The sequence below is a fragment of the Streptomyces sp. NPDC090994 genome, from assembly GCF_044768905.1.
GTDB lineage: Bacteria > Actinomycetota > Actinomycetes > Streptomycetales > Streptomycetaceae > Streptomyces.
On record NZ_JBIVWS010000007.1, the window covers coordinates 1 to 55,976 of the forward strand.

Sequence of the window (55,976 nt, forward strand, 5' to 3'; positions counted from 1 at the left end):
CGGATTGAAATACTGATCCGTGTGCAGATGCCCCCCACCCGGCTCCGACAACGCCTGATGGAACCGGGTCAGCGGATCGTCCGTGTCCGTCGGATCCAGACACTCGCTCTGCCCCGGCAACTCCTCGATCTCCGCCCCCAGCAGCAGCAACAACTCCTTGATCTCCGGCACCCGCATCCGGTTCGTCACACTCTTGAACCGCAACCCGTACAACCCCGCCAGCAACGCCAGCGCCTTCGCCGTATTACCACTCGACAGCTCCACCACCGTCCCACCGCCCCCACCGGCCACCGCCGCCTCCAGATGCGGACGCGCCATGTGCCACGCCGGACGGTCCTTCACCGACCCGAACGGATTCAGCATCTCCAGCTTCGCGAACAAGTCGATGTGACGCAGCCCGTGCACAGCCGGATCGATCCGCACCAACGGCGTGTTCCCGATGGCGTCCGTGATGCTGTCGTACCTCATGACGGCACTCCCCCCTGCGACGGCTGTTCGGGAGTAGTCGTTTCCACGTACACCTGACGCTAAGCCTCATCCCGGTCCGGGCACCGGCCGCTCTGCCATGCTGGAGGCGTGCACGAGCCCGCCGCCATCACTCCCGACGCCCCCGTCACCGTCCCCCTCCCGCTGCTCACCCAGCAGTGGCGCGACCTCTGTTTTCTGCACTGGGCCGTCGAGCCTGATCTGGTGGCGCCGCTGCTGCCGCACGGGACGGTGCCCGACACCCACGACGGGGTGACCTACGCCGGTCTCGTCGCCTTCCGCATGCACCGGGTCGGCTGGCTCGGGCTGCCCGGCGTACCGTACCTGGGGTCGTTCCCGGAGACGAACGTACGGCTGTACTCGGTCGACGCCCACGGCCGGCGCGGGGTCGTCTTCCGGTCGATGGACGCCGCGCGGCTGCTGCCCGTGGTGATGGGCCGGGCCGGCTTCCGGCTGCCGTACCTGTGGTCCCGGATGCGGGTCCGCACCGCCGGCGACGTCGTCACGTACACCAGCGCGCGCCGCTGGCCGGGGCCGCGCGGCGCGTTCAGCCGTATCGCCGTACGGAAGGGCGAACGCGTCCAGGAGCCCACGGAGTTGGAGCACTTTCTCACCGCCCGCTGGGGCATGCACAACGCGTTCTTCCGCGGGGCGGCGTATCTGCCCAGCGTTCACCCCCGCTGGCCCCTGTACCGGGCCGAGTTGCTCAGGTGCGAGGAGAACCTGCTGACCGCGGGCGGCCTGCCGGCGCCCCAGGGGCCGCCGGTGAGTGTGCTGTACTCCCCCGGCGTACCGGTCCGCTTCGGCCGGCCGGCGCGGCCGGCGGGCATTCCCACGCCCTGAAGGGCGTCCGAGGTGTCCCGGGGCCGCCCGGCCGGCTCCAGGAACGCCGGTTCTCCCCGGCCGGCCCGCCGGTCACCACCCACCGCTCACCGCTCACCGCCCCCGTCGCCCTCGGCGCGCGGCATCCGCCCTACGCTGCCGCGCGGTTCGTCGGTGAGCCGCACCGTGGCCGTCGTCCTCTTGCCCACCGGTTCCCGGTACACCTCGAAGTCCTGCGAGACGGCCATCACGATCTCCAGTCCGTGCTGGCCGACCCGGCTCGGGTCGGCGGCCCGGGCCACCGGCAGGCCCGGGTCGCTGTCGCGGACCGTGATCTCCACCAGGCCGCCGATCAGTTCGAGGCCGACCACGGCCGGACCGGACGTGTGCTTGCAGGCGTTCGTCAGCAGTTCGCTGACCACCAGCTGCACCGCTTGCGCGGCACGGTCGGGCACCCGGTGCCCGTGGTCCTCCTCCAGCCGGGCCAGGAAGGCACGTGCCATCTCCCGCGCCCGCGCGATGTCGCCCGGCACACCCTCGTACGCCGCCGACATCCAGACCAGCCCGTCCTGGAATCGGTCGTCATTCTGGGCAGCCTCGTCCTGGAATCGGTCGTCATTCTGGGCAGCCTCGTCCTGGGCAGCTTTGTTCATCCGATCCGCCCGCTTCCTGAGCTCTGACCGCTACGGCAGCCGTCTACCCAGAAAAGTCCGGAACCATCAGCCCCAGGCCACCCCCGGTCATCCCCGTACGGAGCCGGAACCCCTCACTCGCCGGTCAGGAGGCCGCGCGTCCGGTCGGGCGTCCGGTCGGGCGGGGGCGTGCCGCCCGGGCGAGGTTGTTGTAGACGCGTCTGAGATGTTTGGCCGCGGGACAGGGCGCCGCGTCCACGCGGCACTGGCGGCAGGTGCGCTGATGGGTCTCGTACTCCTCGCGCGCCTGCTCGATCGGCTGGTTCAAGGACTGCATGCGGGACTCCTGGGGGAAAGGGAGACACCGCGGACCACACGCGACGGGACCTCGGGGGCCGCGGCAAGGGGGTGACGGCCTCGGAAGTTGCCTGAGGCTCTCACCTCGAATGATGATCTTGTTACTGCTGGTACGGCAAGGCACGGCCGGTCACATGGCGGTCACGACGCCGCAGCGGCACCGCCCGCCCCTCGACACCGGCTCGTTTCCCCTGGTCCGGCGCGGGAACCCGGGCCCCTCCACGAGGAAGGAGCCGTACCGTGAACCAGCCGCAGCACCCCACCCACCGGCATCCGCAGCCGGATTTCCCGGCCCAGGACCAGCCCCACCCCGGCTGGACGGGGCCCATGGACCCGCCGCCGGACCACGGTGAGGAGTCCTACCGGGGCAGCGGGCGGCTCGACGGCCGCAAGGCCGTGATCACCGGAGGGGACTCCGGGATCGGCCGGGCGGTGGCGCTGGCCTTCGCCCGCGAGGGGGCCGACGTGCTCTTCACCCACCTGGACGAGGAGAAGGACGACGCCGCGGAGACCGCCCGGTGGGTCGAGGACGCCGGGCGCCGCGCCGTCCCCGTCTCCTGCGACATCCGCGAGGAGGCCGAGTGCCGGTCCGTCGTGGACCGTGCCGTCGACGCGTTCGGCCGCATCGACATCCTGGTGAACAACGCGGCGTACCAGATGGCGCGGCCCGAGGGCATCGAGACGATCCCGACCGAGCAGTTCGACCGGGTGATGCGCACCAATCTCTACGGCATGTTCTGGCTGTCGAAGTTCGCGCTGCCGCACATCCCCGAGGGCGGCAGCATCATCAACTCCGCGTCGGTGCAGGCGTACAAGCCCAGTCCTCAGCTGCTCGACTACGCGATGACGAAGGGGGCCATCGTCACCTTCACCCAGGGGCTGGCCCAGATGGTGATCGACCGGGGTGTGCGGGTCAACGCCGTCGCCCCGGGACCGGTATGGACGCCGCTGATCCCCGCGACGCTGCCGGACACCGCCGAGTTCGGCAAGCAGGCCCCCATCGGCAGGCCGGCCCAGCCGGCCGAGATGGCGCCCGCCTACGTCTTCCTGGCCTCGCCGGAAGCGTCGTACATCACCGCCGAGATCGTGAACGCGACGGGCGGCACGCCGCTGCCGTGACCCGTCCGCGCGCGTCCGTCAGGCGGGCGCCTGCCCCTGGTCACCAGGGCGCCCGTTCCCCGGTGCCCCCGCGCCTGGCAGGATGGCGGTGATCACAGCGAGGCAAGGGGGGACGGCCGTGGCCGTACTGGTTCTGTCGGGAATACTCGCGCTCGTCGTCGCGGGCTGCGTCTGTGTCGTGTGGGCCGCGCGGGGCGGTCCGCGGTGGGCACGCGCGGTCGCCTCGGTGACCCTGGCGGCGGGTGAGCTGGTGCGGCACTCGGGCGGGACGAAGTCGGGCACGCAAGGCGACTCGGACGACTGACGGCTGACGGCTGACGGCTGACGGCCGGCCGCCCCCGTGCCGCTCCGGGCACGCCTCCGCTGGTGGTTCGCACGCGGCCGGGCCCGTCCGTGGCGGAGCGGTGCGGCGCGCCTGCCGCCGAGGACACCGGTCGGTCCGCAGCTCATCACTGCCGCACGCCGGTCCTGGTCCCCTCCTCCCCCCGCCGCGGTCCCGCCTCGGTGACGAGGTGGTCCGGTACGGCTTCGGGGTCGATCAGCCGGTTGAGCCGGCCGGGGACGTCGAAGCCGATCAGCAGGATCACCACCAGGGTCAGTCCGAAGGTGAGCACCGCGAGCGCCTGGCCCAGGGGCATCCCGGAGGCCAGCCGCGCGCCCAGCACCGGGGCCACCGCCCCGCCCAGCGCGCCCACGTTGTAGGTGAACCCCAGGGACGCGGCGCGCGTCTCGGTCGGGAAATGCCCGGCGATGTACTTGGGCAGCAGCCCGGAGATGCCCTGCATGCAGGCGAGCATCAGGAAGAGCAGCAGGCCCAGGACGAATGGGCTGTCCCGGACCGCGAAGACGGGGAACACGAACGCCGTCCCGGCCAGCAGCGTCCAGCCGTACGTCCTGCGGGTGCCGAACCGGTCGCCGAGGAAGCCGGCGGCGATGCAGCCGACCATGGTGCCGAACCCGGCGAAGTAGAGCGCGTCGCTGACCTGTTGCGGGGTGAAGCCGAGTTCGGTCTTGAGGTAGGTGGGCAGCAGGGCCTGCACCGGCCAGCTGTAGAGGAACGCGCAGAACACGGTGGCGCACAGCGCGACGAACAGCAGCCACCGCTTCCGTCCGCCCAGTTGCACGGCGAACGCGGTCAGACAGCCCGCGGCGACGACCGACAGCACGGGCACCAGGCCCGCCCCGACCGGGGTGAACACCGCGAAGAGCGACCCCGTGGCGACGGCCACCAGGACCGTGTTGACCGCGGCCCGGAGCCGCCCGGCGAACAGCGGCCGGAAGGGGTTCGGCCGCTCGGCGGCGGCCCCCACCCGCTCCTCCCAGTCGTCGGCCTCGGGCAGGGCCCGGCGCACCCACAGGGCGACGGCCACGGGCAGCAGGCCGATGTAGAACAGCCAGCGCCAGCCGTGGGCGGGCACCACGTGCTCGTATACCTCGGCGGCCAGGACCCCGCCCAGCGAGAAACCGGAGATCAGGAAGCCCGAGGCCCGGTTGCGCAGCCGGGCCGGCCAGCTCTCCAGGACGTAGGTGGCGCTGGCGCTGTACTCCCCCGCCATGCCCATGCCGATCAGCAGCCGGGCGGTGAACAGGCTGGTGTAGTCCCAGGCGAAGCCGCACGCGAAGGTGCCGACGGAGTACAGCAGGATGCTGGCCACCATGGCGCTCTTGCGGCCGAACCGGTCACCGAGGGCGCCGAGCAGCGCGCCGCCGAGCCAGCGGGTGATGAAGGCTCCGGAGACCAGACTCGCGGACTCCACGGCGCTCAGGCCGAAGTCGTCGGCGATCTCGGTCAGGACCAGGGTGATCAGGATGAAGTCGAAGCCGTCCAGGAGGTATCCGATCCAGGCGGCGAAGAAGGACTTCCACTTCTGCCGGGTGATCTCCCGGTACCAGGGAGCGGAAGCGGCGGGGGTACGCGCGGACTTCATGGCGGCTCCGATGCGGGGTCGGCGTCACAGGAGACCGGCGGCGACGAGGCAGGCGCGGACGCGGTCCACGGCCGGCTCGTCGAGCGGGACCTGCGGCGCGGCGGTGGCGGGGCAGTCGATGAGGCCGAGCAGGTGCGCCGCGGCCTTGAAGCCGCCGAGCGCGGAGGAACCGGCGCCCATCCGGGCCGGGTCGCCCGCCTCGGTGAGCGCGAACAGGGCGGCCAGCCGGTCCTGTTCGGCCCTGGCGCGGTCCCAGTCCCCGGCGGTGGCCGCCTCGTGGAGGCGTACGAAGCCGTGGGCGTCCACGTTGCCGAGGCCCGGCACCACACCGTCCGCGCCCGCCAGCAGGGCGCCGTCCGCGGTGAGTTCCGAGCCGGTGAGCACGGAGAAGCCGGGCGTGCGGCGGCGCGGGTCGAGCAGCAGCCGGCGCAGGGAGCCCTCGTCGCCGCTGGAGTCCTTGAGCCCGGCGAGGGTGCCGTCGGCGGCGAGGCCGAGCAGCACCTCGCGGGGCAGCTTGGTGTGGACGGCGACCGGGATGTCGTAGGCGAACAGCGGCCGGCCGGCGGCGGCGCGGACGCGCCGGAAGTGGCCGGCGATCTCGGCGGGGTGGGTGCGGGCGTAGAAGGGGGCCGTGGCGACCAGCGCGTCGGCGCCCGCCCGGACGGCGTCGGCGGCCCGGTCCAGCACCCGGGGGGTGGTCGTCTCGATGACCCCGGCGAGCACGGGGACACGTCCCGCCACGGCGTCCACGCCCGTCTCCAGGACGGTACGCCGCTGGGCGTCCGTGAGGTAGGCGGCCTCACCGCTGGAACCGAGCAGGAACACGCCGTGCACCCCGGCCCCGATCAGGTGACCGACGAGCCGGCGCAGCGAGGCGGTGTCCACCTCTCCCGTCGGGGTCAGCGGGGTGAGGACCGGGGGGATGACGCCTCGCAGGGGCGCGGGAAGAGGCATGGGTGCTCCAGGTCGCACATATCCCCACGAAGGGGACGTAGGACGTCCTACGTCCTGTAGAGTCAGACACGGCCCAGCAGCGATGTCAAGCGTGGAGAGGGGGCGGCGGATGCCGTCGGTCGCCGCCAGCGCCGAGGAGAAGATCAAGGAGCTGATCGTGGAGCGGGGCCTCGGCCCGGGCGATCCGCTGCCCACCGAGCCCGAGCTGATGGAACGGTTCCGGATCAGCCGCAACTCCCTGCGCGAGGCGCTGAAGTCCCTCCAGGCGATGCACATCGTCGAGATCCGGCGCGGCTTCGGCACCTACGTCGGGCCCATGTCACTGGACCCGCTGATCGAGGCGCTGGCGTTCCGCACGGTGGTGGGGCACCGGCGCGGCCGGGGCAGCCTCCTCGAACTGCTGCAGCTGCGCGAGGCCCTGGAGGCCGGGCTCATGTACCGGCTGGCGGGCCGGGTGCCCGAGGCGGATCTCGCCGAGCTGGACGCGCTGGTGGCGACGATGCACACGGAGGTGCGCGACGCCGGGGAGATCGCGGCCCGCACCGACCGCGCCTTCCACCGCGTACTGCACCGCTGCCTCGGCAACGAGCTGCTCAGCGAGCTGCTCGACGCGTTCTGGAGCGCGTTCCACCAGGTGCGCGCCCAGGGCCTGGGCACGGCCGCCGACGGCGCCGAGCTGGCCCGGATGCACGCCCGGATCGTGGACGCCGTCCGGGCGGGCGACGCGGAGGCCGCGGAGCGGGCCGTGCACCGCCATTTCGACGACATCCGCCGCCGCCTGTCGCCCCACTGAGCGGCCCCCCGCCGCGCACCGCTGTGCGTCACCCCCCGCGCACGCGCCCTCGCGCGTCACCCCGCCGCCAGGGCCAGCTCCCGTTCCACGACCGTCCGCAGGTCGCGCGGAGGCCGCCCGGTGACCCGGCGGACGGTGTCCGTGACGCGGTCCTCGGCGCCCTCGGCGATCGCCCGGTCCATACCGGCCAGCAGTGCGGCGAACCCCGGCGTGGTGAGCGGCGCGAGGCGGTCCCGCTGCTCCTCGTAGGTCAGCCGACGGTGGGTCACGGGGCGCCCGGTGACCTCGGTGAGGACGGCGGCGACCTCGTCGTGGCTGAGCGCCCGCGGGCCGGTGAGCACCAGGTCGGTGCCGGGGACGCGCTCGTCGGTCAGGGCGTGGACGGCCACGGCGGCGATGTCGTCGGCGTCGACGAAACCGACCCGGCCCGATCCGGCGGCGGTCAGGATGGTGCCGTCGGCCCGGATACTGGCGGCATGGGCGTGGTCCCCGGTGAAGTTCTGCATGAACCAGGAGGGCCGCAGCACCGCCCACTGTTCGATCAGCCCGGGCAGCGCCCGGTGCACCTCCCCCACCGTAGGGCCGCCCGCCTCGACGGCCGAGGAACTGAGCAGCACCGCGCGGCGCACACCGGCGGCGCGGGCCCGTTCCAGGAACGGCAGCATGACCGCGGCCGGGTCCGGGTCGCCCACGGGCGGCACGAGGTAGACCCGGTCGGTGCCCGTGACCGCCGCGTCGTGGGTGGCGGCGTCGTACCAGTCGAAGCGGACCGGGTCCGCGCCCGGCACCCGGGCGGCGCGGCGGCCGGCGGCTCGCACCCGGTGCCCGGCGGCGACGAGCCGTGCGGCGACGCGGCTTCCGGTGGTGCCGGTGGCGCCGATGACGAGCGTGGTTCCGGTGGCGTTCATCGGGCGGCCCCGGCGAAGTCCATGCCCGGCTGCTGGACGGCGAGCGGGTTCCAGTAGTCGCGGTACATGACGAACCGCCCGTCGCGGACCGTCACGACGGCGACGTACGTCATCTCGAACGGGGCACCGGTCCGCACCAGGCGGCCCACCCCGCGCATCTCGACCACGATCGTGTCGGGTTCGGCGGTCCGGTGGACGCGCACGTCGGGGAAGTCGCGCAGGTCGATGTGGTCGGGGTAGTGGCGCATGTACGCGGCGACGGCCTCCTTGCCCTCCAGTCGGCGGGGCCGGCCCTCGGGCGCGAACGGGAACTCCAGGACGCCGTCCTCGGCCCACAGGCCGGTCCAGCCGGCGATGTCCTTGTCCAGCAGCAGCCGCAGGCTGTGCCGGTAGAGGTCGGCGGGTGACATGGGTGCTGACGTGGATGCCGACATGGGTGTGCTCTGCTCCGTCCCCTAGGATAAGAATGCGGACCCGAGGTCCGCTTTGAATATACGGACCGTCGGTCCGCTTTTCAAGGGAGGAGCCGCGTGGCAGAGCGCAAACCCCGCAAGGACGCCGAACGCAACCGTGCCGCCGTCCTGGCCGCCGCCGACGAGCTGTTCGCCCGCTGCGCCCGCCCGGAGGACGTCACCATGGCCGACGTCGCGGCGGCGGCCGGGGTCGGCAAGGGCACTCTCTTCCGCGCCTACGGCGACCGGACGGGACTGATCCGCGCCCTGTACGCGGCGCGACTCGAACCCGTCGCGCGGGCCGTCGAGGAGGGCCCGCCGCCGCTGGGCCCCGCCACCGACCCGCGGCTGCGCGTCCCCGCCCTGCTGGACGCGCTGCTGTGCTTCAAGCTCGACCACCGCCATCTCGCCCTGGCCTTGGAGGGCGACAGCGGTGACAGCCCCTACCGGGCGGAGCACTACGGGTACTGGCACAGCCTGCTGAAGACCGTGCTGGACCGGGTGCCCGGCTTCGACGACGACGGTTTCGCCGCCCACGCGCTGCTCGCCGCCGTCCGCGCGGACCTCGTGGAACACCTGGCGGACGGGGGAATTCCCCGCGAGGAGCTGCGCGCGCGGCTGGCGCGGTACGTCGCACGCGTCCTCGGCTCCTCCGCCCCGACGGGGGCGGAGGACGGGGCGGCGCGGTGAACCGACAGGCCCGTCCGGCCCGCCGGACGGCGGGGCGGACGGGCCTGTCGGACCGGCGGGCCGGTGTTCAGTCGCGGTCGACGTGCTCGCGCAGGATCTCTCCGTTGCCCGCGTCGACCTCGTAGGTCGTCTTGTTCCAGTTGTCGGTGGTGACGACGTCGACGGACCAGATCAGCTTCTGGTCGTCGTTCTCGTCGAGCTTGACGGCGGTGACGGTGCCGTCGGTCTTGTCGGTGGCCGCCTTCGCGGCCTGCTCCGCGGTCTGGTCGGCCTGGCTCAGCCGGTCGGCGATCTCGCTCTTGTCGTCCGCGCTCTGGTCGGTGTCGGCCTCGGAGCGGAACACCTTGCCGGTGACGGCGTCGATGCCGACCTCGCGGACGGTGCCGTCGGACGCGGCCACCTTGGCGACCCAGACCGGGGCACCCTTCGACGGGGCGGGGGCCGGGCTGGCCGTCGCACCGGGCGAGGCGGAAGTGGCCGTCGCACCGGGCGAGGCGGAAGTGGCCGACGGACTCTCGCCCGAGGCGCTGTCCAGTTCGATCTCGGTGAGCTTGCCGCCGGAGACCTCCTTGACGGCGGTGTCGGCCGCCTGGTCCCAGGCCACCTCGACCTGAGGCACCAGCGCCTTGCGTTCGGCCTGGTCCTCGGTGAGGGACGAGGTGGCGGTGCCGGTCGGGGAACCCGACGGCGAGGTCGTGACACCGGGGCTGCCGGTGCCGGCGGACGGGCTGGTCGGGGCCGCGGCGGCCACGTCGGCACGCGTCGTTTCCGCGCCGGCGCAGGCGGTCAGCAACAGGGCGGACGTTCCCAGGGCACAGAACGCGGCCGCCGTACGGGGGGAGAGAAGACGTCGCACAGAACTCATGTGATTTTCGGTATCACCAGCGGCGTCCCGTCACGCCGAAGGACACCGGAAACCACCTCAATGGCGGACGACACACCCTCCCGGGACGTCTATCCGGCCCAGGAGCAGGCCCAGGCGGACTTCCCCTGGATGTCGGCCAGCCGCTCGGCCACGGCGATCTGCTCGGACCGGCTGGCGAGATCGGCGCGCGGCGCGTACTTGAGCCCGCCGGCCGCCGCCCAGCTGGACTGCTTGAACTGGAGCCCGCCGTAGTGGCCGTTGCCGGTGTTGGCCTTCCAGTCGCCGCTGGACTCGCACGCGGCGATGGCGTCCCAGTCGGTGCCGCGCGAGCCGAGGGTGCCGGTCACGGCCGTCGCGGCGGCCGTCGGGGCGGCCAGCGCGGCGGCCGTCGTCAGCGTGACCAGGACGCACCGGGCACCGCGCAGGACGACGGGACCGTGTGTCATCTCATCGTTTCGTGACAACATCATGCACGGACTGTTACACGACGCGACCGCCGAGTGCGGGACGACGCTCTGTGACCGTACGCCGGCCGGGTCGCTGGAACGCCGACTCGGGGGAACCCTGATGCGCATGAGCAAGACAGCGCTGGTCGTCATCGACATGATCAACACCTACGACCACAAGGACGCCGATCAGCTGATCCCCTCGGCCGCGTCCGTGGTGCCCGTCGTGACCGGTCTGCTCCGGCGGGCCCGGGCCGCGGAAGCACCCGTGATCTACGTCAACGACAACTTCGGCGAGTGGCGGTCGCACCACGGCGAACTCCTCGACAAGGCCCTCGCCGGACCCCACGCCGACCTCGTGGAACCGCTGCGCCCCGACGACGCGTCCCTCTTCGTGGTCAAGGCCCGGCACTCGATCTTCTTCGAGACCCCGCTCACCTACCTGGTGCAGCAACTGGGCATCGGAGAGCTGGTCCTGTGCGGCCAGGTCACCGAGCAGTGCGTCCTCTACTCCGCCCTCGACGCGCACATCCGCCACCTGGACGTCGTCGTCCCCCGCGACGCCGTCGCCCACATCCACCAGGACCTCGCGGACGCCGCCCTGCGCATGATGGAGCGCAACATGGGGGCACGGGTGTGCGACAGCCGGGAGCTGTGGGCGTAGCGGCTGCCGCTTCCTGGACAGTTCGGCCGGCGCCGAAACGCCGGCCGGTTAGTGTACCCGCCATGTACATGGTTCCGGACGACACCGCAGCCGCCGTATGACGCCCCTGGAGATGGCCGGCGTACTGGCCTCCGGGGTGCTGGCGGGCGCCCTGAACGCCGTCGTCGGCTCCGGCACGCTCGTCACCTTCCCCGCCCTGCTCGCCGTCGGCCTGCCGCCGGTCACCGCCACCGTCTCCAACGCGCTGGGGCTGGTCCCCGGTTCGGTCGGCGCCTGCGTCGGCTACCGCCGCGAGCTGACCGGGCAGCGCGGACGCGTCGTACGGCTGCTGGCCGCCGCCCTGCCGGGCGGTCTGGTCGGCGCCACGCTGCTGCTGGCCCTGCCGTCGTCGGCGTTCGACGCGATCGTGCCGGTCCTGGTGGGGCTGGCGCTGCTGCTGGTCGCGTTGCAGCCGCTGACCGGGAAGTGGGTGCGGGGGCGCGCCCGGGACGGTGGTGCCGCACACCGCGACGGCGGGCCAGCGCTGTACGGCGGTCTGGCGCTGACCAGCGTCTACGGCGGCTACTTCTCCGCCGCGCAGGGCACCCTCTACCTGTCGCTGATGGGCCTGTGCCTCGATGAGCGGCTCCAGCGCCTCAACGCCTTCAAGAACGTGCTGGTGGCCGGCGTCAACACGGTCGCCGCGCTGTTCTTCCTCTTCGCCGCGGAGTTCGACTGGACGGCGGTCGGGCTGGTCGCGCTGGGCTCGGCGTTCGGCGGGCGGTTCGGCGCGGGGGTGGGGCACCGGCTGCGTCCCGGCGTCCTGCGCGCCGTGATCCTGATCTGGGGCGCCGTCGCCCTGGCCCATCTGCTGCTGCGCTGACCCGCCGGACCGGGCGCGGTCACGGGGTCACGATCGCGAACCGCGGATCGGGCCGCTCCAGGAGCCCGCCGAACGTGACCAGCGCGCCCACGTCGCCCGTCACGGCGATCCGCCCGGCCCCGATCGCGTCGGCGAAGGTGGTCCGGCGGCCGACCACCTCGTCCAGTACGGGACGCTCCAGGCGCAGGGTGACGTCCGGGGCCTCGCCGCGGGGCGCGTCGCCCGGCACGGGAGTGAGCGCGCCGTTGGACAGCAGCAGTGTCCAGATCTCCGGCCGCTCCTCCCCCTGCCGGGTGATCTCCCAGCGCAGCAGCAGCCGGCCGGCCTCGGCGGCGCGGGGGCCGTGCAGCCGTACGGCCATCGACCGGAAGATCTGCTCGGCGGTCAGCGCGGCGACGAGATCGGGGGCACCCCGGCCGGCCCCGCCCCGGACGCCGTCGCGCAGTTCGGCGGCGCCGGTCAGGTAGAAGTTGCGCCAGGGACCGCACTCGCTGCCGTGACCGAGCCGCTCGAAGGTGTCCGCCTGGAGGGCACGGGCCCCGGCGTGGTCCGGGTCGGCGAACAGGACGTGGTTCAGCACCTCCGCGGCCCAGCGCAGGTCGCCCTCCTCGTACGACGTCCGCGCCTTGGCGACCACGGCGTCCGCGCCGCCCATGAACGCGACGTAGCGCAGGGCCGCTTCGCGCGGCGGGTGCTGCCACAGGTGGGCCGGGTTGCCGTCGAACCAGCCCATGTACCGCTGGTAGACGGCCTTGGCGTTGTGGCTGAGGGAGCCGTAGTACCCGCCGATGTGGGCGGCGTTCTCCAGGGCGGGCGGGAAGCGGAGTTCCTCGGCGATCTCGGCGCCGGTGTACCCGGCGTTGATCAGCCGGACGCACTGGTCGTGCAGGTAGGCGTAGGCGTCGCGCTGTTCCTCCAGGAACCGTACGGCGCGGTCCTGGCCCCAGGTGGGCCAGTGGTGGGAGGCGAAGACGGTGTCGGTGTCGTCGGCGAACAGGCGCAGCGTCTCGGTGAGGTAGCGGGCCCAGGCGCTGGGGTCGCGGACCAGGGCGCCGCGCAGGGTGAGCACGTTGTGCAGGGTGTGGCAGGCGTTCTCGGCCACGCAGAGCAGGCGCAGGGCGGGGAAGTGGATGTTCATCTCCGCCGGGGCCTCGGTGCCGGGCGTGAGCTGGAAGACCATGCGGATGCCGTCGACGGTCTCGCGCTGGCCGGTCGAGTGGATGTCGACGGTGGGGGCGATGAGGCCGACGCTGCCCCGGGAGGTGGTCTGGCCGAGGCCGCAGCCGATCTGTCCGGCCGGGCCGGTGGGCAGCGCGGTGCCGTACATGTAGGCGGAGCGACGGGTCATCGCGGGGCCGGTGATGACGTTCTCGCCGGCCGCGTGCTCCAGGAAGCCGGCGGGCGCGAGCACGGGGAGGCGGCCGGCGGCGGCGTCGGCCGGGTCGGCGACGCCGCGGACGCCGCCGAAGTGGTCGACGTGCGAGTGGGTGTAGAGGACGCCGGTGACCGGGCGGTCGCCCCGGTGCTCCCGGTACAGGGCGAGGGCGGCGGCGGCCACCTCGGCGCTGATCAGCGGGTCGATGACGAGAACGCCCCGGTCGCCCTCGACGAAGGTGACGTTGGACAGGTCCAGGCCGCGGACCTGGTACACGCCGGGCACCACCTCGTACAGGCCCTGCCGGGCGGTGAGCCGGCTCTGCCGCCACAGCGCGGGGTGGGCGGTGGGCGGACAGTCGGCGTCCAGGAAGCCATAGGCGTCCGCGTCCCAGACGGTACGGCCGTCCGCGTCGCGTACGACACCGGGGGTCAGGCGGGCGATGAAGCCCCGGTCGGCGTCTTCGGGGAGGTGCATGAGGGGTCCTCAGTGGTGCCGGGGAATGGTCAGGTCAGGGTGGCCAGCCCGCGGGCGATGCCGTTGCGCTGGATCTCGGAGGTGCCGGTCAGGATGCGGAACATGCGCGTCTTGCGGAACAGGTACTCGATCTCGTGGCCCTGGGTCAGCCCCTCCTTGCCGTGGATCTGCACGGCCTGGTCGAGGATGCGGAAGACCGCCTCGGCGACGAACAGCTTGCACAGGAAGGCTTCGGTGCGCACGTCCTCGCCCCGGTCCAGGGCGGCCAGCGCGGCGTAGGTCATGGAGCGGGCGGCGTACAGGTCGGCGGCCATGTCGGCCAGCTTGTGCTGGATGGCCTGGAGCGCCATCAGGGGCTGCCCGCCGACGGTGCGGGTGAGGGCGCGGTCGCGGCTGAGGTGCAGGGCGCGGCGGGCGGCTCCGATGGCGCTCGGGCAGTGCAGGAGGCGGTTGACGGTGACCCGGCCGAGCGCGATGCGCAGGCCCCGGCCCTCCTCGCCGAGCAGGTTGGCGGCCGGGACCCGGCAGTCCTCCAGGACGATGTCGCTCTCGATGTGCTCGCCCGACATGGGCGTGGCGCCGTCGGTGACGCGGCAGCCGGGGCTGTCCAGGTCGACGAAGAAGGCGGAGTAGGTGTCCTCGGTGTCCGCCATCCGGGCGACCACGATGGCGAAGTCCGCGAAGGGACCGGCGGAGCTGAACACCTTGTGCCCGGTGAGCCGGTAGGAGTCGCCGTCCCGCACGGCGGTGGTGCGCATGGCGCGCACGTCGGAGCCCGCGTCGGTCTCGGTGAGGGAGAAGCAGCAGGCGCGTTCGCCGCGGACCAGCGGCAGCAGGTAGGTGTCGCGCTGGTGGCCGGTGGCGTGGCGGAGGATGTCGCCGGCCCGCAGCGGGCCGCCCATGTCGCCGAGGACGCTGTGGCCGAGGACCCGGCCGCTCGCCCCGACCTCTTCCTTCAGCGTGGCGAGCTGGGTGTGGGTCAGGCCCTGGCCGCCGTACTCCTCGGGGAGGTGGATGCCGTAGAAGCCCAGCTCGCGGCTGCGCTTCCAGACCGGTTCCAGGTCGGCGCGGGTGAGGCGGGAGTCGTGGGTGAAGCCGTTGTCCTGTTCGTAGGCGGCGAGTTCGCCGTCCAGGTAGCCGCGGAGGCGCTCGACGAGGGCGGCGAGGTGCGGGTCGTCGGGGACGGGGCGGAAGGAGAAGGTCATGGTGCGGGCTCCGGGTTGCCGAAGGGGTGTCCGAGGAGGTGGCGGAGGAGGTGTCCGGGGGGGTCAGTGCACGCGGCGGTCGGTGTGCGCCCAGTACGGTTCGCGGACCGCCTTGCGGTCGAGCTTGCCGTTGCGGTTGTGGGGCAGTTCGGGGACGAAGTCGACCGAGCGGGGCTTCTTGAAGCGGTCCAGGCGCGCGGCGCAGAAGTCGGTGATCTCCTCGGCGGTGACGGCGGTGTCCGGGCGGGTCACCACCACGGCCTTGACCGCCTCGCCCCACTTCTCGTCCGGTACGCCGACGACGCACACCTCCCGCACGGCGGGGTGCTCGTACAGGACGGTCTCCACCTCGGTGCTGTAGATGTTGAAACCACCCGAGATGATCATGTCCTTCTTGCGGTCGACGAGGAACAAGTAGCCGTCCTCGCGCATCCAGGCCAGGTCGCCGGTGTGCACCCAGCCGTCGCGGAAGGTCTGCGCGGACAGCTCGGGGGCCTTCCAGTAGCGGCTGACGCAGTCCGGGCCGCGCACGATGATCTCGCCGACCTCGCGGGGCGGGAGGGTGCGGCTCTGCTCGTCCACGACCCGGACCTCGGTGTCGTAGGCGGCCCGGCCGCAGGACTGGAGGAGTTCGGGGTCCGCGGCGACGGCGCGGGCGATGTCGGCGCTGGAGAGGCCGGCCACCACGCTGGTCGTCTCGGCGAGTCCGTAGCCCTGGGCGACCACCGGGCCGAAGAGGGCCACGGCGTCGCGCAGCCGCTGCGGGGAGACGGGGGCGCCGCCGATCCGGACGCTGCGCAGGCTGGACAGGTCCCGGTCGGCGGCACCGGGGTGGGCGAGGACGGCGTTGAGCATGGCCGGGACGAGGAAGGTGGCGGTGATCCGCTCGCGCTCCACGGTGTCCAGGAACGCCTCGGCGCTCCAGGCGGGCAGCACATGGGTGGTGGAGCCGCCGAAGACGCCGGCCAGCAGCACCATGCCGGTGGCGTGGGTGATGGGGCCGCAGGCCAGGTAGCGGGTGTCGGGACGGGGGCGGGACTCGTCGTTCATCAGCGTCTTGCGCATGTTGGCGAGCCGGTTGCCGACGGTCTGCACGGCGGCCTTCAGCGAACCGGTCGACCCCGAGGTGAAGTTGAGGACGGCGGGCGCGTCCTCGTGGGTGTCCACGGCGACGGGTGCGGTGTCCCCTTCGGCGAGCAGCTCGTCGTAGGCGAGCGCCTCTTCGGGTACGGCGTCCAGGGCGACCGGCAGGCAGTCGGTGCCGGCCGCCGCGATGGCCGCCAGGGCGTCCGCGCGGTGCGCCTCGTCGAAGATCAGGGCGCGTACGGGAGCGTCGCGCAGGATGTGCTCGATCTCGCCGCGGCCGAGCCGGGCGTTGACCGGGACGCGGACCACGCCGGCCTTGTAGAGGGCGAACTCGGCCTCGACCAGCTCGCCCCGGTTCCAGGCAAGGGAGGCGACGGCGTCCTCGGGGCCGATGCCGCGGCGGACCAGCGCGGAGGCGAGCCGGTTGGCGCGCTCCTCCAGCCGGGCGTAGGTCCAGGTCCGGTCGCCGCAGACCAGGGCGGAGCGGTCCGGCCAGTGGCGGGCGCTGCGCGTGAGGTAGATGCCGAGGTTCACCGAGCACTCCTGAATGACGTGACTGAACGACGCTACTGAATCTGGTGACTGTTTCCAGACAGGCTGTTCGATAACGCATGGACTGTCAAGGCTTCCGTACACTGACCGGATGGCCGAGGACAGACGCATCCGCAAGACTCGTCGGGCACTGCGCGACGCCCTGGTGGAACTGGTACGGGAGCGGGGGTTCACGGCGCTGAGCGTCGAGGACATCACCCAGCGCGCGGACGTGGCGCGCGCGACCTTCTACAGCCACTTCCGCGACAAGGACGAGCTGTTCGCCCGGGTCACCCGCGACCTGCTGGACGAACTCGACGAGCGGCTGCGCCCCGCGGTGGCCAGGAGCGCCGTCGGCTTCACCGGCGAGCCGGTGCTGCGGATGCTGGAGCACGCCCGCGAGGAGCGGGACCTGTACCGGATCGTGCTGCGCGGCGAGGGGGACGGCAAGCCGCTGCGCATGTTCACCGAGGCGTGCGCCCGGGTCGCCGCCGAGGAGTTCCGGGAGCGCTCCGAACGCAACGCGGTCGAGCCGCGGATCGACGCCGGACTGCTGGCCCGGGCCTGGGTCGGCGAGCAGGTGGCGGTGCTCCAGTGGTGGGTCGAGCACGAGGTGGCGCCCATGCCCGCCGAGGAGGTCGTGCGGATGCTGCTCGACCTCGCGCTGCGCGGCCGCTACTGGGCCACCGGCTTCGACCGGCCGGCCTGACGGCGCTTCAGTCCTCTCCGCCCAGCGCCCGTGCGTCCCGCGCGGGCCGGACGGTGACCGCCGCGATCGCGCCGCACACGGCGAGCACCAGCGCGGAGACCCAGAAGGCCGCCGAGTACCCGGCGGCCTCGGTGGCGGCGCCGTCCACCAGCCGTCCGGTGAGGTAGGGCACGAACATGCCCGGCAGGGTGCCGGTCGCCGCGACGACTCCGAAGACGGCCCCGCGCCGGGCGGCGGGGACGACGGCGGCCGTGGTGACGTAGTGCAGCGGCAGGGCGACGGAGTGGCAGGCGAACGCCAGTGCCACCAGTACCAGTTGGAGCGGCCGGGAGGGCGCGAACGGCAGCAGGGCGAGCGCCGCGGCCGACACCAGGACCGCCCCGCCCTGGGCCAGTCCGTCGGCGGCCGGTCCGCAGCGGCCCCGCCGCCCGCGCCGGTCCATCAGTGCGGGAACGGTCAGCAGCAGCACCAGGCTGAGCACGGAGACGGCGCTGACCATGCCGGACGCCCGTTTCGCGGTCATGTCCAGTTCGGTGTGGAGATAGACGGGCAGCCAGGCGCTGGAGAGGGCGAGCGCCCAGTGCGAGCCGAAGGCGCTCAGGACGCCTCCGACGACCGTGCGGCTGCGCAGCAGGCGGGACAGCGACGGCGGCGGCACGGCGGCGCCGGGTTTCCCGGCCGCCACGGGCGCCCGCGCGTCCCGGCCGCCGTAGGGCCCGTCCCGGCCCACCAGGTACCACAGGGCGCACCACGCGGCGCTGGTGACCGTCAGGGCGACGAACGCCGAGCGCCACCCGAAGTCCACGATGAGCCAGGTCAGGATGGGCGCCGAGACGGCCGTGCCGAGGGCCGCGCCGCCGATCTGGAGGGCCGAGGGCATCCCGCGCCGGCCCGGCGGGAACCACGCGTACAGGGCGTGCATCGACATGGAGGCGGCGGGCCCCTCGGCGGCGCCGAGCAGCAGCCGGCCCGCGATCAGGGCCGGTACCGAGGCCAGCAGCGCGGGCAGTTGGGCCACCGCCCACAGGGCCGCCATGACGAGCAGCAGGGTACGCGCCGACCACCTGGCCGACAGCAGTCCGACGACCAGGCCGGTCACGCTGAACAGGACGTAGAACGCGCTGGAGACCAGCCCGTAGGTGCTCTTGCCGATGCCGAGTTCGTCCATGAGCGGCACGGCGGCCAGGCCCAGGACGGACTTGTCGGCGTAGTTGATCATCATGAAGACGACGACCATGCCGAGGACGAGCCAGGAGCGGCGGCGGTCGAAGGGGGGATCGTCCACCGGGCCCGGGCCGGCGGACGTGCGGGAGGGAAGGGGGCGGACGACCACGGCGACTCCACGGCGAGTTTCCGAACTGCTTGTTCAATAACTTGCTACTGGTCCGGCAACGTAGTTCCGGTGGCGGCCGGGGTCAACGGTCCTGACAGGGTCTGGTGGTCCGGCCCGGCCGTGCCGGATGCTGGGGGGCAGGCGACGAGGCACGGGGAGGTGCCGGTGGGCGACGGCGAAGGGACCGCGCAACGGTCCGCGCGGAAGGTCGACCGGGGGCGGGAACGGCCGGGGTGCCCGGTCAGCCGGGCGGCCGACGGCACATGGCAGGTGCACGACTACGAGGTGGCGCGGGCGCTGCTGCGCGGTCCGGGCACCGTGCAGGCCGGCCTCGGCATCGAGACGGTGGAGAAGCTGCCGCCGCGCGTGCGCCGGCCCGTGCTCTACCGGGACGGTCCCGAGCACCGCGAGCACCGCCGGCAGACCGCGCGGTTCTTCACCCCGCGCCGGGTGGACGAGCACTACCGGGACCTGATGGTGCGGATCGCCGAGGAGCAGGTGGGCAAGGTCCGCGCGGCCGGCGAGGCCCCGCTGGGCGACCTCGCGTTCGAGCTGTCCATCGGGGTGGTCGGCGAGGTGATCGGGCTGCGATACGGGCGGCCGGGGATGCGCCGGAGGCTGGAGCGGTTCTTCCCCGCGGAGTTCGGGCAGCCCGGCCTGACCAGCCCGCACGGCCTCTACTGGCTGGTGCGGCAGAACGTCAACTGGCTGCGCGTCCACCTCGCCGACGTCCACCCCGCCATCCGCGCCCACCGGCGCCGCCGGCACGACGACCTGATCTCCCATCTGATCGACGAGGGCTGCTCGGACGCGGAAATCCTCGGCGAGTGCCTGACCTTCGCGGCGGCCGGGATGGTCACCACCCGGGAGTTCATCTGCCTGGCCGCCTGGCACCTGTTCACCGACGACGCGCTGATGGACCGCTACCGCGCGGCGGACGAGGCCGGGCGCCTGGCCGTCCTGGAGGAACTGCTGCGGCTGGAGCCGGTGGTGGCACGGCTGCGCCGCCGTGCCACCCGCGCCCTCGACCTGCGCACACCGCACGGGCCGGCCGCCACCGTACGGGCCGGGGAGTACGTGGAACTGTTCCTGGACGACACCAACACCGACCCGTGCGCGGTGGGCGGCGACCCGCTGCTCGTGCGGCCGGGCCGGGCGGGGGACTTCGGCCCGGGGCGGGCGGGGCTGTCCTTCGGCGACGGACCGCACCGCTGTCCGGGCGCGCACATCGCGGTCCTGGAGACGGATGTCTTCCTCAGCCGTCTGACCGCTGTCGACGGCATCCGGATGGTCACGCCGCCGCGGGTCGCCTTCCGGGACGCGATCGGCGGGTACGAGATCCGCGGGCTGACGGTCGCGGTGGACCGATGACCGTCGTCGGAGCGTCGGCCAGGGCTCGCACCTGCATCTCCCCGCGGGGAGCGGGGCGTCTTGGCCTTGGACCACCAACGCGCGGAGCGGACACCCGGTGGTGCGGCGTCCTGTCCGGAACCGGCATCGACCCCGCTCAGGAGGCCCCGCACTTCCACGGCCACCGGCACCTCTCTAGCGTGAACCCATGCACAACGAAACGATCCCCGAGCACCCGGCCGCCGGCCGGCTGCTGCGCGAACTGCCGGCCGGACGGGTCCTGACCGACCCGGACGCCACCGCCCGGTACGCCCACGACGAGGCCGAATGGGCGCCGCACGGCAGGCCGCTGGCGGTGGTCCGCCCGCACACCGCCGAGGAGGTGCGGCAGGCGGTCCGGATCTGCCGGGACCACGGCGTGCCGGTGGTGACCCGCGGCGCGGGCACCGGCCTGTCGGGCGGCGCCAACGCGGTGGACGGGTGTGTGGTGCTGACCACCGAGGCGATGACCGCCATCAAGGAAGTCGACCCCGTCGAGCGGCTCGCCGTGGTCGAGCCCGGCGTCGTCAACGAGACCCTGCGCGCGGCCTGCGCCGAGCAGGGCCTGTGGTACCCGCCGGACCCGGCCAGCGCCCCCTGGTCGACCATCGGCGGCAACGTCGCCACCAACGCGGGCGGCCTGTGCTGTGTGAAGTACGGGGTGACCCGTGACTACGTGCTCGGGCTGCAGTTCGTCACGGCCGGCGGCGACCTGGTCCGGGTCGGCCGCCGCACCGCCAAGGGCGTCGCCGGGTACGACCTGACGAGCCTGATGGTGGGGTCCGAGGGCACCCTCGGGGTGATCACCGAGGTGACCGTGCGGCTGCGTCCGCGACGGGAACCCGAGCACACCGTCGCCGGTTACTTCTCCTCGATCGTGGACGCCGGGCGGGCCGTCGCCGCCGTGGCCGCCGCGGGACTGACCCCGTCCGCCCTGGAACTCGTCGACCGGCACTGTCTGGCGGCGGTCGACGCCTGGAAGCACATGGGGCTGTCCACGGAGGCCGAGGTCGTGCTGCTGGGCCGTACCGACGCCCCGGGTCCGGCCGGTGAGCGCGAGGCCGAGGAGATGCGGCGCTGCTTCGAGCAGGGCGGGGCGACCTACGCGGTCCGCTCCACCGACCAGACCGAGGCGGACGCCCTGTTCGACGCCCGGCGGCTGGCCTACCCGGCGCTGGAGCGGCTCGGGCCGGTGCTCACCGAGGACATCTGCGTGCCCAAGGCCGCGGTGCCCGAGATGCTGGGCCGCATCCACGCCATCGGCGAGCGGCACGACACGCTGATCGCCAACATCGCCCACGCCGGCGACGGCAATCTGCACCCCCTGCTGATCACCCCGCCCGGCGACGAGGCGGCCCGGGCGCGTGCCCAGGCCGCCTTCCACGAGATCATCGCGCAGGCCCTGGAACTGGGCGGCACGGTCACCGGCGAACACGGTGTGGGGCTGCTCAAGCGGGACGGGCTGAGCGCCGAACTGGGACCGGAGGTGCTGGCCCTGAACCGGGCCGTCAAGGACGCCCTGGACCCGCACCACCTGTTCAACCCCGGCAAGGTCGTCGCCTACGCCACCTGAGGGGCGCGGCGCGCAGGTGGCGGCGCGGCCGTCCCTTGCCGCGCCGCCACACCCCTGCACCTTCCCGCGGGATGCGGGTGCCCACCGCGCGCCCGGGCACACCCCTCTTCCCGAGCGACTCCGTCAGATGGCGGAGCGGAAGGTCCAGTGCCCGGAGCCCACCTCGTACACCGCCTCCGCGCCCCCGGCCCGCAGCAGCCGTGCCCCGCGCGGGGCGACGGGCCGGGTGCCGTCCGTCGGGACGTGGACCTCGGCGGTGCTGCCCGCCGGGACGTCGACGCTCAGCCGGAAGTGCCCGTCCTGCCGCTCCCAGGAGGTACGGGCGGTGCCGTACGGCGTCCGGTAGGAGCCGGACGCCGAGGTCAGGTCGCCCTCCACGGCCGGGTCGATCAGCAGCTCGGAGTAGCCGACGGAGTCCGCGGTCTGGTCCAGGCCGGCGACCCGGGTGGTGAACCAGGAGTCGATCGCGCCGAGCATGAAGTGGTTCTGCGACTGGCCGGGACCGCCGTCCCAGGACTCGCCGAGCGTGGTGTTGCCGGCCAGCACCTGGTAGCCGTAGCTGGGACTGGTGGTCTGCGTGGCGATCTTGTGCACGATGTCGTCGCGCCCGGCACCCGACAGCACGCGGAACGCGCTGGGCAGGGAGATCTCCCCCAGCAGCAGGTGGTGTCCGGCGTCCTCTACCGCCCCGGTGAAGTGGTCCAGCAGCCGCTGCCGCTCCCCCGCCGGGTAGGCGCCCATGTCCAGCGCCAGCGCCTCGGCGCCCTGGCCCCCGCCGCCGAAGGTGCCGGTGGCGGTGTCGTAGTACTTCGCGGCGAGCGCCTGGGCACTGGCGTCGGCCTTCGCCCGGTACGCGGTGGCCGCGTCCTCGTCGCCGAGCACCGACGAGATCCTGCTCAGGGCGTCGGTGACCCGCCAGTAGCCGTAGGTGCCGGCCACCGCGCGCGGGAAGGTCCGGTCGGGCGTGAACCAGTCCCCGAGCCCGTAGTCGAGGATGCCGTCGGCCACCTGGGTCTCCAGGAAGGCCGCGTACTCCTTCATCCGCGGGTAGTACGTCTCCAGCGTCTCCCTGTCGCCGTAGGTGGTGTACAGCTGCCAGGGGACGAGGACGAAGGCGCCGCCCCAGTTGGAGTCGTTGCGGTAGGCGCCGGGGAGGCTGGTGTACTCCGGGACGGTGCTCGGGACCAGGCCCTCCGCGGTCTGCGCGTCGGCCATGTCACGGACGATCTTGCGCAGGTAGGACCGCATGTCGTAGTTGCCGGCGAGGGCCGGGAAGACGAGCTGGTTCTGTTCCAGCCAGCCCAGTTTCTCGCGGCTGGGGCAGTCGGTGAGGACGCTCATCATGTTGCCCTGGATCGCCCCGCGGATCAGCGAGTGGATGCCGTCGATGAGCGGGTCCGAGCTGTCGAAGCTCCCGGCGGAGGCGTTGTCGGTGCGCAGCACCTTGCCGCGTACGGTGATCTCCGCGTCCTCGGGGACGCCCTTCAGCTCCAGGTAGCGGAAGCCGTGGTAGCTGAAGCGGGGGTGCCAGGTCTCGTCCCGGCCGCCGCCGGTGGTGTAGCTGTCCCACAGGGGGGCGCCGACGTTGGAGATGGACTGGAAGGCGTGGCCGTTCTTGAGGGACTCCGCCGGGTAGGCGCGGACGGTGGTGCCCTCGGGGGCGGTGATGGTGATCTCGGGCCAGCCGGCGATGTTGCGGCCGAGGTCGAAGACGCGGCTGCCGTCGGCGCCCTCGACCTCCTTGCCCGTGAGGGTCTCCACGACGCGGACCGGTTCGGTCTCGCGGGCGCTGAGTTCGGCGGGCTGGGCGGCGGAGCCGGGGGCACCGACGGAGACGGCGTGCTCCCACGTCCGGCGGTCGCCGCCGGGCTCGTCCCAGCTCGGGATCTCCCGGCGGGCGTCGTAGTCCTCGCCGCCGTACCAGTGGGAGGAGGTGGTGGGGCCGAGCGCGGTGCGCCAGTCGTCGCCGCTGGTGACAGTGCGGGTGGAGCCGTCGGCCAGGGTGACCTCCAGGCGGGCGATCAGCTTGGGGTCGCTGAGGTTGCCGTACAGCTTGCGGTAGCGGTCGGCGGTGCTGATCACGTTGGACATGCCGTTGCCGAGGGCGACACCGAGGGTGTTGGCGCCCTTCCTGAGCCGGTCGGTCACGTCGTAGGTGGCGTACTGGACGCGCTCGCCGTAGGTGGTGTTGGCGGGTTCGAGGACGGCGTCGCCGACCGGTTCGCCGTTGACGGTGGCGTCGTAGACGCCGAGGCCCGCGATGTAGAGGCGGGCGCTGCGGACCTTCTTGTTCGCCGGGAGGGCGAAGTCGTCGGTGAGGAGGGGGAGTCCGGAGGGCAGGTACGGCTCGGGCGGCTTCTGGCCGGTGACGCGGGCGAGTTCGGTGAAGGCGCCGGTCGCGTCGTCGCCGCCCGACACCGTGTAGTCGACGGGGAAGTGCGGGACGCGGCCGTCGTCGGTGAGGACGTCGGCCCGGGGGTGGAGCACCACCTCGTCGAAGGTCTTCGCGGACTTCAGGTCGAGGGTGAGGGTGACGGGCGCGGCGGAGACGTCCGGGCCGGTGTGGGCGGCGCTGGAGTAGCCGGCGGCGGTCTGCAGGGCGCTGTTGGGCAGTCCGTCGACGGCGAGCGCGGGTTCCCAGGTCTTGCGGACCGTGTGGGACTCGGAGGCGGTGACGGTGGCGCCCTTGGCGAGGCCGGTGGCGGAGGTGGCGGTGTCCCGGACGTCGATCTCGCCGAGTTGCAGGCGCCAGGTCCGGTCGGGGAAGTTCTCGGCGAGGGGCAGGCCGAGCCGGGTGACGTCCAGGCGGACGTAACGGGCGGTGGTGCGGGGCACCTTGACGACGACCGGGGTGATGGTGCGCTTGCTCAGCCGCCAGTCGGGATGGGTGATCCAGTCGGCTCCCCAGTCCGACTGCCGGGTCAGGCCGGTCTCGAAGACGGCGGTGTCGCTCCAGCCGGAGGCGGCGTTGCCGCGCTGCGACCAGAGCTTGACCCGCCAGTAGACACGGGTGCGGGAGCCCAGTCCCTTGCCGGCGTACGTCGTCCCGGGCGCCGACGAGCGCACCTTGCCGGAGTCCCACAGGTCGGGCCGGCCGCTGCGCAGGCGCTGCGGGGAGGTGGCCGCCTGGACACGGTAGGCGGACTGGAGGACGCCCGGGACACGGGCGGTGGTCTCCCAGCTGAGGTCGGGGGTGGTGTCGTCGATACCGAGGGCCTGCTGGAGGTACTGGGCGCGCGGGTGGACGGGGCTGATGGCGGCAGCGGTCGCGGCGCCCGCGGCGGTGGCGCCGGCCAGCACGGTGACGAGGGCGGTCGCGGCGGCGGTCACGGCGAGCGCGGGGCGGGGTCCGGGCATGGGGTTCCTCTCGGCGTGCGGCACGGATCAGATGCGGGTGAGGCGGACGGTGGCGCGGCGGTGGAAGCGGAGGGTCACCGGGCCGAGCAGGCCGGACGGCAGGGGCTTGTTGCGCTCGTTGGAGAGGGTGTTGGCGACCCTGACCTCCAGCCGGTTGGCGCCGGGGACGAGCAGCCCGGTGACGTCGGTGACGAACGGCGCCCACAACAGGGGCGGGAGCGCGGTGCCGTTGACCGTCACGGCGGCGATGTCGCGCACGTCCCCGAGGTCGAGCAGGACGCGGCGGCCGTCGAGGCGGACGCGGTCGACGTCGACGGTGGTGGCGTAGGTGGCGCTGCCGGAGAAGAGCGGGTCGGTGCCGGTCCAGCTGCCGAGCGGGACGGTGACCGGGGCGGCGCCGTCCCGTTCCAGGGTGCGGGTCCAGTCGCCGGTGACGGGGAGCGGTTCGAGCGGGTCGGTGACGCGGACGGTGCCCTGGTAGGTGTGGCCGCCGTCGGTGCCGGTGAGCCGGTGGGTGCCGGGGGCGGCGGCCTCGACGGTGGCCCGCAGGGTGTGCCCGGACCGCTCCACGGCGAGGACGGGCAGCGGGGCCGCGGTCAGGTGCGGTTCCGGGCGCCGGGCGTGGCGGACGACGACGATCCGGGTCTGGTACGGCGCGAAGGTCAGCGGGAGGTGCAGGCCGCGCCCGGAGGTGCGGTACACCGGGGCCGGGGCGGTGTCGCCGGTCGCCGGGTCCCACAGCTCGGGGGCGCCGGTGGCGGGGAGGGTGGCGGTGGTCTCGACGTCGGCGCCGCTCTCGTTGTTCAGCAGGAACGCGGTGTCCTCGCCCCGGGTGACGCGCAGGACCCGTATCGCGCTCTGCGGCGGGTCGAGTACGGCGGCGGCCGCTCCGGCGTCCTGGGCGGCGGCGCCCAGTGCGGAGACGTCGGTGACGCGCACCGTCCGTCCGGCGCCGAGCGTGCGGCGGCCGGGTACGGCGTCCCCGAACAGGTCGGACAGGGCGCGGGCCAGCGAGCGGTCGTTGCCGTCGGCTTCCTCGGCGGGCAGGGTGCCGACGGCGACGACGGTGCCGCCCGCGCGGACGAAGGAGCCGAGGGCGCGGACGCCGGCCGCGTCCAGGGTGGGCGTCAGGGGGAGGACGACGAGGTCGTAGCGGGCCTCGCCGACGACGAGCCGGCCGCCGCGCACCCTGGCGTGGGCGAGCAGGTCCGGGTCGCCGGTGAGGGCGCCCTCGTGCAGCAGGTCGAAGTCGACCTGCGCGCGCTCCAGGGCGTAGGCGGCGTCGGTGATCGCGCCGTCGACCTCGCCCTGCCGGCCGGTGCCGGTGAACTGTTCGGCGGCGCGCTGCGGCTGGAGCAGGGCGGTGCGCGCGGCGGAGGTGCCGCGGCCGGCCTCCATGACCCGGCCGATCCACTCGGCGAGCGGCTTCATGCCCCACCACCAGGGGGCGCGGGGCCCGAACGGCGGCGGGAAGTAGACGACCTTCTCGTCGGTCCACAGCGCGTGCAGCACCGTCAGGTTGACGCCGCGGGCGGCCTGCGCGCCGACGGTGGCGTGCACGAAGCCCGGGGTGACCTGCCAGCCTATGTTGCCGAACATCTCCATCAACGCCCGCTCGCGGCCCATCTGGTGGGCGACGGAGACGGGGTTGCGGGGCAGCATGCTCTGCTCCCCGGCGACGTACTCGGCGGTGATGATGTCGCCGCCGGGAACGTGCGCCCACTGGTTGACCTTGTGCAGGTCACCGGTGGTGGGGATGCGCTTGGCCGGGGACGTCTCGTCGTAGAGCGGGTTGGTGATGAGGGCGACGCCGCGCCTCTCGTACCAGCGGGCCTGCTTCTCGAAGTACTGGGCGAAGCGGTTGGAGACGGCCTGCCAGTAGCGGCCCCGGGCGGTGCGGCCGGGGCGGCCGAGGTCGTCGAAGGCGGCGGCGTAGGCCACGCCGGGTGCCACGCCCACGTCGCGCAGCGCCCTGTCCAGGGTGGGCGACCAGGGCAGCCGCTTGAAGTGGGCCTCGGCGGAGGCGAAGAACGGCTCGTCGTCCCAGAAGCCGGGGACGACGGTGCCGAAGTAACGCTTGAAGCGGCGGTGGTACTCCCCCGGCACGATGTCCAGGAACAGGTCCACCGGTTCGTCGTCGAGGAGGTCGGCGTAGCTGCGGCTGTAGCCCTGGGTGTCGTCGATGAGCGGGGTGCCGCCGAAGAGGTCGATCTGCCAGCGCCCAGCGGGGACCTGCCAGGTGCCGTCCACCTGCTCGGTGAGGTCCGTGACGTCGGTGGTACCGGCGGGCCGGGCCGCGGCGGCGACGGCCGTCACCGGGAGGGTGTCGCGCTCGGGGAAGTCCCCGGCGGCGGTGGGGTCGTCGAAGGCGGAGGTGTACAGGGTGGTGCCGTCGGCGGCGGTGACGGTGAGGCCGTCCCACAGTCCGCGCTCGTCGCCGACCGCCCGTACGCCCGCGCCGCCGGCGGCGTACGCGGTGTCGGTGACGGTGCCCTTGTCCTTGCCGTCGAGGGTGACGGCCAGCCGGCCGCCGCTGACCGTGACGGCGAGGGTGTGGAACTTGGTCTTGTTGAAGCCGTCGGTGCGGCTGCTGCGCAGCAGTTCGACGGGGTCGGCGCCCCGGGTGAGGCGGAGCACGGTGGTGACGCCGGTCTGGTCGAAGGTGACCGCGTAGCCGTCCTGGCCGTCGGCGGAGGCCCGGACGACCAGGCCGGCGGCGGTGTGGTCGGCCTTGGCGCTGCCGGTGACGGTGTAGTCGGTCCAGCCGGCGCTGCCGCGCAGGGCGGTGGCGCCGCCGAGGACCGCCGCGTCGGCGACGAGCGCGCCCGCCTGGACGCCGAGGCCGGTGGAGCGGCGCAGGTCGGCGCGGGCCGGGCCCTCGACGACGGTGGTGGACCGCCACAGTGCCTTCAGGCGGAGGTCGGGGCGGGGCGGGTAGGTCCGTGACCCGACCGTGCCGCCCTTGACGATGTACTCGCCGGCCCGGCCGCTGGGGAAGTGGTCGTCGTTGAACAGCCACACCCTCATGCCGGTCCGCTCGGCGGTCTTCAGTACGTGCCCGACGATGTCGAACCAGCCCTCCGTGAAGAAGGCCGGCTGCATCGCGTCGTTGTCGAAGGAGAAGAGGATGACCTCGTACATGCCCTTGGCGCGCAGGTCGGCCAGCTGCCGGTCGGCGAGTTCCGGGGTGACGGGGCCGTTCCAGTACCAGTAGACGGTGGGGCGGCTGTCGTTCGGCGGGTCCGCGAAGTGGCGGGCGGAGAAGGCCGCCGGGGCGGTGGCCGGGGCGGGAGCGGCAAAAGCGGGCGGGGCGGTGGTGAGTACGGTGCCGGTGGCGAGGGCGGTGCCGGTGGCGCCGGCCGCCGCGACGAAGTGGCGTCTGGACAGGGGAAGTCCGGGCATGGGTGTCCCTCGGAAGTCGGAAGTCGGAAGTCGGAAGTACCGGGTGGGCGCGGTGCTCAGCCGGCGGCCAGGCGGGCCACGTCGGCGGCGGACAGGGCGCGGTTGTGGAGGCGGAAGTCGCGCACGGCACCGTGCAGGTACGGGTGGGTGGTGTTCTGGGAGCGGCCGAGGTAGTTGCGGGCGGTCGCGCCGAGCAGCAGCGGTCCGGAGACCATGGCCGGGTTGCGGCCGGCCTCGGCACCGTCGACGTACAGCACGCCGGTGCCGCCGCCCAGGGTGAGCGCCACGTGCGTCCAGCGGCCCACCGGCAGCGGTCCGGTGGCGTCGATGAAGTCCTCCCCCTCCATGCCGGCGATGCGCAGCGCGGCGCGGGCCCGTCCGGCGCCCGTGGTGGCCGTGAGGAACAGGTACGTCTCCTTGTGGTAGCCGAGGTCGAAGACGCGGGCCGAGGCGGCGAGGCGGTCGACCCGGACGCGGACGCTGACGGTCAGCTCGTTCAGGCCGCTCAGCAGACCGGCGGGGAGGGCGACATGGCCGTCCGTGCCGTCCAGCTCGACGGCGGTCGTCCGGGCGTCCCGCGTCCACCCGGCGCCGCCGGCCAGGACCGCGTCCCCGAACGCGCCGGTGGCGTCGGCGGCCGTGGTGCCGGTGCCCTCGTCCAGCGGGTAGCGCACGACGTCCCGGGCGCGGCCCTGGCGCGGGGTCACCGCCCAGTAGACGTTGTAGCGCTGGTGGTGCACCTCGTGGAACGGCCGCAGCGTCACCGTGCGGCCGTCGGCGACGGCGGTGAACTCGGTGGGCCGGTCCCCGGCGGAGCGCAGGGTGCGCGGACGGATCGTGGGCAGGGTGGCCAGGGCCTCGTCGCCGTACTCCCCCGCCAGGACCAGCGGACCGTAGGACAACGATGTCACCTGCGGGTTGTCGGGGGCCGGGGTCCAGACGGGTTCGCGCGGCAGGATCAGGTCGACGGTGTCACCGGTGCGCCAGTGGCGGTCCAGCGAGGCGTACGTGCCCGGGCGCGGCCGTGGCGTGACCTGTCGGCCGTTGACCTTCAGCACGGGGGTGCCGCCGGTGTCGGCGACCCACCCGGGTATCCGCAGGCGCAGCGCGAAGCGGGCCCCTCCGGCGGTGACGGTCAGCCGGGTCCGCCCGGCCGTCGGGTATGCGGTCTCCTGCCGTACCGTCACGCCCGTCTCCGCCCAGCGCACCTCGGACGGGACGAACAGGTTCACGTACAGCGCCCGCGGACGTCCGGCGCGGGAGCGGAAGTAGACGGAGTCGGCGAACTTGGTGTGGGTCTCCAGGCCCGTGCCGTGGTCGCAGGAGAAGTTGTCGTAGTCGCCGCTGTAGCTTCCCGGGGCGGCGCCCAGTCCGCCCTTGGGTTCGCGCCGCGAACCGGCCCACAGTCCGGTGTAGTAGGTGACGAAGCCGTGCGCGGAGCCGGGGTCCTGCTCGCCGAGCAGCTGGTTGTACAGCGTCCACTCGTAGTGGTCCATGTACTCCGCGCGCTCCGGGCGGTGCAGGAACAGCTCCCGGCCGAGCTTCAGCATGTTGTAGCTGTTGCAGTTCTCGCAGGTGACCTCGGAGAGCCGGGAGACGATCTCGCCGGGCGGGCCGAAGAGTTCCTTGTCCGAGTTGCCGCCGATGGCGTACGAGTGGTGGCGGACGACGGTGGTCCAGAAGGTGTCGGCGATGGTGAGGTAGCGCTGCTCCCCCGTCGCCTCGTAGCCCGGCACCGTACCGACGATCTTGGCGATCTCGGTGTTGGCGTGCCGGCCGGCGAGTTCGTCGCGCCCCGCCGCCAGCGGCGCGTACAGCTCCTCGTGGTCGAACCGCCGGGCGGTGCGCAGGTGGGCGGGGTCACCGGTCTCCAGGTACAGCCGGGTGAGCACGTCGTTCATGCCGCCGAACTCGACCTTCAGCACGGTCTGCATCCGCTCGCGCGAGAGCGGCGCGGTGCGCGCGTCCGCCCAGGCGGCCATCTCCAGCAGCACCGCCAACGCCTGCTTGTTCCGGCTCAGCCGGTACTGGTCGAGCAGTCCGGCCATGATCTTGTGCAGGGTGTAGTACGGCGCCCAGGGCTTGCCGCCGGCTTCCAGCTGGTCGAAGACCGACTCCGGGAAGGCGGAGAGGTAGCCCCGGTGGAAACCGGCCGCCGGACCCGCCTGCTGACAGACCGCCAGCGCGGACACCAGGGCGCGGCCCTTGTCGCCGTAGGCGGGGTCGCCGGTGGCGGCGTGGGCCTGGGCGAGGCCGCTGAGGAGGTGGCCGGTGGTGTGGCCGCGCAGTTGGACGTCGGGGGCCTCCCATCCGCCGCAGGGCTCCGCCGAGGACGGCAGGCCGACGTTGAGGCGGAAGGTGTGCAGCAGGCGGTCGAGGTCGACGAAGAGCAGGTACGCGCAGGTGCGGCGCATGTTGGCGAGGAACGGGCTGTCGAGGAGGCGGACCTCGGACAGGGCGAAGGGGGCGAGGGCGGGGCCCTCTTTCGCGGGTTCGGCCGGGGCGTCGGGGGTCTGGGCCGGGGTGTCGGGGGTCTGGGCCGAAGTCTCGGACGCCGGGGCGAGGGCGGCGGCCGCGGCGGAGGCCGGCAGGGCGGTGACGGCCGCGGCGGCCGAGGCGGCGGACGCGGCGATGACGCCGCGGCGGGACGGTCTGGGGAACGCGCGGTGTGCGGACAACGTGCCGTGCTCCTTCGAACGGACAGCGCAACGTTTGAAACGTTTAAGTTTGTCGCCGGAGACGCTAAGTTGAGGCACAGGAGAGGTCAATACTTCTCACAGAAGAAGATCGACGAGGCTGATTGAAACGTTCAATGAACGGGATGGAAAAAGCGCCGCCGACCGTCACGGGGTCGGCGGCGCTGCCGGCGCTGCGTCAGCCGCCCAGGGCTGCGAGGACGACGTCCTTGGCCTCGTCCTGGACCTGCTTCAGGTGGTCCGGACCGCGGAAGGACTCCGCGTAGATCTTGTAGACGTCCTCGGTGCCGGACGGGCGGGCCGCGAACCAGGCGTTCTCGGTGGTCACCTTGATGCCGCCGATGGACGCGCCGTTGCCGGGCGCCTCGGTGAGCACGGACGTCACCGGCTCCCCGGCCAGGGTGTCCGCCGTGACCTGCGCCGGGGACAGCTTCGCCAGCCGGGCCTTCTCCTCACGGCTCGCCGGGGCGTCGATCCGGGCGTAGGCGGGCTCGCCGAACCGCTCGGTGAGCGCCGCGTAATGCTGGGACGGCGTCTTCCCGGTGACCGCGGTGATCTCGGAGGCGAGCAGCGCCAGGATGATCCCGTCCTTGTCGGTGGTCCACACCGAACCGTCGCGCCGCAGGAACGACGCCCCCGCGGACTCCTCACCGCCGAAGCCGAGCGAGCCGTCGACCAGTCCGTCCACGAACCACTTGAAGCCGACCGGGACCTCGACCAGGCGCCGGCCGAGGTCGGCGGCGACCCGGTCGATCATGCCGGAGGAGACCAGTGTCTTGCCGACGCCCGCGGCGGCGGGCCACTCGGCGCGGTGGGCGTAGAGGTAGGAGATGGCGGTGGCGAGGTAGTGGTTGGGGTTCATCAGGCCGGCGTCCGGGGTGACGATCCCGTGCCGGTCGGCGTCGGCGTCGTTGCCGGTGGCGATGTCGAACCGGTCGCGCGCCGCGATCAGCGAGGCCATCGCGTGCGGCGACGAGCAGTCCATCCGGATCTTCCCGTCCCAGTCCAGCGTCATGAACCGCCAGGTCGGGTCCGTCAGCGGATTGACCACGGTCAGGTCCAGGCGGTGCTGCTCGGCGATCCGGCCCCAGTAGGCGACCGACGCCCCGCCCAGCGGGTCGGCGCCGATGCGCACGCCCGCGGACCGGATCGCGTCCAGGTCGAGGACGGCCGGCAGGTCGGCGACGTAGGTGCCCAGGAAGTCGTAGCGGCCGGTGCCGGGCGCGGCCAGCGCCTTGGCGTACGGCAGGCGGCGTACGTCCTTCAGGCCGGCCGCGATGATCTCGTTGGCGCGGTCCTGGATCCAGGAGGTCGCCTCCGAGCCGGCGGGGCCGCCGCTGGGCGGGTTGTACTTGAAGCCGCCGTCGGCGGGCGGGTTGTGCGACGGGGTCACCACCACGCCGTCGGCGAGGCGGGAGGTGCGGCCCCGGTTGTGGGTGAGGATCGCGTGCGAGACCGCCGGGGTGGGGGTGTAGCCGTCCGCCTCGTCGATCAGCACGGTGATGTCGTTGGCCGCGAACACCTCCAGGGCGGTCACCCGGGCCGGCTCGGACAGGGCGTGGGTGTCGGCGCCGAGGAAGAGCGGGCCGGTGGTGCCCTGTTCCGCGCGGTATTCGCAGATGGCCTGGCTGGTCGCGGCGATGTGGTCCTCGTTGAACGCCGCGTTCAGGGACGATCCGCGGTGTCCGGACGTACCGAACGCCACGCGCTGTCCCGGCTCGGCCGGATCCGGGTGCAGCGCGTAGTACGCCGTCACCAGCCGGGCTACGTCGATCAGGTCCTCGGGTCCGGCCGGCTGACCGGCTCGGTCATGCTGCATGCGCCCACTCCTCCGCATCGAATCGGGCGATCGAATCGGACATTCGCTCGCGGACCCATCTTCCCCCCTTACCCCTGAACGGCCGGGACCTGCCCTTCGGACCGCGTTCGGGCAGCGGACCCGGGCGGGGCCCTGCGGACCGCGTTCGGGCTCCGGACCCGGGCGGCCTTAGGGTGAGTCTGTGATCGAGGTGGAGGTGCGGCAACTGCTGGTGTCACCCGCGCACCGGCTGGCCGGGCGCCCCGCGGACGGGCCGTCGCCCGGCCCGTCCGACGAGCGCGTGGAGCGGGTGGCGGTGCGACGCGGCCTGGGGCTGGTCGGGGACCGCTACTACGGGCGTCCCGCCCACCGCGACGCCTCGGTGACGATCATGTCCGTGGAACGCCTGCCCCGGGACATCGCCCCCCGCGTCGACCTGCGCCACACCCGCCGCAACGTCCTGCTCGAAGGCGTCGACATCGACTCCCTCGTCGGCGCCACCGTCACCCTCGACTGCGGTACGGGGCCCGTACCGTTCGCCGTGAACCGTCCCGCCCGGCCCTGCGCCTGGATGGACGTCACCATCGGCCCCGGCGCCCAGCGCGCGCTGCGCGGCGGGGGCGGGGTGCGGTGCACGCCGCTCGGCGACGGGGTGCTCACGGTCGGTCCGGCGAGGTTGTGGGTGAGTGGGGGGACGGTCGCGGACGCGTAGCGGGTGAGCGGCGGGCGGGCCGGGGCCGGAGGGGGCGGTGCCGTGGTGCCGTGGTACCTCGTGCTTCCGGCGGGCGGCTGACGGGTGCGCGGGCGTCCCTTCGTGCGCGGGCCGTGCGCGGTGGTGTGGTGCGCAGTCGTGCGCGCCCGTACCGGTCCGGAGTCAGATCCGTCCGCCGGTGAGGCGGGTGACGGGGCCGTGGGTGTGCTGGGCCGAGCGGCGGCCGACCGCGTAGGAGGCGGCGGTCAGCGCGGTCAGGCCCGCGCCCACACCGGCGGCGACGAGCTTGCGGTGGGCGATGACCGTCCAGGCCGTCCTGGCGGCGCCGGCGACCTGGCCCGTGGTCGCGATGACGGCCTGGCGGCCCGCCTCGACGCTCTTGGCGGCGCTCTGGGCGGCACCCGTCGCCACGCCGGCCACGCGTTCCGCGCCGGAGCCCGCCGCTGACGCGACGTCACCGGCCTTGCTCGCGGCGTCCTTGGCGGTCCGCGAAGCGGGAGCCGTCGCCTTGTCGGCGCCCTGCCGGGCCTTGGCCGCGGCGGTCGCCTTCGCCTTCGTGGCGTCGGACTTGGCGTCGGACTTGGCGTCCGACTTCGTTCCGGGCTGGGTGTCGGGCTGGGTGTCGGACTTCGTTCCGGGCTTGGTGCCGGACTGGCCGCCGGGCTGGGTGTCCGGCTTCTGGTTCGTGTCGTTGTTCGGTTCAGTCATGGACTCCGGTTTGCCCCTCGCACCGCGCGCAAACGCCCGCCCCCACGACTGTTTCGGCCGAAACCTGACCGAAACCGGGCCGCGCCGAGGACCGTCGGCCCAGGAAGGGTATGCCTGGCTCGTGTGCCCGCACAGGCAGGGCGCGCGGGCAGGGGGCAGGGGGCGGCTCCGGTGGCAATGTGGCGCAGCACGACCGGTCGACGCGAGTCCCGCCGGGTCCGACACCGGGAAACGGTACGGCTGTTGCGGGCGCAGGGACGGCACGGGCCGGAGTTCCGGGAGGTGCTCCCGGCGCTGGCCGGGCTGGTCCTGGTGCTGTGTGCCGGGATCGCGGGGCTCGCGGCGGGCTACCGTTCCCTGGGCGTCGTGGTGCCGCTCGCTTTCCTGGCGCTCCTGGCGGTCGTCGTACCGGTCGTCGTCGGGCGGCTGCGTCCGCCGGCCCGGCGCCGCCGTGGCCGCTACACGGCGGCGGAGATCGCCGCCCTGGACACGGAGGGCCTCGCGCTCGCCGTCACCCGCATGCTGCGCCGGGACGGCTGGTCGGTCCGGCCGCCGTCCGGTGAGCGCGTGCGGCCCCGGGTGCGGGCGCGCCATCCCCGGGGCCACCGGCTGGAGGTGGCGTTCCGCCCCGTCGCGGAGCCGCTGCCCGACGAGGACCCGCCCGTCTCCCGGTCCCACCGCGCGGACGCCGGACCGCCGGTCCTCCTGATCGTGCACCGCGGCACCTTCAGCGCCCGGGACGCGCGATGGGCCCGGCACCGGACCGGCACCCGTCTCATGGACGGTGCGCTGCTGCGTCGCTGGGCGGACGGCACGTCCCTGGACCGGCTGATCGACCTGACGTGACACCTGGCATGACACCTGACGTGACACCTGGCGTGACACCTGTCGTGGCATCGGGGACCTGGGGTGACAGGCCGCGGGGGCGGGGCACGGCGGGCACCCGTTCCAGGACGCCGCCGGCGAAGACGTCGTACAGGGGCAGCGTCTCCAGGTGGACGTAGCCGATGTGGCAGTCGCAGACGGTGAGCGGGCAGGGGCGCGGGCGCAGGGCCGTCCGGTAGGAACCGTCGTACAGGTTGCCCAGTTCGGCGCGGACGAAGTGGCAGCGGCGTACCGTGCCGTCGCCGTCGACCGAGATGACGGACTCCCCCGTGCGGCAGGGCAGGCCGGCGCTGGTGTGGGGGTGGCGGCTGTAGGGGAAGAGCGGATCCAGGGCGGTCCAGGCCGCCGCCTGGGCGTCGTCGTAGGTGTGGCCCTCGGCGGCGTTGATCCACAGGTAGACGTGGTCGGGGAGGTCGGCGCGGAGTCGGCGGGCCGCTGCGAGGTGCTCGGGAAGTCCGACGACACCGACGCTGAACCGCACCCCGCGGGCGGCCAGGTCCCGGCACTTGGCCAGGAAGCGGTCGTACGGCGTCTGCCCGGGGTGGTACGTGCACCACAGAGCGAGAGTGCCGGGATCGGCGTCGGCGAGCCAGTCGGTGCGGCAGCTGAGGTTGGTCTGGATCGCCACCCGGCTGACGTGCGGCAGGTGCGACAGCTCGGTCAGGGTGCGCCGGTACCAGGAGCGCGTCAGGCCCTCGCCCCAGGGCGTGAACAGCACCGACAGCCGGTCGTCGGTGCTGTCCGCCGCCCACGCGGCGAACCGCTCCAGGGCCGCCCGGTCCGCGCGGAGCTGCTCGCGGCTGTCGCGCCGCTTGGCGAAGGGGCAGTACGGGCAGTCGTAGTCGCAGGAGGCCAGGGGGCCGCGGTAGAGCACGGTCAGGTCCATGGCGCGTCGGTCACTTCCGTTCGTAGGCGGCCATGGCGGCCCGTACCGCCGGGGAGAACAGCTCGGGTCCGATCGCGTCGGAGTGGGCCAGGCCCTCCGGAGTCAGCCGCAGGACCGTGCCCGGGGTGCCGTCGCCGGCCAGCCAGCCGCGGTCGGCGAACCGGTCGAGTTCGGCGGCGAAGTCGTCCCGCGGCGTACGGCCGAAGCGGGCGCGGTAGTCGGCGGTGTCGAGGCCGTCGGCCTGGAGCAGCGACTGGAGCAGGTGCCGGCGACGGGCTTCACCCGCGTCGATACGGCGGCCGTACTCGGCGTGCGCGAAGTCCGCGGCCGGGCGGGAGACGTAGTCGTCGATGATCGCGCGGATCTCGTGCATGCCGACGGCGTAGTCGAAGGAGTAGTGCAGCCCGGCGGTGTACGAGCGCGCTCCGCAACCCAGGCCGATCATGCCGTCGGTCTGGCAGGCGTAGTCGTCGGCGCCCTGCGGTGCGGCGTCCGCGCGGCGGAACATGCGCATGGACCGCTGCTCGTAGCCGTGCGCGAGGAGGTGGTCGCGGCCGGCGCGGTACAGGCGCAGGCGTTGTGCGTCCCAGGCGGGGTCGGGGCCGCCGGCGCGGCGGCCGAGGCCGGTCAGGGGGCGGACGTAGAGGGGGTAGAGGTACAGCTCCTCGGGCCGCCAGGCCAGGGCCCCGTCCAGCGAGCGCAGCCAGGTCGTCTCGGTCTGGCCGTCGATGCCGTAGATGAGGTCGATGTTGAGGACCGGTATGCGGGCGTCGCGGACGCGGCCGAGGGCCGCCTCGACGTCCGCGCGGCGCTGGGGGCGTACGGCGGCCCGGGCCTCGGTGTCGTCGAAGCTCTGCACGCCCAGGCTCAGCCGGGTGGTGCCGCGTGCGGCGAGGACTTCGAGCCGGTCGGCGGTGGCGGTGGCGGGCGACGCCTCGACCGACAGGGGTACGGCGGTGAGGTCGGCGCCCATGCGGTGTTCGGCTATGTCGCAGAGGCGCTGGAGTTCGGCGGCGGTGAGGAAGGTGGGGGTGCCGCCGCCGAAGGCAGCGGTGGCGAACCGGACGGGACCGGTGTCGCCGAGCGCGTCCCGTACGGCGGTTGCCTGCCGTTCGAGGGCGTCCAGGTAGGCGGTGGTCATGCCGTCCGGGGCGCCGATGCGGGTGAAGAGGTTGCAGAAGCCGCAGCGGATCTCGCAGAACGGGATGTGCAAGTAGAGGGAGAGGGCGTCCTTGGGTTCGGCCGCCCACAGGGAACGCAGCGCCGGGCGGCCGGTCAGGCGCCGGTAGGCGGTCTTGTGGGGGTAGGCGTAGACGTAGTGCTGGTAAGGGCTGACGTCCTGGTCGGTGGACCGGAGGGCGGGGGCGGTGGTCATCGGGTGGCTCCGGCGGGGGCGGGCTCGGGGAATTCGAGGTTCCCCGGGGATTCGGGAGTCTCGTGCGTATCGGGGGCCAGGACGAAGTGGGCGTAGGGCACGGTCCACACCGACTCGTGGCCGAGGCGGTGGCCGGTGTAGCCGTCGTCGCCGTACGCCGTGCCGTGGTCGGAGCAGACGATGGCGAAACACGGGCGCCTGCTGCTCGCGGCGGCGAACAGACGGCCTATGTGCCGGTCCACGTACTCCAGGGCGGCGGCGTGTGTCTCGCGGGTGTCACCGGCGTCGCGGGTGGCGCCGGGCAGGTGGAACCAGTTGGGCTGGTGCAGGGCGGAGACGTTGACGAAGAGGAACAGCCTCTTGTCGCGCGGGAGTTCACGCACCACCTGCTCGGCGCACACGATCTGGTGCTCGAAGGAGGTGGGTGAGGTGACACCGAACTCCGGCTCCCAGTGGGACTCGTGGAACATGCCCGGCAGCACCGAGCCCAGCGGTCCCCGCTTGTTGAAGAAGCCCACTCCCCCGACGCACACCGTGTGGTACCCGGCCCCGGCGAGACCGGAGACGAGGTCGGGGGTGTCGTAGACCCAGGTGCGGTCGGCGGTGGTCTCGCTGCCGGCGAAGCTCGCCGCGAACAGGCGTGGATGGGGGCCGGGGGCCGCCGGGGTGGGCAGGAATCCGGCGAACATCGCCTGGTGGGAGGCGTAGGTGAAGCTCCCCGGGGCGTGCCGCTTCTCCCAGCGTCCGCCGGGCAGATGCCGGGCGAGGTGCGGGATGCGGCCCGCCGCGGCGAGTTCGGCGGCGACGTCGTGGCGCAGGGTGTCGAGGGTGACGAGGAGCAGGTCGTGGCTGCCGACGATCTCGTTCATGTCGGGTGGGGTCATGCGGGGCTCGGCCGTACCGGCTTCGGTCGTACCGGCTTCGGTGGTCGGCTCCGGGTGGACTTGACGCCGGTCAGGGCCTGACATGGTGCTGTTCCGATCTGGACTGGAACTGGGACTGGGGCTGGGGCTGGGACTGGAACTGGGGCTGGGACTGAGACTGGAACTGGAACTGGGACTCTTGGCGCGGGGCGGCCGTCCGCAGGACGGCGGCGACCTGGGCGGCGTAGGTGTCGAGGCCCTCGGCGCCGCTTCCGGGCAGGCCCGTCAGACCGGGCAGCAGGTCGCCGAAGGCGTTGACCTCGCAGACCACGAACCGCCGCCATCCGGTGACCGGCAGCAGGTCGACACCGACGCAGAGGGTACGGGGGAAGCAGGCCGCGGCCCGTTCGCACACCTCCAGCGCCTCGGCCCAGGACCCGCCCGCCGCCTCCACCGCGTCCCGGGCCGCGTCGAGGTCGCCGCGGACGCCGCCGAGGTGCAGGTTCGTCATGGGCGAGGTACTGGTGCGGACCACCGCGTGAGTGGCCCGCCCGGCGACCACCACGATCCGCAGATCGGCCGCCCGACCGCCCTGCGACGCCTTCGGCACCCACCGTTCCAGGTGCAGCCCGTCGCAGGCCAGGGTGTCGACGATGGCGGCGATGTCGGACTCCCGCTCGTAACGCCGCACGTCGAGCGAGTTGAACAGCTTGCCGTCCGGGGCGAGTTCGACCGAGGTGGTGGCCCGGACGCGGCCTCTCGGCGAGGCCTCCACGGCGAGCACGCCGGACGCCGACGAGCCGTGCGCCAGCTTCACGAACAGCCGCGGCATCCGGTGCTCACCCATCAGCCGCCGTACGTCGTCCCAGCCGTGGACCGCTGCAGCCGGCGAGGCGGGCGCTGCGGAGGTCGGTGAGAACGGCACCGGGACACCGGCCGCGTCGAGGACCGCGTGGCAGCGGCGTTTGTCGAACAGGACGGCCAGTTCGTCGTGATCGTCGAGGCGCTGCCCGCCCTCCAGGCCGCGCACGGCCGCCAGGAAGCGCGTGTACCAGCGGGCCGAGCCCTCGACCCGGGTGGGATCGTCGACGCCGCGCAGTTCGCGGTCGACACCCGGGTGCTCGCCGGGCGAGTCGATCCGGACGACCTCGTCCGGGGCGAAGACCGCCCCGCCCAGGCGCAGCACCTGCGTCCAGGGCACGACGCGCGGTGCGGGCAGACCGGCCGCGGCCGCCGCCGCGGTGAACAGTGTCACCCGCCGGTTCTCGGGGTTGCCCACGACCGCGAGGGGTGGGCGGGTGTCACTCCGAGACCGCGACATAGCGTTCCTGTCCGTTCCTCCGGGAGGCGGGTTTGAGCGTGAGGCACACGTCGTGCGGTTCCAGGGACTGACGCAGCCGCCGGACCACCGACTCGCTCATGAAGTGGTGGTTGAGGTTCAACGCGCCCAGGTGGGTGAGGGGTTGGCCGGTGAGCAGAGCTTCGCCCCCTTCGTCGTCCAGGGCGCCCATGCTCAGGTCGAGGGAGTCCAGGCGTACGACGACGGGTGCGGCGGCGACCGCCGCCGCGATGTCGTTCTGGATGTCGCTGTTCTGCAGCCCCAGGTGGCGCAGTCCGGGAGAGTGGGCCAGTCCGGCCAGGAGCGCGTCGATGTCCTCGCGGCGGCAGTCACCGCCGTACCAGCCGGTGCCCAGCCAGAGTTCCATCCGTTCCAGGTTCGGGAACGCGCAGGCGCTCAGTCCCCGCACGCATTCCCGGGGCAGGCCGCCGGACTCGACGCGCAGGGTGCGCAGGCCGTCGTGGAGCAGCGGCTCCACCACCAGGCCCTCCGCGCCGCGCACTCCCAGTTCGGTCAGGCGGGGAAAGGCGCGCAGCAGCCGGGTCACCTCGCTCTGCTTGATCCAGGAGATCTCGGACTCCTCCGACTCCGCGTCCGCGAGGAACACGGCCCGCAACGCGGGGAACCGGTGGGCGTCGGCGGTGATCAGGTCCAGGACCGGGCCGATGCCCTCCTCGTCGTAGTCGATCCACCAGGGGCCGACGACGAGCGCGGTGACCTCTTCGGCGCGCACCTCGTCACGGAACCGGGCCCACAGCACCTCGAAGGGGTCCTCTTCGTAGGCGGCGCCGATCCGCCAGGCCACCGAGCCGGGTGCGGGTGGTGACGTGCGACCGGCCTTGTCCGGCTCGGTCGGGAAGCCATGGACGGGCAGGCCGTGGAAGGCTGTCAGGTGGGAAGGGTAGTAGTACGACATTCCTGGTCACTCCCCTGCGGCGACGAAACGGGCGACCGTGCCGTCCTCGTTCTTGTCGTCCTCGGTGCGGTCTTCGCTCAGGTCGACGTCGACACCCTCGACGGCGAGGGTGCGGCGTATGCGTTCCTGCAGTTCCTCACCGATGTAGTGGTGGTGCAGGTCGAGCTTCTTCAGGTGGGTGAGGGGCTGACCGGCGAGCAGCGCGGCGGCGCCCTCGTCGCCCAGGGTGCCCATGCTCAGGTCGAGCACCTCCAGCCGGGCGACGACGGGCGCGGAGGCGGCGGCCACCGCGATGGCGTCCTGGATCTCGCTGTCGCGCAGCGCCAGGTGCCTCAGCCGGGGCAGGCGGCTGCCCTCCAAGATCGGCGCCACGTCCGCCGGCTCTGAGTCGGCGCCGTACCAGGAGGTGCCCAGCCACACGTCGAGGTGTTCCAGGGCGGGCAGTTCACTCGCGGCGATGCCGCGGACCACGGCAGCCGGCAGGCCTCCGGACTCCACGGTCAGGCGGCGCAGCCGGTCGTGCCGTGCCACGTGCCACTCCAGGCCGTCCGAGCCGCGGACCCCGAACTCCTCCAGTTCGGGGAAGGCGGTCAGCAGCGGGGTGACGTCGGTCTGCTTGATCCAGGACAGCTCGCTGGTCATGAAGTCCATGTCACCGAGGAAGAGCGCGCGCAGGGCGGGCAGCCGGTCCCGGGCGGCCAGCAACGCGTCGATGACCTCGTCGGGTCCGTAGCGCGTCGGGGAGTCCCAGGCTCCGACGACCAGCGCGCGAACACGGTCAGCGTCCACCGTGGAGCAGAACCGCGCAAAGGCGTCCGGCCACTTCACCTCGTCGTACGACCCCCCGGCGGAGATCCGCCAGGCCACCTCCTCGGCGGCCGGCAGCCCGGCCTCCTGCCCCACACCGGGGAAGTCGACGACGGGCAGGTGGTACTGCTCGTTCAGCGTGTCACTGAAGACCATGCGGACGGATCCTGACGTGAGAACAGACGCGGTACGGCGATGTGCCAGCAGTTCTACCAACTGGCACTGACATCGGCCGGGTGCGGGCTCGGCCGCGGTCCGTTGTCAGTGGTGGCCCGTACGGTTTTTCCCATGGCCGGTGCGCCGTGCACCGGCTGGAGAGGGGACACCCATGTACCGGCAGGGAGATGTGCTGATCGTGCCCGTCGCGGACGAGGCGGTGCCGCCGCATGTGCGGCGGGCGCCGAAGGAGCCGCGGGACGCGAAGGGCCGGCTCGTCCTGGCCCTCGGCGAGGTCACCGGACACGCCCACGCCGTGGTCGGCCCCGGGGAACTGGTGCGCGAGCCCGGGCCGTTCGGCCCGTTCCTGCTGCGGCTGCCCGAGGGTGGCCGGGTGGTCCACGAGGAGCATGCCGCGATCGCCCTGCCCAAGGGGTGGTACCGGGTGATCCGGCAACGGGAGTACGTACCCGGGTCGGTGCGGATCGTCGCGGACTGACCGATGGGGTCGGCGGAGGAGGGGACCGTGACGACCCGGGCTACCGGGACTACCCAACTACCGGACTACCGGAGTGACTGTGACGACCGGAGCGGCCACGGCGACCGGAGCGACCGTGACGATCGCGGCAATCAAGGGGCAGGACGCATGAGGACCTGGGGAAGCATGACGCAGACGACCGTGACGCCGGGGACGACGACGCCGGGAGCCATGAGGCGGGAGACCGGTGGAGGAAGGGAGCCGGTCGTCCGGGCCGACGACGACGATGTGGAACGCTGGCGCCTGCGGGCCCTGGCGACCGTGCCCGCCGACCGCGCGGCGGCCGAGGAGGGCGTACGGCTGGCCTACCTGCGGGCCGGACTGACCGGGCCCGAGCGCGTGTTGTGGGCGCGCTCGCCCCGCGAGGCGGTGCGGCTGGTGCGGGACCTGACGGACTCCGGTCCGAGCGTCCGCGAGGCGGTGCGCACCGCGCCCTGGGCGGAGGAACGCGACCGGGTCCACGCCGAGTTGGGCGCCATCGGCTGGTCGGAGCAGTGGTCCGTGACGGGTGGACGGCTGTGGGAACCGGTGCGGTCGCTCGTCGACCGGATACACCGCGGTGTGCTGGAGGACCTCGCCGGTGAGGACACGGAAGCCGCGGCGGAGATCCGCCTATTCCTGCTGGACGCCGTGCTGGGCCAGCACGACGCGCCCTGGCTCGCCGCGTTCCGCACGGACCGTGCTCCCCTCGACGGGCTGGCCCTGGTCGCCCGCAGCGCCGGCTGGTGGTGGCCGTTCGCGAAGGTGGCGGTGGTCTGTGAGCGCCCCGTCGCCCTGCACCGTGACGAGGCCGGACGGCTCGACCGCGGGGACGGGCCCGCGCTGTCCTTCCCCGACGGTTTCGCCCTGTACGCCTGGCGGGGCATGCCTGTACCGGCCGATTTCCTGGCCGAACTGCCCACGTTGACACCGGAACGCATCCGCACCGAGGAGAACGCGGAACTGCGCCGGGTCATGCTGGAGCACTACGGCTACGACCGTTACCTGGCCGACTCCGGTGCGCGCCCGTTGGACCGGGACGAGACCGGCGTCCTGTGGCGGATCGACCTGGAAGACGACGAGCCGGTGGTGATGGTGGAGGTCATCAACTCCACACCGGAACCGGACGGCACCCGCCGCACGTACTGGCTCCGGGTTCCGCCGACGACCCGGACGGCCAAGGAGGGGGTGGCGTGGACGTTCGGACTGCGGCCGGAGGTGTACGCACCCGTGCGGGAGACGTGAGACTCGCATCCTCAGTTCTCAGGGCAGGCGCGAGACCGTCGTGGGTGATGGCGCGGGGCTCCCCCGCAGAGCGGCCAGGACCGCGTGGTGGACGGCCCGGGCCAGCCGGGCGCCCCACTGCGAGCGGGGCCCCGCGAAGGCATGGGATCGAGCGTCGGCGTGCGGCGCGCGGGCAGCGACGCACACGGCGTCGGACGGGGTGCCGGAACAGTCGTACCCGGCGTCCAGCAGCGCCTGCACCTTGGCCTCGGTGGCCGTCATCACCGCGTTGACCAGGGCCGCGTCGGTCAACGGGACCGGGACGGCGACGACGACGTTGATCGTCCCGGGTGGGTCGGCCCCGTCGGCCCCCTCCGCCGGGGACGCCGCCCAGCCGCGCACCGAGACGCCCGCGGTCGCCACGGCTTCCACTCCCCCGTCGCGCGCGTACCCCGGGTCGGCCACCTCGGCGGCCGTCATCAGGCCGACACCCGGTCCCACGGCCCCGGCCGCACGGGCCAGGCCGGTCAGGTGCCGTGCGGGGTCGGTACGGCGGTAGCCGTGGGCCACCTGGGCGTTGAGCACCCACGTCCGCTGGGCGATCCCACCGCCCAGCACGGCGCTGGCGACCATCCGCCAGCCCGGACCGGCCCGCCAGAGCAGCGCGTGCAGGCGTTCGCCGTCCTCCGTGCGGACCAGGTGCTCCCAGTCCGTCAGGAGGGGGCCGGTTCGAGGCGACGGCAGGACGGCGGGCACCTGGCTGGCTCCTTGAGAGGTCAAGGGGTGGACAAAGGGGTGGACAGGGGTGGACAAGGGGTGGACAAGGGCAAAGGGAGGCGGCGGGGAAGGGGCGACAGACGGGCAGGGGAGGGCAGAGCCGACCGGACGATCGTACGCGGCCCGCCCGGCCGGGCACGCGGGCATCTGGCTCGCCGAGAGGGCTCAGGCGGCGCTCTTCGACCGGCGGCGGCGTCCCAGCGTCCCGGGCCGGCCAGCGCGTCGATCAGTTCCTCGCGGCTCATGTGGGAGCGGCCGGAGACGTTGCGCTCGGTGGCCCGGGTGACCTAACCGCCGCGCGGGTCCAGTCGGCTCAGGACCCGCTCGGCTTCCCGTGCCTCTCGTTCGGCCGTGGTCAGCGCGTGCGCCGCCGTGCGGTGCCGTTCCTCGGCCTGCCGTTGCTCCCGGTCGGCCCGCCGGGCCTCGGCGCGGGCCTCGGTCAGCCGCTGTTCCGCCTCGGACACCCGCTGCCGGGCCTCCTCGCGCCGCTCACGGGCCCGGCCGAGACCGGCGTCCGCCTCCGCCGCCTCGGTGCGTGCAGAGGACAGGAGCCGCGCCGCCGCCTCGGCCGTCTCCCGGGCGCGAGCGAGCCGCTCCCGCCGTATCCTTCGCCGTTCGGCCAGTTCGTCCACGGCCTCGCTCGCGGCCCCCCTCGCAGCCGCGCTCCGACGCCGTTCGGCTGGTTCATCTGGTTCATCTGGTTCATCTGGTTCATCTGGTTCATCTGGTTCATCCTTGGCATTCGTACGCCGCTTCCGCTCGGTCACCGGTGGCCTCGGCGGTCGTTCCGGGACCGGTTGGGCGGACTCGGCGGGGAACACCGACGGCGGGGTGAGGGCGGTGTGCAGGCGGCCGGTGGCCCATCGGTCGGCGGCCTCCTGGTCGGCCAGTACCGCGCCCAGGGTCGACTCGACCTCCTGCCGGACCGCGGCGGACAGCCGGTGGCCGGCCGCATCGGCCAGCTCGGCGGCCTGCCCGGTGAGCGCGGAGACCACGCGTCGCTGCGCGGACAGCGACTTCAGCTCGGCGGCGTCCAGGGTGCGGTAGGCCTCGCGCAGGGCACGTCCCAGCTCCAGCAGCTTCTCGCACTCCTGGGGCCGGGAGCGCAGCAGGAGGTTGGCCGCCCAGGCCGCCAGCGTGGGGCGGCGGGCGGCCTTGATCAGACGGGCGTCCTCGGCGCGGCCGGCCTTCCTGGCCTCGGCGGCCAGTTCCTCGCGGCGGGCCACGAAGCCCGGCGGCGGTGTGGTGTACAGCGCGTCGAGCGCCGTCTCCACATCCGGGCCCGGGCCCGAGCCCGGGCCCGAGCCCGAAACCGAACCCGGCCCCGCACCCGCACCCGCACCCGCACCCGCACCCGCACCCGCACCCGCACCCGCACCCGGGTCATGGTCCGCGCCGCCGGCGCGGCGCGCTCTCCTGCGTCGCACGTTCACCAGGCTCCACCGGACCGCGCGACGGCGCACGCCGTCGGCCACCGTCGGTACCCGTGACCGGCCGTGTCACCGACCGTCCAGGACTCGGACACCCCGGCGACAACATGGCGTTTACACCTACCGTGGGCCGAGGACGGCGCAGTCCGCAGCCGAGAGGAGTTCGCGCATGACCGGGGAGACAGCGGAGCACACGGTGGCCGGCCGGGACACGGCCGTCGTCCTCCTCCAGGACGTCAGCGTGCGCCGTTTCACGACCGACCAGGTGATCCTGGACGGCATCGACTGGTCCGTGCGGGCCGGGGAGCACTGGGCCCTGCTGGGTGCCAACGGCGCCGGCAAGACGACCCTGCTGCGGCTGCTGGGCGCGCTGATGCACCCCACGACCGGCAGCGTCGAGGTCCTGGGGGCCCGGCTCGGCCGGGTGGACGTCCGTGAACTGCGTGCCCGTATCGGCCACGTCTCCTCCGCGCAGCGCGTGCCGGAGAATCTCGGGGCGCACGCGGTGGTCCTGACCGGCCACACCGGCACCGTGCAGCCGCTGTGGCGGATGTACGACGACGAGGTACGGCAGCGGGCCCACGAACTGCTGGCCGAGATGGGCATCAAGGAGCTGGCGGACCGTCCGTACGGGGTGTGCTCGGGCGGTCAGCGGGCCCGGGTCCTGATCGCCCGCGCGCTGATGGCCGACCCCGCCCTGCTGCTCCTGGACGAGCCGTTCAACGCCCTGGACCTGCCCTCCCGCGAGGATCTCATCGAGGCCCTGCACCAGTTGGCGGAGGGACGCCCGCGGCTGGCCACCGTGACGGTGACGCACCACCTGGAGGAACTGTCCCCGGTCGTCGGCCACGCCCTTCTGCTGCGGGAGGGCCGGATCCTGGCCCGGGGACCGGTGGCGGAGGTGCTGACCGACGACCGGCTCACCGCCTGCTTCGGCCGGCCCATCACGGTGGCCCGGCGCGAGGGCCGCTGGGCGGCCTGGTCCGGCCGGTCCGCGAACGCGCGCCCGGAGACGGCCTGACCGCGGCCCCGGCCACAACGGCACCGACCAGCCCGCACCCACCGCCCCGCACCCGCCCCGCACCGACCCGCACCGACCCGCACCGACCGAGTGCGCTGACTGCGCCGGCCGCGCCGGCCGCCGGTCGCACACACCGCCGCGACCGCTACGCCACCGCCGGCTCCTCCTGCTGCCCCAGCCACAGGTCGGGGCCGAAGACCTCGTAGTGGATCGCCTCGGCGGGCACCCCGCGGCGCAGCAGGTCACCGCGGACGGCCCGCATGAAGGGCACCGGTCCGCACAGGTAGGCGGTGAGGCCCGGGGGCAGTTCGACGGCGGCGAGGTCGGCCCGGCCGGCCGACGCGGATTCCGGCGCCGGGTCGCCGGGTTCCTCGTAGAAGAGGTGGAGCCGGGTGTCCGGGAGGGCGCGGACGAGGGAGAGCTGTTCGTCGCGGTGGGCGTGGTCGGCCGGGGTGCGGTCGGCGTGCAGGACGGTCAGCGGGCGGGTCGCACCGGTGGTGACGAGGTGGTCCAGCATGCCCACCATGGGCGTGACGCCGATGCCCGCGGAGGCCAGCAGCAGCGGGCCGTCGCCCTGCTCCAGCGCCAGGTCGCCGAAGGGCGCGGACACCGACAGGACGTCGCCCGCACGGGCGTGGGCGTGGAGCCAGGAGGAGACCTCACCGTCCGGCCCGGCGCCGCCCCGGACCCGCTTGACGGTGATGCGCCACTCGGACCGGCCGGGGGCCGAGGAGAGGCTGTACTGGCGTATCTGCCGGGCGCCGTCGGGGAGTTCGGCCCGGACGCTGACGTACTGCCCGGGACGGAACGGACGCAGCGGGCCGCCGTCGGCGGGGCGCAGCAGGAAGGAGACGGCGTCGGGGGTCTCCTCGCGGCGTGCCACGATCTCCATGGGCCGCCGGACGTCCCCCTCGGGCACCTCGGCCTCCTGGTAGAGCCGCGCCTCGACGGCGATCAGCGCGTTGGCCATCAGCCAGTAGACCTCGTCCCACGCCGCGCCGACCTCGGGGGTGACGGCGTCACCGAGCACCTCCACGATCGCCTCGAACAGATGGCGGTGGACGATCTTGTACTGGTCGGGGGTGATGCCGAGGGAGGCGTGTTTGTGGGCGATCCTGGAGAGCAGCGCGTCCGGGCGGTCGTCGGGGCGTTCCAGGAGCATCCCGGCGAACGCGGCGATGGATCCGGCGAGGGCCCGCTGCTGGTCGCCGTTGGCCTGGTTGCCCCGGTTGAAGAGGTCCTTCAGCAGTTCCGGGTGGGCGGTGAACAGCTTGCGGTAGAAGAGCCGGGTGATGTCGTCGATGGCGGCGCCGACCGCCGGGAGGGTGGCCCGGATCACGGGGACGGACTGTTCGGAGAGCACAGCGACTCCTTTAATTGGTAGATGATCTTCGTGTTTTTTTCTTCGTGTTTTGTTGTGCGGGGAGGCGACGGTCAGCGCTGCGGGGAGCGACTCAGACGGAAGGGCGGTCCGTCAGCCCGATCAGGACCGGACCGGTCGGCGAGGCCACCAGGTCGGCGACGGTCAGCGGGTCGAGGGTGGCGTAGAAGGCTTCCTGTGCGGCACGCAGTGCGCCGCGCAGCCGGCAGGCGGCCCGCAGCGGGCACGGCACGTCACCCTCGCACTCGACGACCTCGCCCTCCCCCTCCAGCTCTCTGATCAGCCAGCCCACGGAGGACCGACGCCCGAGGGCGGTCAGCGCCAGTCCGCCGCCGCGACCGCGTCGCGCCTCCACCACGCCGAGGTGCTGGAGCCGGGTGACGGCCTTCGCCGCGTGGGTGTAGGGCACGCCCATGGCGTCCGCCACCTCGCGCGTGGTCAGCGGGTCGTCTCCGTCTCTCACCACCGCCAGGCGCATCACGGAGCGCAGGGCAAGGTCGGTGAACTTGGTCAGCCGCACGTTTCGGAGGCTATCAAATACGCATGTCAGGTTCTTCTTTGAGGGTCGCCTTCCGCCATGTGCGGCCGGTGGGACCCGGGAGACGAGAGACGGTGACCTGCGGATGACGACGCCGGAGGACGGTGAGGGCGGGCCCCTCCCCCGGTTCCTGTGCGACACCGCCGCGCTCGCGGCCCTGGCCGACGCACCGGCCGGCGCGTTGTGGAAGCTCGCGGAGAGCGGCCGGCAGCTCGACGCCAATGTGGTCCGCCTGCCGCCGGGTGCCCGCGTCGCCCCGCACACCGAGCCGGATCTCGACGTGCTGCTCCTGGTGCTGGGCGGCGACGGCACCCTGGTGTGCGCGGACGGCCCGCGCCCGTTGTCCGCGGGTGCCCTGACCTGGCTGCCGCACGGTGCGACCCGCGGCGTCGAGGCGGGCGCGGAGGGGATGACGTACCTGACCGTGCACCGTCGCCGACCGGGCATGCGGATCCAGTCCGCGGACGAGGCGGAGCGGCTGCGGCCCGCACCCCGGGCCACGGAAGCGCCTCCCCCCGTGGCGTAGCCTCGGCACATGCACCGGTCCGAGGCGGGAGGTCATGTGGCGGGATCCGAGGCGGAGCCGGGGAACTGCTGCGCACCACCGTCGGGAGGTCCGCGCACCGTGCCGCCGACGCCGGGCACCGAGATGTCCACCCCGCACGCCGACGCCTCCACGCCGGGCACCGAAGTCTCCACCCCGCACGCCGAAGCCTCCGAGCCGGGGCCGTGCATCGAGGTCTCCACCCCGCACGCCTCGGACTCGCCCCCCGGACCGGCGGCCGGCGCCGGCACCGCGCCCGAGGGCATGGTCCGCCTCGACGGCGGTGCGTTCCTCATGGGGACCGACGACGAGGACGGGTTCCCGGCGGACGGGGAGGGGCCCGTCCGCGAGGTGACCGTGTCGCCGTTCTGGATCGACGCGTACGCGGTGACCAACGAGCGCTTCGCCCGTTTCGTCGACGCGACCGGCCACGTCACCGAGGCCGAACGGTTCGGCTGGTCCTACGTGTTCGCCGGGTTCCTCCCCGCGGCCCTGCGGCGCGGCGCGGCCCGGCCGCCGCAGACCCCGTGGTGGTGCGGTGTCGAGGGCGCCCACTGGCGAGCGCCCGAGGGACCGGGGAGTTCCGTCGACGACCGGGCCGCCCATCCCGTGGTGCACGTCTCCTGGAACGACGCGGTCGCCTTCGCCCGGTGGTCCGGCCTCCGGCTGCCCACCGAGGCCGAATGGGAGTACGCCGCCCGGGGCGGACTGGAACAGGCCCGCTACCCGTGGGGCGACGAACTGACGCCGGACGGGGAACACCGCTGCAACATCTGGCAGGGCCGCTTCCCCACCAAGAACACGGCGGAGGACGGCTACCGCGGCACCGCGCCCGTGGACGCCTACCCGCCCAACGGCTTCGGGCTGCACAACGTGGCCGGCAATGTCTGGGAGTGGTGCGCGGACCACTGGGGCACCGATCACGGCAGCCGCCCGCGCACCGATCCCGAGGGGCCGGCCCGGGGCACCTCGCGGGTCATGCGCGGCGGTTCGTACCTGTGCCACCACTCGTACTGCAACCGCTACCGCGTCGCGGCGCGCACCGCCAACACCCCGGACAGCAGCACCGGCAACCTCGGCTTCCGGTGCGTACGGGACGCCTGAACCGGCCCGGCACACCGGCTCAGGACCGACCCAGGAACCGGCTCGCGGACCGGCCCTGGGAGCAACCCCCGACCATTGCGGCACATTGCGGTTCATTGCGCCCCGTTGCGACCGCGTGAAGTATCCCCACGGATTTTTTCCGGGCTGTTGACGTTAAAGCGGGGCGTCCCCATCCTGACGGCATGGCATCCGACCACCAGGGCCCCCTCGCACGGCTGCGGCGCGGGCACGAGGAGCTCGTCCTCAGGCTGTTGCGTACGCACGGGCCGCTCAGCCGTGCCGAGTTGGGCAGGCTCAGCGGCCTGTCCCGTACGACGCTGTACGACATCGTCGTCGCGCTGATGGACGGGGGTGCCGTGGTGGCCACCGCACCCGCGCCCGCCGAGCGGCGCCGGGGCCGCCCGGTCGAGACGCTGAGCCTGCATCCCGAGGCCGGTCAGGTGATCGGGGTCGACTTCGCCCGGCGCGCGGTGCACGTGGCCGCGGTCAACGTGGCGCACGAGGTGATCGGTTCGGCGAGCGAGGCGCACTCCGCCGACCTGGGCTGGGAGGCGCGGGCCGACCTGGCCGAGCGGCTGGTCGCCCGGCTGGCCGGCGGGTCACTGCGGCTCGGCGCGCTCAGCGGCGTGGGCGTCGGCGTGGTCGGCCCGGTGGACGACCTGTCAGAAAGCTCCGCGGACGACCCGTCTGCGGGCTCATCGGCGCCTCCCGGGAACACCGGGAACACCGGGAGCACGCAGCGGCCGTCCGCCCCCACCCGCGCCGATCTCCCCGTGCTCCTGCGCAAACGCTTCGGCGTTCCCGTGCTCGTCGACAACAACACCCGCCTGGCCGCGCTGGCCGAGGCGACCTGGGGAGCGGCGGCCGGGGTGCGGGACGTGCTGTACCTGCGGCTGTCGCACGGAGTCGGCGGCGGGCTGGTGACCGGCGGGACCCTGCACCGCGGGGCGCACGGGCTGTCCGGCGAGTTCGGGCACATCACGGCCGAGCCGGACGGGCGCCGGTGTTCGTGCGGCAAGCACGGGTGTCTGGAGACGGTCGCGTCCATCGGCGCCGTGCTCGAAGCCCACGGCGCGGTGCCGGACCTGCCGGCCTTCCTGTCCGCGCTGCCCGACGACCCGGTGGCCGTCCGCGTACTGGAGACGGTCGGCACCCGGGTCGGCACGGTGCTCGCCGCGGTGTGCAACGCGGTCGGCCCCGATGTGACGGTGCTCGGCGGTGAGCTGGCCGAGGCCGGTCCCGTCCTCTTCCGTTCCGTCGAACGCGCCCTGCTCGCCCACCTCATGCCGATCTCGCGGCCGAGAGCCGACCTGCGGGCCGCGGCCCTCGGCGAGGCGGGCGGCGCGCTCGGCGCCATCGCCCTCGTCCTGCACGAATCACCCCTGCTCACCCACTATCCCGCGCCGGACTCCCTGGAGTGACCGTGAACCCTCCGTACCCGCCGAGGCCGTACCCGCAGAGGCCGTCATGGCTGTGATCACCGCACCCGACAAGAAACCCGCCGCACCCGTCGTCCGCCGCACCCGGCGCACCCCGCCCCCGCTGGTGCTCAACCTCGTCGCGCTGCTGGCCGGCGTCGCCGTGTGGGCGGTCGTCGCCGCGGCCCAGCTGGTGGACGTACCCGGCCCGCTCTCGGTGGGCTCCCGGGCCGTGGAACTCGTCCGGGACGGCACCCTGTCGACGGACGCGCTGGCCAGTCTGCGCCGGGTGTTCCTGGGGTTCGCCCTCGGCACCCTGCTCGCCGTGCCGGTCGGGTTCGTGATGGGCTGGTACCCGGTGGCGCGCGGCCTGCTCGAACCGTACGTGCAGTTCTTCCGGACCGTGCCGCCGCTCGCGATCATTCCGCTGGCCATCGTGCTGATGGGCATCGGCGAGACCCCGAAGGTCTTCGTCATCTTCCTGGCGGCCTTCCTGTCCAGCGTGGTGGCCGCCTTCCAGGGCGTGATCGGCGTGGACCGCACGCTCATCAACGCCGCACGGGTGCTCGGCGCCCCGGACCGGGTGGTGTTCCTCAAGGTGGTGATCCCGGCCGCGACGCCCTTCCTGCTGGTCGGCATGCGGATCGGGCTCGGCGCCGCCTGGGGGACCGTGGTGGCCGCCGAACTCATCGCCGCCGACAAGGGACTGGGCTACGAGATGCTGCACGCCCAGACCTACTACGACATCCCGACCATCTTCGTGGGGCTGATCACCATCGGGGTGATCGGACTCCTCATGGACCGGCTGCTGCTGCTCGCCGAACGACGACTGACCGGATGGCAGGAGCGACGATGAACACCTCCCTGAACACCTCTTCGACGACGACCGCCGCGAAGATCTCCTTCCGGGACGTGGTGAGCAGGTTCCCGATGAAGGGCGGCGACTTCACCGCCCTGGACGGGGTGTCGCTGGACATCGGCGACCAGGAGTTCGTCACCGTCGTCGGTCCGTCGGGGTGCGGCAAGTCGACGCTGCTCAACCTGGCCGCGGGGCTGGTGGAACCGTCGGCGGGCGAGGTGCTGGTGGACGGCGCGCACGTCACCGGGCCCGGTCCGGAACGCGGCGTGATCTTCCAGCAGTACGCGCTCTTCCCCTGGCTCACCGTGCGCGGCAACGTCGAGTTCGGGCTGAAGCTCGCCTCGCTGCCCGCGGACGAGCGCCGGCGGCGGGCCGAGCGGGCGATCGAACTGGTCGGTCTGTCCGACTTCGCGGACGCGCTGCCCAAGACCCTCTCCGGCGGCATGAAGCAGCGCTGCGCGATCGCCCGGGCCTACGCCGTCGACCCCGAAGTGCTGCTGATGGACGAGCCGTTCGGGGCGCTGGACGCGCTGACCCGGGTGCAGCTCCAGGACCAGCTGCTGGAGACCTGGACCCGGGACAAGCGCACGGTCATGTTCGTCACGCACGATGTCGACGAGGCCGTCTATCTGGCCCGCCGGGTGATCGTCATGGCCGCCCGGCCGGGCCGTGTCCACCGGATCATCGACGTCGACCTGCCGTACCCGCGCACCGAGGAACTGCGGCTGTCACCGGAGTTCGCCCGCATCCGCAACGACGTCTGGCACTCGGTCTACCACCAGGCCCCGGCCGCCTGACCCTCCCTCACCTCGGAAACAAGACCCGCACCCCTTAAGGAAACACCTGTCATGAGCATGTCCCGACGCGGCTTCATTTCAGCACTCTCCGTCACCGGACTGTCCCTCTCCGTTGCCTCGTGCGGCTCCTCCGACGGCGACAGCGGCGACGGCGCCGGCGTCCGGTTCGGTTACATCGCCGACTACAACGGGGCGAGTCTGCTGGCCATCGCCGACGACCAGGGCCTGTGGAAGAAGCACGGCGTCTCCGCCTCGTACAAGGTCTTCGTCAACGGCCCGATCCAGATCCAGGCGCTCGGCACCGGCAACCTCGACTACGGCTACATCGGTCCCGGCGCCATGTGGCTGCCCGCGTCCGGCAAGTCGAAGATCGTCGCGATCAACACCCTGACCTACGCCGACCGGGTCATCGCCCAGCCCGGCATCACCTCGATCACCGGCCTGAAGGGCAAGAAGGTCGGGGTGCCCGAGGGGACGTCCGGTGAGATGGTGCTCAACCTGGCGTTGCGGCAGGCCGGTATGTCGATGGACGACATCGACAAGGTGGTGATGGACGCGACGACCGTCGTCACCGCCTTCGCGTCCGGGCAGATCGACGGGGCCGGCATCTGGTACCCGCTCATCCCCACCATCAAGGAGAAGGTGCCGGACCTGGTGGAGGTGGCCGGCACCAAGGAGATCGGCGGCAGCTTCCCGACCGCGTTCGTCGCGGGCAACAAGGTCAGTGACGCCACCAACGAGAAGGTCGTCAAGGTCCTCCAGGAGGCCAACGACTGGCGGGCCGCGCACAAGCAGGAGTCGATCGCGCTGGCCGCGAAGCTGCTCAAGGTCTCCGAGGACAAGGTGGAGGAGGACGCCGCCAACGTGGAGACCATGACCACCGCCGACCTCGTCGCCAAGACCGAGGACGGCACCGTCGGCAAGTGGCTCGACAGCATGAGCGACTTCTTCGTCAGCACCGGCCAGCTGAAGAAGGCCCCGGCCGCGGACTCCTTCTACGCCGCCGGCCTCTACACGAAGGCGGGCGCGTGAACCTCCTGTTCCTGATGACCGACCAGCACCGGGTCGACACCCTGGGCTGTTACGGCAACCCGCACGTCGCCACCCCGAACCTGGACCGGCTGGCGGCCACCGGCACCCGTTTCGACCGCTTCTACACCCCCACCGCCATCTGCACCCCGGCCCGCGCCAGCCTCCTCACCGGCCAGGCCCCGTTCCGCCACCGGCTCCTCGCCAACTACGAACGCAACGTCGGCTACCTGGAGGACCTGCGCGAGGACGCCTTCACCTTCCCGGCCGCGCTCGCCGCCCGCGACTACCAGCTGGGTCTGATCGGCAAATGGCACGGCGGGACCCACCGCAACGCGGCCTCCTACGGCTTCGACGGCCCCGACCTGCCGGGCTGGCACAACCCCGTCGACCACCCCGACTACCTCGCCTACCTGGCGGAACGCGGGCTGCCGCCCTACCGCATCACCGATCCCGTCCGCGGCACCACCCCCAACGGCAACCCGGGCAACCTGCTCGCCGCCCGCCTCCAGCAGCCCGTCGAGGCGACCTTCGAGCACTACCTCGCCACCCGCGCCATCGAGCAGCTGGACAAGTACGCCGCCGACGGCCGCCCCTTCTACCTGGCCACCCACTTCTTCGGCCCGCACCTGCCCTACCTCCTCCCCGACGCGTACTACGACATGTACGACCCGGAGCTGGTGGAGCTGCCACCGTCCATCGCGGAGACCTTCGAGGGCAAACCGCCCGTGCAGCGCAACTACAGCGCGCACTGGACCTTCGACACCATGCCGATCGAGGTCACCCGCAAACTCATCGCCGTCTACTGGGGTTACGTCACCCTCATCGACGAGCAGATCGGCCGCATCCTCACCCGCCTCGACGAACTCGGCCTCACCGACGACACCTCGGTCTTCTTCACCGCCGACCACGGCGAGTTCACCGGCGCCCACCGGCTGCACGACAAGGGCCCGGCGATGTACGAGGACATCTACCGTATCCCCGGGATCATCCGCGTACCCGGTCAGCAGCCGCAGGTCAGGGACGAGTTCGTGTCGCTCACCGACTGCACCGCCACCATCCTGGAGCTGGCCGGCGCCGACCCCTCCCCCGCCACCGACAGCCGCAGCCTGCTGCCGCTGGTGCGCGGTGAACACCCCGACTGGCCGGCCGAGTTGCTGGCCGAGTTCCACGGCCACCACTTCCCCTACCCGCAGCGGATGCTGCGCGAGGAACGCTACAAGCTGGTGGTCAACCCCGAGTCGGTCAACGAGCTGTACGACCTGACCGCCGACCCGCACGAGCTGTCCAACCGCTACGAGCACCCCGAGCTGGCCGGCGTCCGGCGCCGCATGATGCGCCGCCTGTACGACCTGCTGCGGGACCGCGGCGACAACTTCTACCACTGGATGACACCGATGTACGACATCGGCGCCTCGGACTACGACCCGACACTGAGCTCCTTCGAACAGGAAGGCCCCGACCGCGCCTACGGAGGCTGAACCCGAGGCGAAGAAATCTCCGCAGAGGATGTTTGGGTTCACAGGAAGTGGAAAGGCGCGCGGAATGTCTATCGCCTTCGCCACTCCCCCAACCCTGGTAAGACGCGTCACCACCGGTTCGCGTTGCTCGTGTGACGCGGTGGGGGCGGTGTGACGGAAGCCATATCGACCGCGCAGGCCACCGGAGTCGCACCGCGCCCCGCCGCGGGCACCACGGCCGCCGGGTCCGCCGGGCAGCGGGACGCGTTCTTCGACAACGCCAAGTACCTGGCGATCGTGCTGGTGGCGGTGGGTCACGCA

At 73.0% G+C, this 55,976-nt stretch carries 51 protein-coding genes (1 of these 51 running past the window's edge); 23 read left to right on the plus strand and 28 right to left on the minus strand.

Translation table 11 applies throughout. The annotated features are described in order from the left end of the window. Window positions 1–468 (minus strand): pyridoxal-phosphate dependent enzyme (locus ACIQR3_RS17015; RefSeq protein ID WP_403539301.1); only part of this gene is annotated, 468 nt, incomplete at its 3' end. Window positions 469–576: 108 nt separating this feature from the next. Between ACIQR3_RS17015 and ACIQR3_RS17020 the strand changes: the two genes are divergently transcribed. After that, a complete protein-coding gene (locus ACIQR3_RS17020) occupies window positions 577–1,329 on the plus strand; it encodes a YqjF family protein (RefSeq protein ID WP_403539303.1) in 753 nt (250 codons plus the stop codon). Window positions 1,330–1,415: 86 nt separating this feature from the next. Here ACIQR3_RS17020 and ACIQR3_RS17025 read toward each other — a convergent pair whose 3' ends face one another. Continuing rightward, a complete protein-coding gene (locus ACIQR3_RS17025) occupies window positions 1,416–1,961 on the minus strand; it encodes an ATP-binding protein (RefSeq protein WP_403539305.1) in 546 nt (181 codons plus the stop codon). A 124-nt stretch (window positions 1,962–2,085) separates the two neighbouring features. After that, entirely contained in the window at window positions 2,086–2,277 is a 192-nt protein-coding gene (locus tag ACIQR3_RS17030; protein WP_403539308.1) for a hypothetical protein, read from the minus strand. Between the two features lie 260 nt (window positions 2,278–2,537). Here ACIQR3_RS17030 and ACIQR3_RS17035 point away from each other — a divergent pair, with 260 nt between their 5' ends. Together ACIQR3_RS17035 and ACIQR3_RS17040 are read left to right on the plus strand one after the other, a co-directional pair. After that, a complete protein-coding gene (locus ACIQR3_RS17035) occupies window positions 2,538–3,416 on the plus strand; it encodes an SDR family oxidoreductase (protein ID WP_403539311.1) in 879 nt (292 codons plus the stop codon). A 118-nt stretch (window positions 3,417–3,534) separates the two neighbouring features. Further along, window positions 3,535–3,720 (plus strand): hypothetical protein, encoded by a 186-nt coding sequence (locus ACIQR3_RS17040; protein ID WP_403539314.1) that lies wholly within the window; start codon window positions 3,535–3,537, stop codon window positions 3,718–3,720. A 145-nt stretch (window positions 3,721–3,865) separates the two neighbouring features. Here the strand turns inward: ACIQR3_RS17040 and ACIQR3_RS17045 are convergent, their stop codons facing one another. Both ACIQR3_RS17045 and ACIQR3_RS17050 read right to left on the minus strand, forming a co-directional pair. Continuing rightward, window positions 3,866–5,344, minus strand: a complete 1,479-nt coding sequence (locus tag ACIQR3_RS17045; protein ID WP_403539315.1) for a sialate:H+ symport family MFS transporter — start codon at window positions 5,342–5,344, stop codon at window positions 3,866–3,868. Between the two features lie 24 nt (window positions 5,345–5,368). Next, complete coding sequence (locus ACIQR3_RS17050; protein WP_403539318.1) at window positions 5,369–6,298, minus strand: dihydrodipicolinate synthase family protein; 930 nt, start codon at window positions 6,296–6,298, stop codon at window positions 5,369–5,371. 109 nt (window positions 6,299–6,407) lie between these two features. Between ACIQR3_RS17050 and ACIQR3_RS17055 the strand changes: the two genes are divergently transcribed. Further along, window positions 6,408–7,091 carry a FadR/GntR family transcriptional regulator gene (locus ACIQR3_RS17055; protein ID WP_403539321.1) on the plus strand — a complete coding sequence of 228 codons (684 nt, stop codon included), beginning with the start codon at window positions 6,408–6,410 and terminating at the stop codon, window positions 7,089–7,091. Between the two features lie 56 nt (window positions 7,092–7,147). Here ACIQR3_RS17055 and ACIQR3_RS17060 read toward each other — a convergent pair whose 3' ends face one another. Next, complete coding sequence (locus ACIQR3_RS17060; protein WP_403539322.1) at window positions 7,148–7,999, minus strand: NAD(P)H-binding protein; 852 nt, start codon at window positions 7,997–7,999, stop codon at window positions 7,148–7,150. After that, a complete protein-coding gene (locus ACIQR3_RS17065; RefSeq protein ID WP_403539325.1) occupies window positions 7,996–8,409 on the minus strand; it encodes a nuclear transport factor 2 family protein in 414 nt (137 codons plus the stop codon). The genes ACIQR3_RS17060 and ACIQR3_RS17065 overlap by 4 nt, the downstream gene beginning before the upstream one ends. A 120-nt stretch (window positions 8,410–8,529) precedes the next feature. On the opposite strand from ACIQR3_RS17065, the gene ACIQR3_RS17070 reads away from it, so the two are divergent. Beyond that, on the plus strand, window positions 8,530–9,141 hold the full coding sequence (locus ACIQR3_RS17070) for a TetR/AcrR family transcriptional regulator (protein WP_403539327.1): 612 nt from the start codon (window positions 8,530–8,532) through the stop codon (window positions 9,139–9,141). A 67-nt stretch (window positions 9,142–9,208) separates the two neighbouring features. Here ACIQR3_RS17070 and ACIQR3_RS17075 read toward each other — a convergent pair whose 3' ends face one another. Beyond that, the gene (locus ACIQR3_RS17075; RefSeq protein WP_403539330.1) at window positions 9,209–10,006 is read right to left on the minus strand and encodes a PepSY domain-containing protein; all 798 of its coding nucleotides are present in this window, start codon (window positions 10,004–10,006) and stop codon (window positions 9,209–9,211) included. A gap of 89 nt (window positions 10,007–10,095) precedes the next feature. Continuing rightward, window positions 10,096–10,452, minus strand: coding sequence for a transglycosylase family protein (locus ACIQR3_RS17080; RefSeq protein ID WP_403539332.1), 357 nt, complete (start codon window positions 10,450–10,452; stop codon window positions 10,096–10,098). Between the two features lie 127 nt (window positions 10,453–10,579). Between ACIQR3_RS17080 and ACIQR3_RS17085 the strand changes: the two genes are divergently transcribed. Then, a complete protein-coding gene (locus ACIQR3_RS17085) occupies window positions 10,580–11,116 on the plus strand; it encodes an isochorismatase family cysteine hydrolase (RefSeq protein ID WP_403539335.1) in 537 nt (178 codons plus the stop codon). Between the two features lie 97 nt (window positions 11,117–11,213). Beyond that, window positions 11,214–11,978 carry a sulfite exporter TauE/SafE family protein gene (locus ACIQR3_RS17090; RefSeq protein ID WP_403539336.1) on the plus strand — a complete coding sequence of 255 codons (765 nt, stop codon included), beginning with the start codon at window positions 11,214–11,216 and terminating at the stop codon, window positions 11,976–11,978. 19 nt (window positions 11,979–11,997) lie between these two features. Here the strand turns inward: ACIQR3_RS17090 and ACIQR3_RS17095 are convergent, their stop codons facing one another. The 3 genes from ACIQR3_RS17095 to ACIQR3_RS17105 form a co-directional block, all read right to left on the minus strand. Next, entirely contained in the window at window positions 11,998–13,830 is a 1,833-nt protein-coding gene (locus ACIQR3_RS17095) for an alkyl/aryl-sulfatase (protein WP_403539337.1), read from the minus strand. A gap of 29 nt (window positions 13,831–13,859) precedes the next feature. Continuing rightward, a complete protein-coding gene (locus tag ACIQR3_RS17100) occupies window positions 13,860–15,035 on the minus strand; it encodes an acyl-CoA dehydrogenase family protein (RefSeq protein ID WP_403539340.1) in 1,176 nt (391 codons plus the stop codon). 63 nt (window positions 15,036–15,098) lie between these two features. Further along, a complete protein-coding gene (locus ACIQR3_RS17105) occupies window positions 15,099–16,655 on the minus strand; it encodes a class I adenylate-forming enzyme family protein (protein ID WP_403539342.1) in 1,557 nt (518 codons plus the stop codon). Window positions 16,656–16,764: 109 nt separating this feature from the next. Between ACIQR3_RS17105 and ACIQR3_RS17110 the strand changes: the two genes are divergently transcribed. Beyond that, window positions 16,765–17,361, plus strand: coding sequence for a TetR/AcrR family transcriptional regulator (locus ACIQR3_RS17110; protein ID WP_403539345.1), 597 nt, complete (start codon window positions 16,765–16,767; stop codon window positions 17,359–17,361). 7 nt (window positions 17,362–17,368) lie between these two features. On the opposite strand, the gene ACIQR3_RS17115 is transcribed toward ACIQR3_RS17110, so the two are convergent. Then, on the minus strand, window positions 17,369–18,694 hold the full coding sequence (locus ACIQR3_RS17115) for an MFS transporter (protein WP_403539348.1): 1,326 nt from the start codon (window positions 18,692–18,694) through the stop codon (window positions 17,369–17,371). Between the two features lie 165 nt (window positions 18,695–18,859). Here ACIQR3_RS17115 and ACIQR3_RS17120 point away from each other — a divergent pair, with 165 nt between their 5' ends. Both ACIQR3_RS17120 and ACIQR3_RS17125 read left to right on the plus strand, forming a co-directional pair. After that, window positions 18,860–20,065 carry a cytochrome P450 gene (locus ACIQR3_RS17120; protein ID WP_403539350.1) on the plus strand — a complete coding sequence of 402 codons (1,206 nt, stop codon included), beginning with the start codon at window positions 18,860–18,862 and terminating at the stop codon, window positions 20,063–20,065. A 187-nt stretch (window positions 20,066–20,252) separates the two neighbouring features. Beyond that, the gene (locus ACIQR3_RS17125; protein ID WP_403539352.1) at window positions 20,253–21,656 is read left to right on the plus strand and encodes an FAD-binding oxidoreductase; all 1,404 of its coding nucleotides are present in this window, start codon (window positions 20,253–20,255) and stop codon (window positions 21,654–21,656) included. A gap of 123 nt (window positions 21,657–21,779) precedes the next feature. On the opposite strand, the gene ACIQR3_RS17130 is transcribed toward ACIQR3_RS17125, so the two are convergent. From ACIQR3_RS17130 to pgm, 4 genes are all read right to left on the minus strand, one after another. Continuing rightward, the gene (locus tag ACIQR3_RS17130; RefSeq protein ID WP_403539354.1) at window positions 21,780–25,013 is read right to left on the minus strand and encodes a family 78 glycoside hydrolase catalytic domain; all 3,234 of its coding nucleotides are present in this window, start codon (window positions 25,011–25,013) and stop codon (window positions 21,780–21,782) included. Between the two features lie 27 nt (window positions 25,014–25,040). After that, window positions 25,041–28,415 carry a glycosylhydrolase-like jelly roll fold domain-containing protein gene (locus ACIQR3_RS17135; protein WP_403539357.1) on the minus strand — a complete coding sequence of 1,125 codons (3,375 nt, stop codon included), beginning with the start codon at window positions 28,413–28,415 and terminating at the stop codon, window positions 25,041–25,043. Between the two features lie 56 nt (window positions 28,416–28,471). Beyond that, window positions 28,472–31,093 carry a beta-L-arabinofuranosidase domain-containing protein gene (locus tag ACIQR3_RS17140; protein ID WP_403539360.1) on the minus strand — a complete coding sequence of 874 codons (2,622 nt, stop codon included), beginning with the start codon at window positions 31,091–31,093 and terminating at the stop codon, window positions 28,472–28,474. A gap of 196 nt (window positions 31,094–31,289) precedes the next feature. Further along, a complete protein-coding gene (pgm, locus tag ACIQR3_RS17145) occupies window positions 31,290–32,930 on the minus strand; it encodes a phosphoglucomutase (alpha-D-glucose-1,6-bisphosphate-dependent) (RefSeq protein ID WP_403539363.1) in 1,641 nt (546 codons plus the stop codon). A 181-nt stretch (window positions 32,931–33,111) separates the two neighbouring features. Here pgm and ACIQR3_RS17150 point away from each other — a divergent pair, with 181 nt between their 5' ends. Continuing rightward, window positions 33,112–33,621 (plus strand): molybdenum cofactor biosysynthesis protein, encoded by a 510-nt coding sequence (locus tag ACIQR3_RS17150; protein WP_403539366.1) that lies wholly within the window; start codon window positions 33,112–33,114, stop codon window positions 33,619–33,621. 162 nt (window positions 33,622–33,783) lie between these two features. On the opposite strand, the gene ACIQR3_RS17155 is transcribed toward ACIQR3_RS17150, so the two are convergent. Further along, window positions 33,784–34,329 (minus strand): hypothetical protein, encoded by a 546-nt coding sequence (locus ACIQR3_RS17155; protein ID WP_403539367.1) that lies wholly within the window; start codon window positions 34,327–34,329, stop codon window positions 33,784–33,786. 243 nt (window positions 34,330–34,572) lie between these two features. Here ACIQR3_RS17155 and ACIQR3_RS17160 point away from each other — a divergent pair, with 243 nt between their 5' ends. Next, window positions 34,573–35,175 carry a hypothetical protein gene (locus ACIQR3_RS17160; protein ID WP_403539370.1) on the plus strand — a complete coding sequence of 201 codons (603 nt, stop codon included), beginning with the start codon at window positions 34,573–34,575 and terminating at the stop codon, window positions 35,173–35,175. Here the strand turns inward: ACIQR3_RS17160 and ACIQR3_RS17165 are convergent. The 6 genes from ACIQR3_RS17165 to ACIQR3_RS17190 all read right to left on the minus strand — a co-directional run bounded on the left by ACIQR3_RS17165 (window position 35,105) and on the right by ACIQR3_RS17190 (window position 41,556). Beyond that, entirely contained in the window at window positions 35,105–36,100 is a 996-nt protein-coding gene (locus tag ACIQR3_RS17165) for an STM4011 family radical SAM protein (protein ID WP_403539373.1), read from the minus strand. The two genes, ACIQR3_RS17160 and ACIQR3_RS17165, sit on opposite strands and share 71 nt — an antisense overlap. 10 nt (window positions 36,101–36,110) lie before the next feature. Next, complete coding sequence (locus tag ACIQR3_RS17170) at window positions 36,111–37,475, minus strand: STM4012 family radical SAM protein (protein WP_403539375.1); 1,365 nt, start codon at window positions 37,473–37,475, stop codon at window positions 36,111–36,113. Beyond that, window positions 37,472–38,344: an STM4013/SEN3800 family hydrolase gene (locus ACIQR3_RS17175; protein WP_403540038.1), complete on the minus strand. Its 873-nt coding sequence runs from the start codon at window positions 38,342–38,344 to the stop codon at window positions 37,472–37,474. The genes ACIQR3_RS17170 and ACIQR3_RS17175 overlap by 4 nt, the downstream gene beginning before the upstream one ends. 85 nt (window positions 38,345–38,429) lie before the next feature. Next, on the minus strand, window positions 38,430–39,659 hold the full coding sequence (locus ACIQR3_RS17180; protein WP_403539378.1) for an STM4014 family protein: 1,230 nt from the start codon (window positions 39,657–39,659) through the stop codon (window positions 38,430–38,432). Beyond that, complete coding sequence (locus tag ACIQR3_RS17185) at window positions 39,640–40,593, minus strand: STM4015 family protein (protein ID WP_403539381.1); 954 nt, start codon at window positions 40,591–40,593, stop codon at window positions 39,640–39,642. Before ACIQR3_RS17185 ends, ACIQR3_RS17180 begins: the two co-directional genes overlap by 20 nt. A 6-nt stretch (window positions 40,594–40,599) precedes the next feature. Next, on the minus strand, window positions 40,600–41,556 hold the full coding sequence (locus tag ACIQR3_RS17190) for an STM4015 family protein (RefSeq protein WP_403539383.1): 957 nt from the start codon (window positions 41,554–41,556) through the stop codon (window positions 40,600–40,602). Between the two features lie 172 nt (window positions 41,557–41,728). Between ACIQR3_RS17190 and ACIQR3_RS17195 the strand changes: the two genes are divergently transcribed. Both ACIQR3_RS17195 and ACIQR3_RS17200 read left to right on the plus strand, forming a co-directional pair. Beyond that, window positions 41,729–42,055, plus strand: a complete 327-nt coding sequence (locus tag ACIQR3_RS17195; RefSeq protein WP_403539386.1) for a hypothetical protein — start codon at window positions 41,729–41,731, stop codon at window positions 42,053–42,055. A gap of 210 nt (window positions 42,056–42,265) precedes the next feature. Continuing rightward, on the plus strand, window positions 42,266–43,318 hold the full coding sequence (locus tag ACIQR3_RS17200; protein ID WP_403540041.1) for a DUF6745 domain-containing protein: 1,053 nt from the start codon (window positions 42,266–42,268) through the stop codon (window positions 43,316–43,318). 18 nt (window positions 43,319–43,336) lie between these two features. Here the strand turns inward: ACIQR3_RS17200 and ACIQR3_RS17205 are convergent, their stop codons facing one another. Beyond that, window positions 43,337–44,053 carry an adenosylcobinamide amidohydrolase gene (locus ACIQR3_RS17205; protein ID WP_403539388.1) on the minus strand — a complete coding sequence of 239 codons (717 nt, stop codon included), beginning with the start codon at window positions 44,051–44,053 and terminating at the stop codon, window positions 43,337–43,339. Window positions 44,054–44,361: 308 nt separating this feature from the next. Continuing rightward, window positions 44,362–45,348, minus strand: coding sequence for a hypothetical protein (locus ACIQR3_RS17210; RefSeq protein WP_403539391.1), 987 nt, complete (start codon window positions 45,346–45,348; stop codon window positions 44,362–44,364). A 325-nt stretch (window positions 45,349–45,673) separates the two neighbouring features. On the opposite strand from ACIQR3_RS17210, the gene ACIQR3_RS17215 reads away from it, so the two are divergent. Further along, complete coding sequence (locus ACIQR3_RS17215) at window positions 45,674–46,525, plus strand: ABC transporter ATP-binding protein (RefSeq protein ID WP_403539394.1); 852 nt, start codon at window positions 45,674–45,676, stop codon at window positions 46,523–46,525. A 145-nt stretch (window positions 46,526–46,670) separates the two neighbouring features. Here the strand turns inward: ACIQR3_RS17215 and ACIQR3_RS17220 are convergent, their stop codons facing one another. Next, window positions 46,671–47,888 (minus strand): globin domain-containing protein, encoded by a 1,218-nt coding sequence (locus tag ACIQR3_RS17220; protein ID WP_403539397.1) that lies wholly within the window; start codon window positions 47,886–47,888, stop codon window positions 46,671–46,673. 91 nt (window positions 47,889–47,979) lie between these two features. Beyond that, window positions 47,980–48,426, minus strand: coding sequence for a nitric oxide-sensing transcriptional repressor NsrR (gene nsrR / locus ACIQR3_RS17225; protein ID WP_403539400.1), 447 nt, complete (start codon window positions 48,424–48,426; stop codon window positions 47,980–47,982). A gap of 103 nt (window positions 48,427–48,529) precedes the next feature. Between nsrR and ACIQR3_RS17230 the strand changes: the two genes are divergently transcribed. The 8 genes from ACIQR3_RS17230 to ACIQR3_RS17265 all read left to right on the plus strand — a co-directional run. After that, on the plus strand, window positions 48,530–48,970 hold the full coding sequence (locus tag ACIQR3_RS17230; protein ID WP_403539403.1) for a hypothetical protein: 441 nt from the start codon (window positions 48,530–48,532) through the stop codon (window positions 48,968–48,970). 282 nt (window positions 48,971–49,252) lie between these two features. After that, window positions 49,253–50,092: a formylglycine-generating enzyme family protein gene (locus ACIQR3_RS17235; protein ID WP_403540044.1), complete on the plus strand. Its 840-nt coding sequence runs from the start codon at window positions 49,253–49,255 to the stop codon at window positions 50,090–50,092. Between the two features lie 182 nt (window positions 50,093–50,274). Continuing rightward, on the plus strand, window positions 50,275–51,513 hold the full coding sequence (locus ACIQR3_RS17240) for an ROK family protein (protein WP_403539405.1): 1,239 nt from the start codon (window positions 50,275–50,277) through the stop codon (window positions 51,511–51,513). A gap of 46 nt (window positions 51,514–51,559) precedes the next feature. Then, window positions 51,560–52,366, plus strand: coding sequence for an ABC transporter permease (locus tag ACIQR3_RS17245; RefSeq protein WP_403539408.1), 807 nt, complete (start codon window positions 51,560–51,562; stop codon window positions 52,364–52,366). After that, window positions 52,363–53,166 (plus strand): ABC transporter ATP-binding protein, encoded by an 804-nt coding sequence (locus tag ACIQR3_RS17250; protein WP_403539411.1) that lies wholly within the window; start codon window positions 52,363–52,365, stop codon window positions 53,164–53,166. The genes ACIQR3_RS17245 and ACIQR3_RS17250 overlap by 4 nt, the downstream gene beginning before the upstream one ends. Before the next feature lie 51 nt (window positions 53,167–53,217). Further along, entirely contained in the window at window positions 53,218–54,198 is a 981-nt protein-coding gene (locus ACIQR3_RS17255) for an aliphatic sulfonate ABC transporter substrate-binding protein (protein ID WP_403539413.1), read from the plus strand. Continuing rightward, window positions 54,195–55,676 (plus strand): sulfatase-like hydrolase/transferase, encoded by a 1,482-nt coding sequence (locus tag ACIQR3_RS17260; protein ID WP_403539416.1) that lies wholly within the window; start codon window positions 54,195–54,197, stop codon window positions 55,674–55,676. The genes ACIQR3_RS17255 and ACIQR3_RS17260 overlap by 4 nt, the downstream gene beginning before the upstream one ends. Before the next feature lie 150 nt (window positions 55,677–55,826). Next, window positions 55,827–55,976, plus strand: the beginning of a protein-coding gene (locus tag ACIQR3_RS17265) for an acyltransferase family protein (protein ID WP_403539418.1). The gene runs 936 nt beyond the window's last position; the window shows 150 of its 1,086 coding nt (coding positions 1–150); it begins with the start codon at window positions 55,827–55,829; its stop codon lies beyond the right edge, outside the window.

Coding starts and splice junctions, on each gene's coding strand:
- ACIQR3_RS17025 (WP_403539305.1), bottom strand. CDS start 1,961: ATGAACAAAGCTGCCCAGGACGAGGCTGCCCAGAATGACGACCGATTC.
- ACIQR3_RS17030 (WP_403539308.1), bottom strand. CDS start 2,277: ATGCAGTCCTTGAACCAGCCGATCGAGCAGGCGCGCGAGGAGTACGAG.
- ACIQR3_RS17045 (WP_403539315.1), bottom strand. CDS start 5,344: ATGAAGTCCGCGCGTACCCCCGCCGCTTCCGCTCCCTGGTACCGGGAG.
- ACIQR3_RS17050 (WP_403539318.1), bottom strand. CDS start 6,298: ATGCCTCTTCCCGCGCCCCTGCGAGGCGTCATCCCCCCGGTCCTCACC.
- ACIQR3_RS17055 (WP_403539321.1), top strand. CDS start 6,408: ATGCCGTCGGTCGCCGCCAGCGCCGAGGAGAAGATCAAGGAGCTGATC.
- ACIQR3_RS17060 (WP_403539322.1), bottom strand. CDS start 7,999: ATGAACGCCACCGGAACCACGCTCGTCATCGGCGCCACCGGCACCACC.
- ACIQR3_RS17065 (WP_403539325.1), bottom strand. CDS start 8,409: ATGTCACCCGCCGACCTCTACCGGCACAGCCTGCGGCTGCTGCTGGAC.
- ACIQR3_RS17075 (WP_403539330.1), bottom strand. CDS start 10,006: ATGAGTTCTGTGCGACGTCTTCTCTCCCCCCGTACGGCGGCCGCGTTC.
- ACIQR3_RS17080 (WP_403539332.1), bottom strand. CDS start 10,452: ATGACACACGGTCCCGTCGTCCTGCGCGGTGCCCGGTGCGTCCTGGTC.
- ACIQR3_RS17085 (WP_403539335.1), top strand. CDS start 10,580: ATGAGCAAGACAGCGCTGGTCGTCATCGACATGATCAACACCTACGAC.
- ACIQR3_RS17090 (WP_403539336.1), top strand. CDS start 11,214: ATGACGCCCCTGGAGATGGCCGGCGTACTGGCCTCCGGGGTGCTGGCG.
- ACIQR3_RS17095 (WP_403539337.1), bottom strand. CDS start 13,830: ATGCACCTCCCCGAAGACGCCGACCGGGGCTTCATCGCCCGCCTGACC.
- ACIQR3_RS17100 (WP_403539340.1), bottom strand. CDS start 15,035: ATGACCTTCTCCTTCCGCCCCGTCCCCGACGACCCGCACCTCGCCGCC.
- ACIQR3_RS17110 (WP_403539345.1), top strand. CDS start 16,765: ATGGCCGAGGACAGACGCATCCGCAAGACTCGTCGGGCACTGCGCGAC.
- ACIQR3_RS17125 (WP_403539352.1), top strand. CDS start 20,253: ATGCACAACGAAACGATCCCCGAGCACCCGGCCGCCGGCCGGCTGCTG.
- ACIQR3_RS17130 (WP_403539354.1), bottom strand. CDS start 25,013: ATGCCCGGACCCCGCCCCGCGCTCGCCGTGACCGCCGCCGCGACCGCC.
- ACIQR3_RS17135 (WP_403539357.1), bottom strand. CDS start 28,415: ATGCCCGGACTTCCCCTGTCCAGACGCCACTTCGTCGCGGCGGCCGGC.
- pgm (WP_403539363.1), bottom strand. CDS start 32,930: ATGCAGCATGACCGAGCCGGTCAGCCGGCCGGACCCGAGGACCTGATC.
- ACIQR3_RS17155 (WP_403539367.1), bottom strand. CDS start 34,329: ATGACTGAACCGAACAACGACACGAACCAGAAGCCGGACACCCAGCCC.
- ACIQR3_RS17165 (WP_403539373.1), bottom strand. CDS start 36,100: ATGGACCTGACCGTGCTCTACCGCGGCCCCCTGGCCTCCTGCGACTAC.
- ACIQR3_RS17170 (WP_403539375.1), bottom strand. CDS start 37,475: ATGACCACCGCCCCCGCCCTCCGGTCCACCGACCAGGACGTCAGCCCT.
- ACIQR3_RS17175 (WP_403540038.1), bottom strand. CDS start 38,344: ATGAACGAGATCGTCGGCAGCCACGACCTGCTCCTCGTCACCCTCGAC.
- ACIQR3_RS17180 (WP_403539378.1), bottom strand. CDS start 39,659: ATGTCGCGGTCTCGGAGTGACACCCGCCCACCCCTCGCGGTCGTGGGC.
- ACIQR3_RS17185 (WP_403539381.1), bottom strand. CDS start 40,593: ATGTCGTACTACTACCCTTCCCACCTGACAGCCTTCCACGGCCTGCCC.
- ACIQR3_RS17190 (WP_403539383.1), bottom strand. CDS start 41,556: ATGGTCTTCAGTGACACGCTGAACGAGCAGTACCACCTGCCCGTCGTC.
- ACIQR3_RS17195 (WP_403539386.1), top strand. CDS start 41,729: ATGTACCGGCAGGGAGATGTGCTGATCGTGCCCGTCGCGGACGAGGCG.
- ACIQR3_RS17200 (WP_403540041.1), top strand. CDS start 42,266: ATGAGGCGGGAGACCGGTGGAGGAAGGGAGCCGGTCGTCCGGGCCGAC.
- ACIQR3_RS17215 (WP_403539394.1), top strand. CDS start 45,674: ATGACCGGGGAGACAGCGGAGCACACGGTGGCCGGCCGGGACACGGCC.
- ACIQR3_RS17230 (WP_403539403.1), top strand. CDS start 48,530: ATGACGACGCCGGAGGACGGTGAGGGCGGGCCCCTCCCCCGGTTCCTG.
- ACIQR3_RS17235 (WP_403540044.1), top strand. CDS start 49,253: ATGGTCCGCCTCGACGGCGGTGCGTTCCTCATGGGGACCGACGACGAG.
- ACIQR3_RS17240 (WP_403539405.1), top strand. CDS start 50,275: ATGGCATCCGACCACCAGGGCCCCCTCGCACGGCTGCGGCGCGGGCAC.
- ACIQR3_RS17245 (WP_403539408.1), top strand. CDS start 51,560: ATGGCTGTGATCACCGCACCCGACAAGAAACCCGCCGCACCCGTCGTC.
- ACIQR3_RS17250 (WP_403539411.1), top strand. CDS start 52,363: ATGAACACCTCCCTGAACACCTCTTCGACGACGACCGCCGCGAAGATC.
- ACIQR3_RS17255 (WP_403539413.1), top strand. CDS start 53,218: ATGAGCATGTCCCGACGCGGCTTCATTTCAGCACTCTCCGTCACCGGA.